Raw genomic sequence first — 56,283 nt, 5'->3', positions numbered from 1 at the left:
GTTAAACTCACGAGTAACCATTAAATTCACGAGTAAAATTGCTAAACTCAAGTAATGCAGCTGAATTCAAGAATAAACCAACAAAGGACCCCTTTTATGGTAATTACTTGGAAAGTTTTGTATTATTAAAATTGAATATTCGGAAAAATTAAGGAGCGGTGTTATGAGTTTAACAATCACTGATTTGTTCATCGGCCAGGTTGCTAGTATGCAACGCACATTTAATGAATCTGACGTAAAATTATGTAATGAATTAACAAAAGATTACAGTCCTATTTATCAAGTGAATAAAGAAGCATGGAAAAGTAATTTCAGCAGGCCGATTGTACCTGGTTTGTTAACGGAAGGCCTAATCACTCAAGTAATCAGTGAAAAACTCCCTGGTAGTGCCTGTATACTTTTACAAAAGGAATTGGTCTTTTATCATCCAGTACATATAGGCGATATAATTTCAGCGGAACTCGAGGTCATTGATATTAATTTGAATAGAGATTGGGTTACGCAAAAGGTGACTTGCTTTAATCAAGCAGGAATAGAAGTCATTAAGGGGCAAGTTGTCATTTTTGTTTTAAGTAATCAAGATACTAGGTGATGTGAATGGAAAATGTTAAAAACGTAATTAGGAATTGGGGATCGATTGAAGTTGACGAAAATGGAAAAGTTATAGGCGCAACAGCTGATTTTTATGAATATTTCATGATTATGCCGACTGATTTGATAGGAAAGTCCATTACGAGGATCATTCACACTTCTTCCAGCTTTTCTTTGAAAGGTCTTGACCATAAACATGTGTTTTCTGGTGTGATCAGCGGACATGCTTGTTTCATAAGGGTATTTCGTCGAGAAGCTAATACCCTTTATACCATAATCATCCGTCAAGACGAACTGGAATACAGTGATTTAGTGTATTTTACCAACTCCTTGGAGAAGAATAAAATCAAGAAAAATTCCGTGGTTCAAGGTCGATATAGCTTCGAAGAGATTGTTGGAAAGAGTAAGGAGATTGAGAGGGTAAAAGAGCTGGCCGCCAGAATAGCTACTAGCAGTTCAACAGTACTGCTTACAGGGGAAACGGGAACGGGAAAGGAACTTTTTGCCCAAGCGATCCATGGTTTGAGTACAAGAAAAGCACAGCCTTTTGTGCCAGTAAATTGTGCTGCGATTCCAGATGAATTATTTGAATCGGAGATTTTTGGTTATGAAGCTGGCGCTTTTAGCGGGGCGAAAAAAGAAGGTAAGCCTGGAAAAATAGAATTAGCTCAACATGGTACGTTGTTTTTAGATGAGATTTCTGAATTGCCTTATCAGGCTCAAGGTAAGCTATTACGAGTTTTACAGGAAAGGGAAGTGGAAAGGCTAGGCGGGACGGGGACTAAAAATGTTGATATACGTATTATTGCTGCATCGAACAGGGATTTAAGAACCCTTATTCAAGAAGGGAAATTCCGCCAAGATTTATATTATCGACTTTATGTTTTTGAATTGAAAATTCCTTCTTTAAGGGAGCGACAGGAAGATATTCTTCCTCTGGCACATCATTTCGTCGAGTATTTCAATAACAAGTTAGGGTCCCATGTGAAGGAAATTGATCCTAAACTCCAAGATTGGTTGATCCAATATGATTGGCCTGGTAACATCCGTGAAATCAAAGCGATAATCGAACGCGGAATGAATATCGTAGATGGTGGGACTCTAACGCTGGAATCTTTATATTTTACACCTAATTTCATATTGGAGGTTCCCTCAGTTGGAATCAATAATCCTTTTTCCGGTACGTTGGATGAAGTTGTAGGTAATGCTGAAAAATCAGCCATTCAGCGAGCATTAAAAGATTCGGAAGGGGATCGTTCTTTAGCAGCTCAAAAGCTGAAAATTCATGTTGCTAGTTTATATAGAAAAATTGCCAAATACAAATTGAAATAACAGTTTAATCTAATGAAATATCATCAGGTAAACCATTAGGGCACACTTATAAAAGTGTGTATTTTTTTTGAAATTCGCAACTTTGATTTGCAGTATTGCGAAAAAATGCAAACCTGCGAAAGTTTTAGGAAACTATAGCCAAATTTGTAGCCAATTCAAGTTGGCACACAAATTGCAATTATAGTTGTCAAGTAAGAGGTTTCGTGTTTAGTAGAATGTCCAAAAAACAGATAAATAGTATACAAGGAGGTAATGATATGCTGAATTTTTCTTTTTCGGAAGAGCAAGATTATTTTCGTAAAATATTGAAGGAATTTGCTAAGGAAGAGCTGCTTCCACATTATACAAAATGGGATCGCGAAGAGATTACTCCAAAACATTTGTGGAAAAAGCTGGGGGACCTTGGCGTAAATGGTCTTCGGATTCCTGTGGAATATGGCGGAAGCGGTGCAGATTGTGTGACAACGGGGATAGCTGCAGAGGAGATAGGGCGTGGTGATTTCAATCTTACTTACGCGGTGATGTTGAATGCATTAATCGGTGAAATTATCAATAATCATGCTAGCGAGGAACTGAAAAAGGAATGGCTTCCCAAAGTTTCAAGTGGTGAAAAAATTGTTGGCATTGCCATTACGGAGCCATCCGCAGGTACGGATGCAGGCGGAATTAAAACAACAGCAGTACATAAAGGAAATAAGTATGTGCTTAATGGAGAAAAGTCTGGAATTAGTGTTGTGTGGAGATGCATTTGTTTTATTTGCAAAGACAGAACCTGGATGGGGAAATCGAGGGATAAGTGCTTTCATGGTTCCTGCCGATATACCAGGAGTTGAATGTAGAGGGTACGCAGACATGGGGAATATCGCCATTGGAAGAGGTTCGATATATTTAACCGATGTCGAGGTTCCGGAAGAGAATATGATCGGTCTTCAAAATAAAGGGTTTTCCCAAGTGATGAATGGGTTTGATTTAAGTCGGCTGTTAATAGGGCTGCAATGTGTTGGCACCGCTTCACAAAGTATCGATGAAACCATCGAACATGTGAAAATCAGACATTCATTTGGTAAACCGTTGGCGACATATCAAGGGGTCTCCTTCCCAATTGTGACCCACTATACCCAATTAGAACTGGTGAAGTGGCAAGCCTATCGGGGCCTTTGGCTTCGTGACCAAGGGTTGAATCATAGTAAAGAATCGGCTTCCGTTAAGTGGTTAGGGCCTAAATATAGTGTAGAAGCTATCCATGAATGTTTGCTGCTGAATGGTCATTATGCTTATACGAAGGAAATGCCTCTTGAGCAACGCTTGCGTGATGTGATTGGGTTGGAAATAGGTGATGGCACTGCACAAGCCAATATGATGGTCATAGCAAAGGACATAATAGGAAAGGAGTTTCGTTCGCATTAATCCAAGGGATTAGCATTATTACAGTCGTGTTGGGTACGAACAGAGAATTGATGTGATGCAAGGCAGATCATCCTTAATAGTCAAGAAAACGAAGGGAATGAGAACGATGGAATTAACAGATGTAATTTATGAAAAAAGAGGCGGCATTGCAAAGATAACAATGAACAGACCTAAAGTTTACAATGCTTTTCGTGCCAGAACAATTCAAGAATTAATTTGGGCTTTTCGGGACGCTTGGGATGATAATCGTGTGGGTGTAGTGATTCTGACTGGAGCTGGCGAGAAGGCATTTTGTGTAGGTGGAGATCAAAAGGAAAAGGGAGAAGAAGGAGGATATAGTCATTCTGGTGGTTTAGGTGGTGGAATGGGACTGGAAATCGAAACGCTGCATCAAACGATCCGCAACATTCCTAAGCCGGTCATTGCAGCGGTTAATGGGTTTGCCATCGGAGGCGGGCATGTCCTTCATGTCATATGTGACCTAACCATTGCATCTGACACGGCAAAATTTGGCCAGAGCGGGCCAAAGGTCGGTAGTTATGACGCAGGTTTCGGTTCAGCTTATTTAGCACGAATTGTCGGAGAAAAGAAAGCGAGGGAAATCTGGTATTTGTGTGAACAATATTCTGCACAAGAAGCAAAGGAAATGGGACTTGTGAACAAAATCGTTGCCCCAGAACAATTGCTCGAGGCAGCAGAAGAATGGGCAAGAAAGATCCTTGATAAGAGTCCAACTGCGCTAAAAATGCTCAAATATTCCTTTAATGCAGATAGTGCCAACATTCAAGGGATTTCACAACTTTCGATGGGCAGTTTAGCGATGTTTTACAATACACCAGAATCGGAAGAGGGAAAAAATGCCTTCCTGGAAAAGAGGCCTGTTGATTTTAATAAATTCAGAGGTTGATGAGGGGGAAGAAAACTAGTGAAATTGGAGACGATTTTGACTCAGCAATATGTGGAGAAATATCAAGACGTTTGGCCAAACCGAACGATTTTGGATTATTTGAATGATGCTATAGTAAAGCATCCAGAGAAGATAGCGATTATCGATAAAAAAAGTAGTTTTACTTACAAGCAGCTTGGTAAGTTGGTCGATCGAATCGCATTGGGTCTCTTGCATATAGGATTGGGTAAGGGGGATGTTGTCTCTTTTCAACTGCCTAACTGGAATGAATTTATAATCTTACACTATGCTGTTACAAGAATCGGTGCCATCAGCAATCCCTTGATACCGATTTATCGAGATAGGGAAATTGGCTATATGGTTGGGATGGCAGAATCTAAAATGATTGTTGTACCAGATTATTTCCGTGGGTTTTATTACCCTGACATGATTGAGAGACTAAGCCATCAATGGCCTTCAATGAAACATATATATGTGATTGGGGAAAATGCCCCGAATGGGATGAAACTGTTCTCCTCCCTATTTGATGAACCTTGGGAAGACCGGATGGATTCTTCCATTTTGGATGAAATCACACATGACCCCAATGAGGTGACTGAAATTATCTTTACCTCGGGAACCACGGGAAGTCCAAAAGGAGTTATGCATACACATAATACCCTTTGTATATCTACAAATTATTGGATTGACCGCTTACATTTAAAATCCGATGACGTTCTTTTCATGGCGTCAACGTTCGCTCACCAAACGGGTTTTGGTTATGGAGTCAGGCTCCCAACACATATTGGAGGTACGGGAATCTATCAAGACATTTGGAATCCGAGAGAGTTTATTGAATGGGTTGAGAAGGAAAAGATAACGTTTACGGCGGGTGCCACTCCTTTTCTGCAGGATACGGTTCAGATGGGGGGGATAGAAAGGTATGACCTCAATTCGCTGCGAGTCTTCGTAGCTTTGGGTGCCCCGATTCCCAGGCATTTAGTAAAGGAGGCCGTGAAAAAAGTACCGTTCAAGATATTGTCAGGGTGGGGACAAACGGAAGATGGCTTGGTAACCTTGACGAGACTTGAAGATACAGAAGAAAAACTGACGAATACCGACGGAATCCCGTTTCCGGGTATGGAGTTAAAGATAGTGGATTTTGAAGGGGAAATCTGTGCCCCGAATATAGAAGGCTCTTTATTAGTAAGGGGTCCGGCTCTTTTTGTCGGCTATTTTAAACGAATCAATGATACGTTAGCTGAGTATAGTGACGGATGGTTCATTACCGGTGATCGAGCATTCATTGATGAAGACGGGTATATCCGGATTTCTGGAAGAAACAAAGACATAATCATACGTGGCGGTGAAAATATTCCAGTCGCTTATGTAGAAAATGTATTGTATGAACACCCGGATATTTCTAGTGCTCAGGTTATTGCGGTTCCAGATTCCCGTCTTCAGGAAAAAGCATGTGCATGTATCAGTATGAAAACGGGAAAGAGCCCGATCACGATGGATTCAATGCAGGAATTTCTCCTGGGAAAGGGATTGGCAAAACAATATTGGCCTGAATTTATTGAAATAATGGATGACTTTCCTCGTACGGCAAGCGGGAAAATTCAGAAATTCCGGCTCCGGGAAATGATTAATGAAAGGATAACCGACAATATATAGGCAGCTTAAATAAATCCATATTGACTAAATAGTGAAAGTGGAGGGGAATATGATGACAAAAAGAATGGCATTTATCACAGGTGCTGGAAGCGGAATTGGCAGAGAAATTTCAAAAAAATTGGCTTCTCGCAATATTAACGTCATCGTGGCTGATATTAATCTTAAAAATGCAGAGGAAACGGTTTCTTTAATCGAAAAGTCGGGTTTTGAAGCCAGAGCGGTCCATTGTGATGTAACGAAATTAGAAAGTGTAAAAAAAGCCGTCGAAGAATCAGTGAACTATTATCATAGAATAGATATATTGGTTAATAATGCAGGCTGGGATAAGGTGGAACCTTTTTTAAAAAGTGATCCCAGCACATGGAAAAGGATTATCGATATTAATTTACTTGGGCAGATCCATACTAGCAAGGAAATTTTACCTCTCATGATTGAAAATGGATACGGTAAGGTAGTAAATATTGCATCCGATGCAGCAAGAGTCGGATCAAGTGGAGAAGCAGTTTATTCGGCTGCTAAGGGAGGGGTTATTGCCTTTACAAAAACGATAGCAAGAGAAATGGCACGTCATAAACTCAACATCAATTGTATTGCGCCAGGTCCTGCTGATACGCCCCTATTTCAAGAAATAGGCTCATATAACGAAGGTATAGCAGGCGCCTTGGAAAAAGCGATTCCATTCCGACGGCTAGCACAACCAGAGGACATTGCCAGTGCTGTTGCCTATTTCGTTTCGGAAGAGGCAGGGTATATTACGGGGCAAACTCTTTCCGTAAATGGTGGATTAACAATGGTTTAATAGATCGTGGTTAAGTGGGTATGGAAGATTGAAAGTTTAGTAACCCTAAATCAAGAAAACTTTTCTAATACGTTTGACAATTGGATTTATCGTGTTAATATAAAGGCAAATGAATTTTAATATACAATTTGTACCACTAGGGGTGCTTTATAGGTAAAAGTTGATTTTTTACCCACAAAAGCTGAGATTGAAGTATGACTTTAAGACCCTTAGAACCTGATCTGGTTTATACCAGCGTAGGGAAGTGGGGTCTGGAACTATACATTTCTGTATTATTTCTTGTACAACCACTTTCTTTACGTTTAAGAAAGTGGTTTTTTGTTTGCAAAAAAAGGGGTGATAAGTGTTTTTTTCTGTTTCGTTCAATGAAAAAATACAATTTGGAGGTAATGGACATGAAGTTTTCAGAGGAAATCCGTAAGGAAGTTGATCACATTTGGGAAGCTAGTTTTAATCATCCGTTTGTAGCAGGAATAGGAGATGGCACATTGCCATTGGAGTGTTTCCGTTTTTATGTCATGCAAGATGCCTATTATTTATCTCATTTTGCTAGAGTTCAAGCCTTAGGGGCAGTCAAAGCTACAGATTTACATACAACAAGCAGGCTTGCCGGCCATGCACAAGGAACATATGAAGCGGAGTTGAAGCTTCATGAGAATTTTTCCGAGAGATTAGGCATCACAAAAGAAGAACGGGAAGATTTCAAGCCTGCCCCGACTGCCTATGCTTATACTTCCCATATGTATCGTGCGGCTTATTCGGGACATTTAGGAGATGTTATTGCAGCTATCTTGCCGTGTTACTGGCTGTATTATGAGATAGGTGTAAAGCTGCAAGGGTGCATGCCCGAAGAGCCGATTTATCAAGAATGGATAGCGGCTTACGGAGGAGAGTGGTTCCGCACTTTGGTGGAAGAACAAATTGCGAGGCTGGATGAGATTGCTGAAAAAGTAACTGAAGAAGATAAGGCGAGAATGAAAGAGCATTTTATTCTCAGCAGCCAATATGAATACTCATTTTGGGAAATGGCTTATCGTTTAGAGACATGGCCCGTTCATAAGGAAACATTAGAAGTATAAAAGGAGAATGAAACAATGAAAAAAGGATTGAAATTAACGGATATATTAGTCACGATCGTGATTGCGGTAGCATTTGGAATCGTTTATATCCTTTGGGGTTCGATTTATTATTCCGTTAAACCATTAGGATTACATCTGGATCAACTTATTTATGGAATGTGGTTTATAGCTGGCCCTGTCGCCTTTTTCATTTTACGGAAGCCGGGTGTGGCACTTTTGGCGGAGATAGCTGCAGCTTCAGGGGAATTCTTTCTAGGTTCCCCATGGGGGCTGACTGTACTGTTATATGGGGTGGTCCAAGGTTTGTTCGCGGAACTGGTGTTCATGGGGTTCAAATATAAAAAATTCAATATGCCGGTGGCCGTTTTAGCTGCGATGGCTTCCTGCCTGGCATCAGTTATCATGGATTTTGCATACGGGGAAATAGGTGCGCTTTCTACTTGGAATCTATCGTTATTCATGATAGCGAGGTTTGTGGGTTCCATATTCTTTGCAGGTGTGACCGCTTATTATCTAGTTAAAGTCCTGGAAGCAACAGGGGTAACTAATCTTGTGCGTCCGGTTTCCAATAAAGATTATGCAGAACTTGATTAAAAGAAGAGGTTGAGGGCCATGGAACCAATCGTTTCTGTTGAAAAGTTAAGAATGAAATTTCCCGGTGATGAATCTTTGATATTCAAGGACCTATCACTATCATTTGATCAGGGAGAAAAAGTGTTATTGTTGGGACCATCTGGATGTGGTAAGTCCACTCTGTTGCAAGTGTTAAGCGGATTGATTCCGAATTCCATCGAAGTCCCGATGAAAGCGGAGAAATTGAAATGCCCTTCTTCATGGGGGTATGTTTTTCAAGACCCTGATAGCCAGTTTTGCATGCCATTTGCCGATGAGGAAATTGCCTTTGTCCTAGAGAATCTTTCCGTCCCTAAAGAAGAAATGAAAGAGAAGATTCAAAATCATTTCCGTAAAGTAGGATTGAACCTGGACCATACAAGTATTGACACATTATCAGGCGGGATGAAACAGCGTCTGGCAATCGCTTCAGTATTGGCACTTGAACCAGAAGTTATATTTTTAGATGAACCGACCGCCATGCTTGATCCAGAAGGAACGAAAGAAATCTGGGACTTGTTGAAGGAAGTCGGAAAAGACAAAACGGTTATTATCGTCGAACATAAAATTGACCATGTTTTAGAATTCATCGAACGAATCGTGCTTTTAAACGATGACGGTCAAATCATAGCTGATGGTCCAAGAGACACAATTCTTTCCCTATATAAAAATGAAATGAGAGAACATGGAATTTGGTTCCCAGGTGTTTGGGATGAATATATACAGAGTAATGCACCCACTAGGGAATACCATTTTACAGATGGTTTACCCCTTCTGGATGTGCAAGGATTTAGCGGTTTTCGGAATAAAGAGGAAAAAATACACGTTGAAGAGCTGAAGGTCCATTCAGGAGAATGGATTGTGATCAGGGGAGAAAATGGCGCGGGCAAGAGTACACTTTTGCATGCATTGATGCAATTCATAAAAACGAAAGGTACGTATGAATTAGTGGGGAACCCCATTAAAGTGGTGAAAAATCCAACGGATCATATGACGTTTGTCTTTCAAAATCCTGAGTTTCAGTTCGTTGCAAATACTGTATATGAAGAGATTGCTTATTCATTGCGTATTGATAAAAGGCCGCAACAAGAAATAGATGAGAGAGTCCGCTCATTGCTTAAAGTTTTCCGTCTTGAGGCACATCGGGATAAACATCCATTTCAATTATCAATGGGGCAAAAGCGTCGATTAAGCGTAGCAGCCTCAATCGTAATAGACAAAAAAATCATTCTCCTGGATGAGCCGACCTTTGGTCAAGATTCGAAAAATACCTTTGCATTACTGGAATGGTTTGAGGAATATCGAAGACGTGGAATAACAGTGATCATGGTAACTCATGACGATCATATTTCAAAAAACTTTGCAACCAGGATCTGGACGGTTAAGGACGGAAACGTAATAAGTGATGAAAACATCGCGCAAGCCGGATTTGTTGAGACCAAAGTTAAAAGGAGTGTCATGTAGATGAATGTTTCAAACGCAGAAACATGGCTCCATGGAATTAATCCAAGCCTTAAACTTGGTGTGCTGATTGTGTTATGCATCGTGGCGTTATTCATTCACGACCTGAATTATATGATGAATATCACCATTGGCGTATTACTTTTATTTTTGTTTTTTACCGGGCATTCGATAAAACGCATCCTGCTTTTGTCGATTCCCTTTTGTTTCATTTTTATATCCACCTCTTCTGCCATGATATTATTCGGGCAAGGTGAAAAGCTTTGGTTTGAGTGGGGACTCATATCGATTACGGAAGAAAGTTTCATGAGGGGATTACTCGTAGGCTTTCGAGCTTTGTTTTTTGCGGTCCTTGGTTTAACTTTTTCCTTAACGACGAGACCAGTGAACTTGTTTTATTCGTTAATGCAGCAAGTTAGGCTTAAACCGAAATATGCCTATAGTTTCATGGCGGCATTAAGGCTGATTCCCATCATGATGGAGGAGTTCCAAACGATACGGAACGCGATGAAGGTACGCGGTTTCGAAAGGGGAAAAGGAATAAAATCGGTATATTTTAAAATGAAAGCCTACTCCATCCCGTTGTTATCCGGAAGCATCAGACGTGCACACCGAATCGCGGTTGCGATGGAGGCAAAGCGATTTACAGACAGTCGGGATCGAACATACTATTATGAATTCGGGTTTTCAATAAAGGACCATGGTTTCATTCTGTATTTTATCATCCTGCTGTTGGCCGGCTTTTATCTATCGATTCAATTCCCGTTAGTATCCATTTGATTTTATGAGATTGTAACTTTACTAGTTGGGGGTTCTTAGTATGAATGCACATGAATTGCATATTATTTCCACTGGGAAACAGCCAATTGAAAAGTTTGTGGAAATCGCTTCAAACATTCAGGAACATGTCGATTTCTTTTATCTAAGGGAAAAGCATAGGAGTGCAACGGAACTCTATCAAGCAGTGAGGCTATTACATGATAATAAGATTCCGCTTTCTAAGATCATCATTAATGACCGGGTGGATGTAGCCTGGGTACACAAAGTATTTGGTGTGCAATTGGCTTTTCATAGTTTAGATGCAGAAGTCGTAAAAGGAGCTTTTCCAGGGATGAATGTTGGCTGTTCGATCCATTCCATGGAAGAAGCGAAAGCTGCATTCAGCAAAGGGGCCAATTACGCGATTTATGGACATGTTTTTGAAACGGATTCAAAAATGGGCCTTCCTCCCAAGGGAGTTGAGGAGCTTCATGCAATCACAAGAAATGTCAATCTTCCGATAATTGCGATAGGAGGAATAACACCTTTTAATTGCCAAGTCGTGCTGGATGCGGGGGCACGCGGAATTGCGGTCATGTCAGGTGTGCTTGAAGCTGAAAATCCGATTGAAGCTGTTAAAGAATATGCGAAGTCTTTGGGAAAGGAGACATAATATGAATTCCATATATGATGCAATCATTGTAGGGGGAGGAGTAATAGGTGGGTCCATTGCATTTCAATTAGCCAAGCGAGGTAAAAAGGTCCTTTTATTGGAAAAAGACAGACTTGCCAGTAAAGCATCCAGTGCTGCAGCCGGGATGTTAGGGGCACAAGCCGAGTTAGATGCTGATAATCCCCTTTTTACATTGGCAAGCCGAAGCAGGGGGATGTTTCCAGCACTGGCGGAAGAATTAAAAGATATAAGTGGAATAGACATCGAATTAGTGAACAAGGGCATGTTTAAGGTGGCGTTATCGAGTGATCAAGTAGCCGAGTTGAAGAACATGATCAGAGTCCAGCAAGGTGCGGGGCTTGAGGCTGAATGGCTATCGACCGCTGAAATAAGGAAAACGGAACCGCTTTTATCGGATGAGATTAAAGGAGCCATGTTCATTCCGAATGATGGACAAGTTTCAGCCACGAGGCTGTCGCTCGCTTTTACTGAATCTGCAGCTGCACTTGGTGTGGATATAAAGGAATTTGTTCATGTCTCCGATTTGGTTACGGAAAACGGATGTGTAACGGGAGTTGTCACGGACATAGGTGGATTTTCAAGTGAAAATGTCATCGTGGCAGGTGGCGCTTGGAGTGCTTTCCTCCTAGAAAAATCAGGGATCAGGCTCGACAGTTATCCAGTAAAGGGAGAGTGCTTTTCCGTCCTGACCGATCGTCCATTGCTTGAAAAGACAATCTTCTCACATGGCTGCTATCTTGTGCCCAAAGTTGGCGGAAGAATCATTGTCGGGGCAACGGTTAAAGCGTACACTTTCGATCAAAAGGTAAGTCTTAACGGGATTTCTACGTTAATTGAAAGAGCAACGCAATTGCTTCCGGCGATTAAAGGAACCGAATTGGAAAAGACATGGGCAGGTATACGCCCCCAAACTGGGGACGGCTTGCCGTACTTTGGTGAACATCCGGCATGCAAAGGACTTTTCATTGCAACGGGGCACTATAGGAATGGTATCTTGCTTTCTCCAATTACAGGTGTACTTATAGCGGATATTTTGGAAAGGAAGGCAAATCCCGAATGGTCCCCTTTTCGATTGGACCGTTCGATACAGCCCCTTTTTTCTTGATGGAGGTGGATGAATTGGAATTGATTATTAACGGGGAAAAAATACGGATTCCTGCTGAAGAATCAACAGTTACAGGGCTTTTACAACACTTTAATCTACATCAAAAAGTAGTGATCGTTGAATTGAATGATGAAATATTAGCAAAAGAAAGTCTAAGTGAAACACTTTTGTCAAATGGAGACAAGGTAGAGATTGTACATTTTGTAGGAGGCGGATGATATGTTAAAGATTGGTTCTTATGAATTTTCCTCAAGATTATTATTAGGTACTGGAAAATATCCAAATTTCGATATTCAAAAACAATCAGTGGAGGTTTCGGAGACGGAAATATTAACATTCGCGGTCCGGAGAATGAACATTTTTGAAGCCAGTCAGCCCAATTTTTTGGAAAAGCTTGATTTGAAGAAATACACACTCCTTCCCAATACGGCAGGAGCTAAAACAGCCAAAGAAGCAGTGCGCATAGCCCAGCTTGCAAAAGCATCTGGCTTATGTGACATGATTAAGGTTGAAGTCATTGGCTGTCAAAAAACACTGCTGCCTGACCCGATTGAAACATTGAAAGCTGCTGAAGAATTAGTGAAGCTGGGATTCACCGTATTACCTTATACTTCGGATGATGTCTTGCTCGCTAAACGCCTGGAAGAAGTAGGGTGCCATGCAATCATGCCCGGAGCTTCACCAATTGGCTCTGGTCAAGGCATTATAAACCCACTGAACTTACGGTTCATCATGGAACAATCAGAGGTGCCGGTAATTGTTGATGCAGGGATCGGAACACCCTCTGATGCAGCAATCGCCATGGAATTAGGGGCGGATGGCGTATTACTTAACACTGCTGTTTCCGGAGCAAAAGACCCAGTCAAAATGGCGAGGGCAATGAAACTTGCCATTGAGGCAGGGCGATTGGGGTATGAAGCAGGAAGAATCGAAAAGAATGATTATGCGATTGCAAGCAGCCCGGTTGAAGGATTGAGCATTGGATGAATGAGCGTTATTCACGTCAGGAACTTTTTGGTCCTATTGGGGAAGAAGGGCAAATGAAAATTCGCAAAAAACACGTTTTGGTGATTGGAGCGGGTGCACTCGGTACGGGAACTGCGGAAGGCCTTGTACGAGCCGGAATTGGGAAACTCACCATTGTTGACAGGGATTATGTAGAGTGGAGCAACCTTCAAAGACAACAGCTTTATTGTGAAGATGATGCACAAAAAAGAATACCGAAAGCAGTGGCAGCGAAGAATCGCCTGAATGCGCTAAATTCAGATGTAATCGTAAAATCACTTGTGGCGGATGTTTCGGTAGATGAATTGGCAAAGCTTGTTGAAGGCGTGGATTTGATATTGGATGCCACTGATAATTTCGATACAAGGATGCTTATTAACGATACTGCACAAAAATATAAAATCCCCTGGATTTACGGTGCCTGTGTAGGGAGTTATGGGATAAGTTACACGGTAATCCCAGAGACGACACCATGTTTGAATTGTTTGCTGGAAACGGTCCCGATTGGAGGACTGACTTGTGATACGGCGGGAATCATCAGCCCTGCCGTTCTAACGGTCGTTGCCCATCAATTAGCGGAAGCTTTAAAAATCCTTGTCGAAGATCATGAATCGCTGAGAAACAAAATCGTTTCATTTGATCTTTGGAAAAATGAACATTCATCCATAAATGTAGCGAAATTAAAAAAGGATACTTGTTTGTCATGTGGGTCAAATCGAACGTATCCCCACCTCTCTTATTCAAATCGAACAAAGACCGCCGTTTTATGCGGAAGGGATTCTGTCCAAATCCGGCCGGCAGTGAAGGTTGAAAGAGACTTAGCGGAACTCGAAAATAATCTTATCGCACAAGGAGGTAAGATCGACAGGAATCCTTATTTACTTTCATTTACCATTGGAACCCATCGGTTGGTCGTTTTTAAAGACGGGCGGGCGTTGATTCATGGAACAAAAGATATTGCAGAAGCAAAAACGTTATATCATCGTTATTTTGGCTGAAATGGCACCGACTTGCAATTCACGTTTATACCCGTGAAAGAGTGCCAAAAAAAGATGCCCTTATAATAGGAAGGTATCGAACATTTTCCCAATGTGACTTATTTGCTCAGAAATATAAAACGAAAGCGGTGTCTGCCTTTTTGGGGCGGCACCGCTTTGTTATGGAACGATTATATAAGCAGCTTACATATCATGACTGCTATTATGCTTCTGACGGGAGTGCTGCCTGTTTTTCACCTTATGAGAACCGCTTAACGGTGCTGGTTGACCTGGGTTATTTCCTTTAGGAGCATTTTTTCGCATATCTTTACCATCGTTTTTGTTCATGTTCGATCCCTCCTATCACTTAAGATAATCAGTCCGTGAAATTTTATTCACATACATATATTTGCAAACCTCGTACATGCTATTGATGGACACTATATTTAAGGAGCTGATTCCAAATGCAGGATAAACAAGATAAGCGAAGGACTTTCCAGGAAGCCCAGCAAAGTTATCAACAAGTATTTGATGTATACTCATCCATTGAGAAAAGCGCACCGAATTACGGAACGGAATTGAAACATGTGAAGCAGGAAGTGAACGAGGCCTATCAACAAATACAATCTGCTTTAGTCACCGCTTCCGAACATCAGAAAGAACAATTGAAAAAATTCGAACAGGATATCCAGGCGATCGTCAATGAGGTCAATTCTGAGGACTATTGAGTGACAGGTTCTTTCGTCATGAGTCCATGCGCATTAGTCGTGAGTTTTGCGCGTTTTACTTGTGCGTTTCCTGATTTTAGAAAGGAATAGGCTTTTTGAAAAATGCAGGACATCTGCCATTTCAAAAAGCCTATCCTATTTAAAGCCTAGAAATGAGGGGAATCATTGGTTTTTCTTTCTTTTTTTATTGTTCTGCCTTTGCATTTCCGATAATGGCGGTTCATTTCCCAGTTCATCATTGTATCCAGCCCCATTACCTTGCGCTTTTGCTGCATTCATACCTGGTATAACATGATTTGCTTTTTGTTTTGTCATTTCGACACCTCCACCCATAGAATGCGATAATGTCGAATGATTATGTATGAAGTATCAATATGTTTTGCTGGAATAATTTATCAGGCCGAAAATAGAGGTATTTTCAAGAAAATGCATATTAGCAAGGCTTCTTAAATGCACTTTAATATGTGGGGGATTTTTTTCTATAAGAGAAACTTATCAAAAACAATAACTTTCTTGTTATTTACTTATACTCATTTCTATATTAGTATTAAGTTGAAGGAAGAGTTAGGGTGGGAGAAGAGAGAGAAAATTCGACAAACTAACTTTTTTACTTATATTTATAGTAAACATGGTTTCAGTGAACCAGGTTTTACTTTCATGTGCAGAATACGTTCTGACAGTTTAATAGGGGGTAATATTCATGACGAAAAATGACGTATACCAAGCGCGTAAGTCCTTTGAAATTGATGGGCAACGCTACAACTACTACAGCCTAGACGCTATTGAAAAAGCAGGGGATGGCCAAGTATCACGCCTTCCATATTCCATTAAAGTATTACTTGAAGCGGTACTTCGCCAAGTAGACGGAAGAGTAATCACAAAAGAACACGTTGCGAACCTTGCTAAATGGGGAACAAGCGAGCAACAAGATATAGATGTTCCGTTCAAGCCTTCACGTGTAATCCTACAAGATTTCACTGGTGTTCCAGTTGTTGTTGATTTAGCTTCTTTACGTAATGCTTTCGCAGCACTTGGTGGAGATCCTGACAAAATCAACCCGGAAATCCCGGTTGACCTTGTAATTGACCACTCTGTACAAGTTGATAAAGCGGGTACAATGGATTCCCTAGATGCCAATATGGATCTTGAATTCGAACGTAATGCAGAGCGTTACCAGTTCCTAAGCTGGGCTCAAAAATCTTTCAACAACTATCGTGCAGTTCCACCGGCTACTGGTATCGTTCACCAAGTTAACCTAGAGTACCTTGCGAACGTGGTTCATGCTGTTGAAACTCCAAACGGTGACTTCGAAGTATTCCCTGATTCTGTTTTCGGTACAGATTCACATACTACAATGATCAACGGTATTGGTGTTCTTGGTTGGGGTGTCGGCGGTATCGAAGCAGAAGCAGGCATGCTTGGACAGCCTTCTTACTTCCCAGTTCCAAAAGTCGTTGGTGTTAAACTGACTGGCCAACTTCCTAAAGGTACAACAGCTACTGACCTTGCATTGAAAGTAACACAAGTTCTTCGTGCACACGGCGTAGTTGGTAAATTCGTTGAGTTCTACGGCCCAGGAGTAGGATACCTTCCACTTGCTGACCGTGCAACAATCGCTAACATGGCTCCTGAATACGGTGCTACAGTTGGTTTCTTCCCTGTTGATGCAGAAGCGATCGATTACATGCGCTTAACTGGCCGTGATGAAAAACAAATTAAAGTGGTTGAATCATACTGCAAAGAAAATGGTTTGTTCTACTCTCCTGAAAACGAAGATCCAGCATACAATGATGTTGTGGAAATCGACCTTTCAGCAATTGAACCAAACCTTTCAGGCCCTAAACGCCCGCAAGATTTGATTCCACTTTCTCAAATGAAAAAATCTTTCCATGACGCAATCAATGCACCTATGGGCAACCAAGGTTTTGGTATGGACAATTCTGAATTGGATAAAGAAGTAACTGTTAAATTTGCCGATGGCAAAGAAACGGTAATGAAAACAGGTGCGATTGCAATTGCTGCAATCACAAGCTGTACGAACACTTCTAACCCGTACGTAATGCTTGGAGCAGGTCTTATTGCTAAAAAAGCAGTTGAAAAAGGCTTGACTGTTCCGGATTATGTAAAAACATCATTGGCACCAGGTTCTAAAGTTGTTACTGGTTACCTTCGTGATGCAGGTCTTCAACCATACCTTGATCAATTAGGATTCAACGTAGTTGGTTACGGCTGTACAACATGTATCGGTAACTCAGGTCCATTGGCTGACGAAATCGAAGCAGCTGTTGCTGAGGCAGATCTTCTGGTAACTTCAGTACTTTCTGGTAACCGTAACTTTGAAGGCCGTATTCATCCACTAGTTAAAGCGAACTATCTTGCTTCTCCAACTTTGGTTGTTGCATATGCACTTGCTGGTACTGTGGACTTCGATCTTAACAATGATTCACTTGGTAAAGATAAAGATGGTAACGATGTATATCTTGCTGATATCTGGCCATCACAAGAAGAAGTTAACGCTGCTGTTAAAGCAACAGTTACACCGGAATTATTCCGTAAAGAATACGAAACAGTATTCAACGATAACAAACGTTGGAATGAAATCCAAACAAGCAACGAAGCGATTTATGCTTTCGATTCTAAATCAACATACATTCAAAATCCTCCATTCTTTGAAGGATTATCACCAGAACCGGGTTCAGTTAACCCACTTTCCGGCTTGCGTGTAGTTGGTAAATTCGGTGACTCAGTTACAACTGACCACATTTCTCCTGCAGGTGCAATCGGTAAAGATACACCAGCTGGTATCTATCTTCGTGAAAACGGTGTGAAACCGCGTGACTTTAACTCTTACGGTTCTCGTCGTGGTAACCATGAAGCGATGATGCGCGGAACATTCGCAAACATCCGTATCCGTAACCAAGTTGCTCCAGGTACAGAAGGTGGATACACAACTTACTGGCCAACAGGCGATGTAATGGCTATCTATGATGCTTGTATGAAATACAAAGCTGATGGAACAGGTCTTGCAGTAATCGCTGGTAAAGACTATGGTATGGGAAGCTCTCGTGACTGGGCTGCGAAAGGTACTAACCTTCTTGGCATCAAAACAGTCATCGCTGAAAGCTTTGAACGTATTCACCGTTCTAACCTTGCATTAATGGGTGTTCTTCCACTTCAATTCAAAGAAGGCGAAAACGCTGAAACGCTTGGATTGACTGGTAAAGAAGCGATCGCAGTTAAAATTGACGAAACGGTTAAACCGCGTGATATCGTAAAAGTTACAGCTACTGATGAAGCTGGAAACGTAAAAGAATTTGATGTGCTTGTTCGTTTCGATTCCGAAATCGAAATCGATTACTACCGTCACGGTGGTATCCTTCAAATGGTATTACGTAATAAATTAAAAGGCTGATTTCAGCTTTTGGGAAGCGGTAAACCTATAATAGGTTTACCGCTTTTTTTGTGTCAAGTTTATGAAACAATGAGATATCATGATATGATTTATAGGAATTGCACTTTTCCGCATACCCTTTTATTGTTAAGATGGAATAGGGAAGTTGTTCTAATTCTGGAAATGGACTAATATTTTTATTGTAATGGGACTAGGAGGACGAGTATGCTTAAAAAAATTATTGCTTCGGTGGCCTTACTATCACTTATTACTGTAGCGATCGTGCAGGCGATGGATAATGAATCGAAGGGAAATGACGAAAAAGATGCTTTGGGCGGATTGAAAATTGGAGCTAAAGCACCCAATTTCTCTTTGAAAACTTTGGATGGTAAACAAGTTGAATTATCGGATTATGAGGGCAAAAAGGTAATGCTGAATTTTTGGGCAACGTGGTGCCCGCCTTGCAAGAAGGAAATGCCGGATATGGAGAAATACACACAACAAGCGGGTGATGACGTCGTCGTACTTGCAGTCAATATTGACCCTGAAAATGATGTACAAGCATTTGTGAAGGATAATGGAATTACTTTTACCATACCGCTGGACAGTCAAAGTGCAAAAAATCCAGTGAATGAGCGCTACAAAATTCTTAGCATACCGACAACTTATTTCATCGACAAAAAAGGCATTATCAGGAATAAGGTAATTTCAGCCATGACATTAAAAGATATGGAACGAAATATAAATAGTATGCAGTAGGGTAATCTCATGAAGTTTGAAGTGATTTTTTGCGACACACTTCTGCCGAAAACCCGGCATGTTACTAGGCGACAGACGATTTCTGAAAAAAAGGAACGTTTTTTATTACAAGACGGAACCTTATGGGGTTCCGTCTTTATTGGTGTTAACAAAGTTGTCAAATTTTAATGGAAAAATCAAAAAATTTAAAAAAATATGGTTAAAGTTTATGAAAAAAGGGTTAAAGTATAGAGAGCGGCGATTATGGTGTTTTTATCAGGTTAAAAATCTGATAATTATGACAATTTAAGGTATGGAAACCATATAGTCATAATTTTACGTTAATTTGGCAATGCTGAATAGTATATTAAAAATAAGTAGGTGAAAAGCATGAAAAAAAGAAAAAGGACATTTGAAGAATTAATTAAAGAAAACAAAAGGGAATTATTGATGGACGTTAAACAAATGGAAAGACTCGAAGAACGTCTTGAAAAAAAACATATGCAAAAGGCTGAATAGTCTTTGTTTAAAAAGAGTCAGGGCCATGAAGATCCCTTTCAAGGTGCTGGCTCTTTTTTCATAACTATTTCAAAAAATGGCATTCATGAATTTCCTCTTTTATATCCATGATAAGAGAAGGAGGCGATAGAATGGGTAATCCAAAAAAAGATTCCAAACACTTTAGACCGAGCCATCAAGGAACACAGCCAATAGCAGCGGGTGGGAACAATGGTAAGAAAATGCAGGACAAATCCGGCAAACATGCTCAGGTCATTCAAACTAAAGGCGAGTAATCAAGGGACAAGCTAATAAAGTAATCGTAATAATATTATGTAAATAATAAAACATGAGGTGAAAATAATGGGCACAAATAAGCACAATCCGGATAATCGTTTGGATAATGTTGAAAAAATTCAAGATGCAATAGAAAATACGGAAGAGAACATAACCGCTGCAAATGAAACGTTATCATTCTCTTCAGGGGAAGAAAAACAGGCAATTCAGGCTAAAAATGAACGAAGAAGAAAGAGCATTGATGGAATGAAGGAAGAAATGCAAGATGAGCAGGAAGCACGGGAAAGCGGTTATAGTAACGATAATATTTAAACAAAAAGGGGAGAAAGAGATGAGAAATCTTTCTCCCCTTTCATTTTAGGTTCAACGCAGGGAAACAGTCTATAAAGACAGCTTAAATGAAATTTGCACAATTGTTATGGTAAAATGTTTATTGCAAGAGAAATGAAAGTGGGGAAACAAAATGTTCATAGCTGAAAACGAAATTGAAGTGCGGTATGCAGAGACAGATCAAATGGGTGTCGTTTACCATGCGAATTATTTAATATGGATGGAACTAGGCAGGACAAAATTGATAAATGATTTAGGGTTTTATTATGCTGATATGGAAGCGGATGGCATCCTCTCACCTGTTATGGATATTCAGGCTTCGTATAAAACCCCTGTTAGATATGGTGATAAGGTAAAAATTAAAACCTGGATTGAAAAATATGACGGTTTACGCGTCGTTTATGGGTATGAGATCGTAAATGGAAAAAATGAAGTAGCGGCTACAGGTCTTTCTTCCCACGTATGCGTTAAAAAGGAGAGCTTCCGCCCGATATCCATTAAACGCATGTATCCTGAATGGCATGAGGCCTATGAGAAAAATAAAAAGCAGGATGAATTGGTTTAATTACATTTATTGAGGTGATCAAAAATGGCTTTTGGGATCAAACGGGTAGACGTCGTAGCCTGGAAGCAGAAAATCGATCAAGGCCAAATAGCTTTTTTAACCCATTATTGGCTGGACGACCGATTTCCCGGTTGTAAGACGGTTACAAAAGTCGGATGCAATGATTTACGGCGTTTATCGGAGTGGGGTAAGCAATACGGGCTTAAAAAAGAGTGGATTCATCACAGGAAGGATGGTTATTCTCATTTTGATCTTTTAGGGGATAAACAAGCAGAAATTCTTAGGGCGGAAAATATTGAAGAGCGCCTGCTCGATTGAACAAGAAAAAACAGCAGTTTACACCGCTGCTTTATTGTCAAGCACTCTTTTCATATTGAAATTCTGGTTCAGTCAGTTTTTCATTAAAAGTAATAAGTAAATCGTGACCATCAAAGTACCATAAATCTTTTTCTTCTACATAAAAATTAATCTCGTTCATAGTCGTTGCGGCCGCTGCATTTTCCGGTTCTTCTTGCATGATACCTAATGAAAAGCCGCTTTGGACGGTACTATGCCCGCCATATCTTACATAAAAACGCAAATGAGAGCCTTCTTGAAGCCCTAGCTCATCAATATACCACTTAGCTGCTTGATCGGAAATGGTCAGTTTCATACTCATTCTCCTTCCTAGAGGTTGGTTATTTAAGTATAAAGTAATTATGCGGTAGATGCTAATAATGTGCGTTTAAGAAAGGAAACAACCATGAATATTATATACAATATTTGTTTCATAACTCGAAAAAGATCCAACGAAGTCGAAGTGTTGATGCTATTTCGCCAAAAGGATCCCAATCGGCATAAATGGAATGGCATAGGCGGGAAAATAGAAAAAGGTGAAACCATCGATGAATCGATGGAACGCGAAATTCTTGAAGAAACTGGTTTGAAAGTAAAGGGGATGAGCTTTCGAGGGATCGTGACATGGAATGAAACAGGTGGAATGTATGTTTACAGAGCTGAAGATGCAGGGGGAGGGCTATCTGCCTGTGATGAAGGGGAACTTGCCTGGAAGCCATTTCAATGGGTTATGGAGGCAAGTGATGTAGTGTCCAACATAAAGTATTACCTGAAAGATATATTACAGGATGAACCACCACAAGAATTTGCATGCACCTATGAAAATGAACATTTAATATCAGTCAAAAAGAAGCCTCTGCCTGATATGGCAAAAGAATTGACTTACAATTGAAAACCGCCTTTTTGATTCCTGAGCCATCTAACAAAGTGGCAGGGGAATATTCGGACTATTGATATATTTATGAGTTATACAAGACTCTGAAATTATATATTGTGAGGATAAAACGAAATGCCATCTAATTAATTTCCTCATAAAGACGGGGCCGGTAAAAGGGTATACGGAATGGTATTGCCCGTAAGATCGTTTCGTACACATATGAGCACACACAATAATAGCTGCAGATTCCTGCAGCTATTTTGTATTGCCTTTTTCTTTTGCTTCAGCCTCGGCAAGCTTTCTCAGCAAGACTGGTGTGGGCATATGCATGATTTGCTCTAAAGGCAAGTTAAGTGACTTGGATAACTTTAATGCAGTTTCCGGTGATATTTGCAGTGGCTTCATGGCACTTTCTCCTATCGATATGTAATAACTAGTTCCAGTGTAGCCTCTGTTCAACAATTATTCAATCCTTACTTGACTCTTTCTCCAATAAACGAATTCCAAACCATTCTTTCGATTTGAAGTAATGTAGAAATGGTTTAGGTCCTTTTACCTTGACAAAAGAATCGTGCAGAGTCCAGAATGGAATATAAATAGTCTAAATAGTTCATTTTTTCAAGGGTGGTCTGACTTCCTTTCAATTAAACGGGTATAAAGATTCACGTTTCTTTGTTTGGATATAATGGATTAGCTTTTTCGTGATTTACAAAATCAGGGGGAGTGGGATATGGGGATTTTCATAAAAGTGAAGCCAATAAAAGCAAACTGGTTTCAAAAAGCAAATGAAACAGATGGCATATTGGATGTAAGCAGTGAACAGGTGAAACTTCAGGTTAATATCATCGATTTAACGGAATACGATTTAAAGCTGATCCATGCTTTTAGAGAGGCAATCGAACCTCAGGTCGAGGAAGTTGTGGATGCCTTTTATCAATCGATTCTGCAGGTTCGGCGCACAGCACAGTGGGAAGATTGAGAAAAACGTTAATTACTCATATGTTATCTTTATTCAATGGTGTGATTGACGATGATTTTGTTAAATTGCGGACAAAGGTGGCGAAGACTCATTATCGTATTGGCTTACAGCCCCGGTGGTATTCATCCGGTTTTCAAAATGCACAGAATCACTTGCAAAGAATTGTCTTTGAACAAACCAAGAATGAAGATGAGCAGCGGGCATTAGTCCTTGAGGCATATGAAGTGGAACATTTAAAGGCTAGGGAAAATCAATATAAAGAAATAAAAGAGGAAGTAAAAAGGAAAATCTCGTTGGTTAGTGAAGAAGTCTTGTATTTAAGTGAAGAAACGGATGCTTCCGTTAAGCAATTGATAGAAAACGGGCAATTTGTCAAAATGCAGATCGCAACGCGCGCTGAATAATCCCTTGGTTCAAAAACAATGGCAGAAGCGTATGCAGATCTTAACGGAAAAGATACAAAACCTTGTTAATTTCATGAAAAATGTTGATGAAAAGATCGTTTTATTAAACCAATCTTTCTTAAGCATCACCGAGTTTGTTAAGCTTGTACAGGGAATGGCCGACCAGACAAATTTACTATCTTTGAACTCAGCCATCGAGGCAGCACGGGCAGGTGAACATGGTAATGGATTTGCGGTTGTTTCGAAAGAGGTCAGGAAACTTGCTGAACAGACTAAAAAGTCGATAGCTGAAATAGATGCAATCGTGCAATCATCAAATGTATATATGAAAGATGTTGTTGATTCTGTCCTAAGGGTCAAAGAAGTGGTTCAAGCAGGTGAGAAGGAATCTGGATTAACGGAAAATTCCTTCAATGAAATAATCGGAGTCATCAAAGGGAATATAACGGATTCTGCAGAAATGGAAATGACAATTCAGGGTTTAGTGTCAATCATCCAGGAAATCGGTAACGCTACTGAAAAGGTTTCGAGGCATGCCGGTATCCTGAATAACACGGCAAATGAATTGTAGAAAGTAAAATAGGCCCATGTACGGGCCTATCTTCACATGGTAATGCACATGTTCTTATAACCATTTTACTTTAGGTTCAGTTTTATCGATAATCCGCTTGATGTTTGCACGATGCCGGTAAAAAATGAAGATCGTTATTATACCGATTACAATAATGAGCGGCAAATCACCAGTATGAAACACTAAACTGTAGATGAGAGCAAGTAGACAAGCAATCATGGAAGAAAGCGAGACATATTTGGATATGTATAAGGATATGAAGAATATGAAAACGGCAAAAACGAAAAACAATGGTTCATATGCAAGAATGACACCAGCAGAAGTTGCAACAGCTTTACCGCCCCGAAAGTTTGCGAAAATGGGAAACATATGACCGATGACCGCAAATACTCCGGCTAGCAATGGATTCATTCCCAGGCCAAGCAGAACCGGCAGAAGAGTTGCTAGGGTACCCTTAAGAATATCCATGGTAGTAACGGTTAGTCCTGCCTTGAAACCAAGTGTCCTGAAGGTATTTGTCCCGCCTAGATTTTTACTGCCATGCTCCCGGATGTCGATTTTGTAAAATGTTTTACCGATTATTAAACCGGACGGAATCGAACCGATCAGGTAGGCAGCCAGTATAGTGATAAATGTAAGCATTCTATTACCCTTTCTTTAAGAAAAATCTTCTTTTTTTATCACGTTTAAGGAAGATTGTTCCCTTTTTCAAAAATAAACGTGTAGAAATAGCTAAAAACAGCCTGAAATACCTGTTAAGCTTCTCTTATTGTAACATTTTCGTGACAAAATGGTACGGCTGTCCAAAAAAAATCCACTAAAAAAATGAATTTTCCTTGATGGACCTACATCTTTTGATATACGTTAAGTTCATGAACGGTAAAAGGTTTAGACTTCCTTATTTTCGTAAATATAAAATGAACGATGCCTCCTTGTATAAATTGTTACAATACGTGGTAGTCTGTATGAACATAAGAAAGTTAAGTGGGTAATGCCTTTTCGAAACTTATTCTATCTTGTATAATGATTTTTCTTAATAATGGTAATAAACAGCTTTTCTCTGTAAAATACCTTTGTTAGGAATACTCTTTAATCAAATATTACATTTTATTATAAAGGGGATTGAAAAGAATGATAGAAAATCCAAGCAGAGAAGAAATGGGAAAGATGTTGAAAAAATCGAAGCGCATCGCTGTCGTTGGTTTATCTGATAACCCTGAGCGCACTTCTTATATGGTATCGAAGGCCATGCAGGATAGCGGATATGAAATCATTCCTGTAAACCCTTCTGTATCCGAAGTGCTCGGTGTAAAGGCAGTTAAGGCACTGAAGGATATTGAAGGGCACGTCGATATCGTCAATGTTTTCCGCCGTTCAGAGTTCCTTCCGGAGATAGCCAAGGACTTTGCAGAAATCGATGCAGATATCTTTTGGGCGCAGCTAGGGGTGGAAAATGAAGAAGCCTATAATTTTTTGAAAGAAAAAGGACATACTGTCATCATGAATCGATGTATAAAAGTCGAACACGCCCTTACTAAGTAAAATGAAGAGCGGAACTTCCGCTCTTTTTTTAAGGTATCGCTTTATTTCTGGAGAAAAACTGAAAGGCAGCCATAGCGGGCATTGAGCGGTCGGGCAAAATTAAGCCATTAAAGCTTAATTTGATTAAAATAATAAAAGTATATTTGCCAAATGAAAATTTACCGCTACAATTAGAATGGTAGCTATGATACGTTTTGTTCCATACAAATGTGCTAACGCTAATAAAAAGGACAAAAAAATAGAACACTTGTTCTTTGTTCGTGAAAGTATTATACTTGTTATAATGATAATAACGTATGTATTAATGGATTTGTTAAGCTAGTGAGTCATTTCATTGCAGTATGATTTGGCCCGGAAATTGTGTTTAGTAAGGAAAGGGGAATTTCTGTGGCAAAGAAAGTAAAAACAATCGAGTACAATGATGATGCAATTCAGGTACTGGAAGGACTCGAAGCGGTCAGAAAACGTCCCGGTATGTATATCGGCAGTACTGATGCACGCGGACTTCATCATTTAGTGTACGAGATTGTAGATAACTCCGTAGATGAGGCTTTAGCTGGATATGGAGACCAAATTAGTGTGAAAATACATAAAGATAACAGTGTAAGTGTGTCCGATAAAGGGCGTGGAATGCCTATTGGCATGCATAAATTAGGTAAACCGACGCCTGAGGTCATATTAACGATTCTTCATGCTGGAGGTAAATTTGGACAAGGCGGATATAAAACGAGTGGAGGCCTTCATGGAGTCGGTGCTTCGGTCGTTAACGCGTTGTCTGAATGGCTTGTCGTGACAATCAAGAGGGACGGGTTCATTTACGAACAACGTTTTTTCAATGGCGGAAAGCCAGAAACCACTCTGGAGAAAATCGGCAAAACAAATCAAGCTGGGACCAAAATCCACTTCAAGCCCGATCCTAAAATATTTTCGGTGACGACTTTTAATTATGAGATCCTGTGTGAGCGTCTTCGCGAATCAGCTTTTCTTTTAAAAGGCATGAAGATAGAATTGACGGATGAGCGTAACGACCATAATGAAATTTTCCACTATGAAAATGGCATTGAAGCGTTTGTCGATTATTTAAATGAAGAGAAAGAAACACTCCATAGTGTAGTCAGCTTAGAAGGGGAACAAAATGGGATTGAAGTCGAACTTGCCTTTCAATTCAACGATGGTTATTCAGAAAATATTCTAAGCTTCGTGAATAACGTTCGTACAAAAGACGGAGGCACCCATGAGATTGGTGCAAAAACGGCCATGACACGGGCATTTAATGATTATGCCAGAAAAATGGGGCTATTAAAGGAAAAAGATAAAAACCTCGAAGGTACCGATATACGTGAAGGCTTGTCTTCAATCATTTCAGTGCGCATCCCTGAAGAACTTCTTCAATTCGAAGGACAAACCAAAAGCAAGCTTGGAACCAGCGAAGCCCGTTCTGCAGTCGATTCCATCGTATCAGAGCACCTAGCCTACTTTTTTGAAGAAGATCCGACCACGAGTACCCTATTGGTTAAAAAAGCGATTAAAGCGTTCCAGGCAAGGGAAGCGGCACGTAAAGCCCGTGAAGACGCAAGAAGCGGGAAGAAACGGAAAAAATCCGATGCCATCCTTTCCGGGAAATTAACACCAGCCCAATCGAAAAATCCCGAACGAAATGAATTGTATCTTGTAGAAGGTGACTCTGCTGGGGGATCCGCTAAACAAGGGCGGGATCGCCGTTTCCAAGCAGTTCTACCTTTGCGGGGTAAAGTTATCAATACGGAAAAGGCAAAACTGGCGGATATTTTTAAAAACGAGGAAATAAATACCATCATCCATGCCATCGGCGGAGGTGTCGGGGCGGAGTTCAATACGCCGGACACTAACTATGATAAAGTGATCATCATGACTGATGCCGATACGGATGGGGCCCATATCCAAGTGCTGCTGCTGACTTTCTTTTACCGATATATGAAGCCGTTAATAGAGTCAGGAAAGGTTTACATTGCCTTGCCCCCTTTATATAAAGTGAGCAAAGGGACAGGGAAGAAAGAAGTCATTGAATATGCTTGGAGCGATGAGGAGCTCCAGGGAGCGATAGACAAGGTAGGGAAAGGCTATATGATTCAGCGCTATAAAGGGCTGGGTGAGATGAATGCCGATCAATTATGGGATACCACCATGAACCCGGAAACAAGGACATTGATACGTGTGAAGATCGATGATGGAGCACGTGCAGAAAGACGTGTGACAACTTTGATGGGAGATAAGGTTGAACCGCGTCGTAAGTGGATTGAAGCCAATGTCGCTTTTGGTCTCGAAGAGGAATCGAATATTTTAGATAATGAAAATATGTCGATTGAAGAGGAGGTCATTAACGATGGTATTTGAAGAAACGTTTCGGGATTTGCCGCTTGAAGAGGTAATTGGTGACCGCTTCGGCCGTTATAGTAAATATATTATCCAAGATCGGGCACTTCCTGATGCAAGGGACGGCTTAAAACCGGTGCAGCGCAGGATATTGTATGCGATGCATGTCGAAGGAAACACTCAGGAAAAAGGATTCAGGAAATCCGCAAAAACGGTCGGTAATGTAATCGGTAACTATCACCCTCACGGAGATTCATCCGTTTATGAGGCAATGGTTCGGATGAGCCAAGACTGGAAGCTGCGGAAGGTCATGGTCCAAATGCACGGAAACAATGGTAGCATTGATGGTGATCCGCCTGCTGCGATGCGGTATACGGAAGCAAGGCTTTCATCGATTGCCTCCGAGATGCTGCGGGATATTGAAAAAAGGACGGTCGATTTTGTACCGAACTTTGATGATACTTCAGAAGAGCCCATTGTATTACCTGCAATGTTCCCTAACCTGCTTGTAAACGGCTCTACAGGAATTTCAGCCGGCTATGCCACTGAAATCCCCCCACATCAACTAGGTGAAGTCATTGATGCTGCCATTATGCGAATCGATAAGCCGGAAGCGACAGTCGCTGATTTAATGACTGTCATTAAAGGGCCGGATTTTCCTACTGGCGGTATCATTCAAGGAATTGAGGGCATTCGTAAGGCCTATGAAACAGGTAAAGGGAAAATAATCATTCGCGGGTTGGCGGAAGTGGAAACGATTCGGGGCGGCAAACAGCAAATCGTCATCACTGAAATCCCATATGAAGTCAATAAAGCAAACCTTGTTAAGAAAATGGATGAATTCCGTCTAGACCGGAAAGTGGAAGGTATCGCCGAAGTAAGGGATGAGACCGACCGTACAGGACTGCGCATTGTCATCGAACTGAAAAAAGAAGCAGATGCAAATGGAGTCCTGCATTATTTATACAAAAATTCCGATCTCCAAATTGCATACAATTTCAATATGGTTGCGATTTATAAAAAACGGCCAACATTGATGAGCCTGCCTAAAATGCTCGATGCTTATATCGAACACCGTAAAGAGGTAATCGTGAACCGTTCACGTTATGAGCTGCAAAAGGCACATGACAGGGCACATATCGTCGATGGATTAGTGAAAGCTTTATCCATATTAGATGAAGTCATCGCTGTCATCCGGGCATCTAAAGACAAACGGAACGCTAAAGATAACCTCATAGCTAAATTTGCTTTTACAGAAGCGCAAGCTGAAGCCATTGTCTCCTTGCAGTTATATAGGCTGACAAATACGGATATTACAGCACTTGAAGCAGAGGCAGCGGAATTGAAGGACAAAATTGAGGAATTGACAAAGATTCTTGGCAGTGAAAAAGTTCTTCTTCAAGTAATTAAAAAAGAACTTCGATTCATTAAAAAGGGCTTTGATGACGGACGGCGTTCCAAAATCGAAAAAGAGATTGAAGAAATCAAAATAAATCTTGAAGTCTTGATTGCGAGTGAAGACGTGATGGTTACCGTTACGAAAGAAGGCTATGTCAAACGGACATCGTTACGATCTTATGCAGCGTCAGGAGGTCTTGATTTTGGCATGAAGGATTCCGATCGCCTGCTCCAGAGGCTTGAGATGAATACAACAGATGTCCTGTTGCTGTTCACATCCAAAGGGAACTACCTCTATTGTCCAGTTCATCAGCTTCCTGATATTCGCTGGAAGGAAACCGGACAGCATATCGCGAACATCATTCCAATCGACAGGGAAGAACAAATCATAAAAGCGATTCCAATCAAAGATTTTACCATGCCGGAATTCTTAGTGTTCATCACGAAAAATGGTATGGTGAAAAAGACAGAATTAGCTTCCTATAAAGCCCAGCGTCATTCAAAACCGCTGGTTGGTGTCAATTTAAAAGGTGACGATGAACTGGTCGATGTCCATCATACCGATGGGCAGGCTGACCTTTTCCTAGTCACTCATAATGGCTATGGTTTATGGTTTGATGAAGAAGAAGTAAGTGTTGTCGGTGTCCGGGCAGCCGGAGTCAAAGGGATTAACTTGAAAGAAGATGACTATGTCATTGGCGGAAAAGTTTTGGCCAAGGATAGTAAAGAATCAATCTTTATCGTTACACAGCGCGGGGCCATAAAGAAAATGAAATTAACCGAGTTTGAAAAAACGAGCCGGGCAAAACGCGGTGTCGTGGTCTTGAGGGAATTGAAATCGAATCCTCATAGGGTCATTGGTTTCGATATCATTAACAAAACCGACAGTCTATTCATTCTTTCCGAAAAGGGAACCATTGAAACGATTCATGCCGCTTCATTAAAAAATCATGATCGATATACGAATGGATCATTTGTTTTTGATGAAACGGTTAGTGGAAAAGCGAAAGAATTATGGAAAATATCATTGGAAGATGACACCGCCATAGAGCAGTGAATCATTTTTTTGAACGGGATGCTGGCCTTGATCAGCATCCCGTTTTATTTTCCTGAAAATGCAGTTATATCCACAGGCCAGCACTACAGTTGAGTCTTTTTACGAAAGCAATGTCTTAATTCAAAAATGACTTATTGAGTCAAATTTAAATCCTAGTATTATGAACCTTATATTATTAAGAACGCAGCAAATAATTCAATTTTGAATTTTAGCATTAACTGACTCAACGTATCAAAACGATTTATTTTTGGCACACTCCTTGCATATTGTTAGTATGACTTCTTTATTTTTGAATGAAGAAAGGGGAGGACCAATGGATAGACCTTGGATAAAGCATATCCCGTCCGGAAATCCAATCGAGATTGATATTCCTGAAATTTCATTGACAGAACTATTTTTTCAATCAGTCGAACAGTATTCGGATAATACAGCAGTAACGTTCATGGAGGAAAGGTATACATATTCAGAGTTGGGGAAGTTAGTGAAAAGATGTGCCCGCTTGCTTGCTGATGAAGGGGTTGGAAAGGGAGATCGTGTGGCTCTCATGCTTCCTAATTGTCCCCAATATCCAATTGGTTTTTTTGGAACTCTTTTGAATGGAGCCATTGTTGTCCAAATCAACCCAATGTATAAGGCGAACGAATTAATGCATGTCCTGAAAGATTCAGGTGCAAGGCACATCATTGTACTCGACGATTTATTGCCCATAGTTGAAGCCGTCATGGCTGAAACCGATGTTGAAAAGGTGTTGATCGTGTCTCTGGAAAAGGGAAAATGTGAAATGACAAAAAAACTGCTATCTGTAACAGAGGCGGATTTCACTGTGGAGATTGAACCTGCTAGAGATGTCGCCGTCCTCCAATATACTGGAGGAACGACAGGGCGTTCTAAAGGCGCGATGCTAACCCATCGTAATATCGTAGCCAATACGCTGCAAAGTGCAGCCACTTCAAGAACCAATACTCAAAAGGGGAAGGAAAGGGTACTGGGCGTTTCCCCATTATTTCATGTTTACGGCATGACTTCAGGAATGAATCTGACGTTTTATAATGGCGGGGAATTAATTCTTGTATCCCGATTTCAGGTAACGGAGATCGTCGATATTATCAATAATCTTAAACCGACTATTTTTCCAGGGGTACCGACGATGTATATTGCTTTATTACAATATTACCAGTCCCATCCATTTGATTTGCATACTTTGAAATCTTGCGTTTCGGGTTCGTCACCATTGCCATTGAATGTATTGTCAAGGTTTAACGAACTTAGTGGAACAAAGATTGCTGAGGGCTATGGACTGTCCGAGGCGTCACCAGTCACGCACCGGAATCCAGTCAGCGGCCTGCAAAAACCCGGAAGTATCGGGATTCCGATACAAAATACGGATGCAGCCATAATTGACAGCATTACAGGAGAGCCAGCCCTCTTGGTTGATACACCAGGTGAATTGGTCATTAAGGGTCCACAGGTAATGAAAGGTTATTGGGGCATGCCTGAAGAGACGCGGCAGACGATTCAAAACGGATGGCTGCATACCGGTGATATGGCCAAGATGGATGAAGATGGCTTCTTTTACATTGTGGGACGGAAGAAAGAGATGATCATCGCAGGCGGATTCAATATTTATCCAATTGAAATTGAAGATATACTATACAGCCACCCTAAGGTTCTGGAAGCTGCCGTCTTTGGCGTTCCCGATCAATATCGCGGTGAAACGGTACATGCAGCGGTAGTTCTAAAACCAAGTGAAAGAATAACTGAAAACGAATTGAAGGATTATTGCCGAAAGCAGCTCGCTGCCTTCAAGGTCCCAAAAGCAATCACATTTGAAAGTGAACTTCCGAAGACGGCGGTCGGTAAAATTTTAAAACGCAAGCTTCAAGAAAAACATATCGCTCATTCGAACTAGATATGAAAGCGTTAACAACCAATTCGCAGATAAAGGGGAATGCAAATGGACTTTCGCTTAGATGAAGACATCCTGCTACTTAAAGAAAATATACGCCAGTTTATCGAAGAACAAATCGATCCATTTTCCATGCAGATAGAGGATGAAGATCATATCCCGGAATCCATCATAAATTTATCGAAGGAAATCGGGCTATTCGGACTTAGTATCCCGGAAAGGTATGGCGGACTCGGAATCGGGATGGTGGGAAAATGTGCTTTATATGAGGAAATCGGCAAAACACATAATGGATATACCACTCTGATTGGGGCCCACACCGGTATAGGGACGGTAGGGATAGTTGAAATGGGCAATGAAATGCAAAAGGAAAAATATCTACCAGATATGGCAAGCGGTAATAGAATTGGCGCTTTTGCTTTAACTGAGCCTGCAGCGGGGTCCCATGCTACGAATCTCAAAATGACGGCGGTCAAAAATGGCGATAAATATATTTTAAATGGTACTAAGCATTATATAACGAATGCAGATGTAGCAGATATTTTTACAGTTATGGCCGTTACAGACAAAGATAAAGGGGCGAAAGGGATCACCTCATTTATAGTAGAAAAGGATTTTCCGGGTTTTAGAGTTGGTAGCCTGGAAAGGAAGATGGGTCTTCGAGGCTCACATTCGGCCGAATTATTTTTTGAAGATTGCGAGGTTCCTGCTGAAAATGTACTGGGGGACGTCGGCCAAGGGTATGTAAATGCCTTGAAAATCCTTGCAAATGGTCGGGCAGGCCTTGCTGCCCGTAATTTAGGGTCCTGTCAATACCTGCTCGATCTTTCTACCAAATATGCCACAGAACGTGAACAATTCAATGTCCCGATCATTGATCATCAAGCCGTATCCCATATGATTGCAGAGATGGCAATGGAAATAGAAGCACTTCGCTCATTCACATACAGGGTCGCATGGATGGTCGATCAGAAAGAAAAAATCATTAAAGAAGCGGCCATGCTCAAGTTGTTTGGTTCGGAAGTATATAATCGTATCGCTGATAAGGCCGTTCAGATTCATGGCGGGATGGGATATATGAAGGATTATCCAGTTGAACGTTTCTATCGGGATGCCCGAATCACCAGAATATATGAAGGTACGTCCGAAATCCAAAAGAATATCATTACCGGGCAATTAAAGAGAAAATATCAAAACTAGTCTAATTGGAAAGCGGAGGGGTTAAAATGGATTTACGACTATCAGATGAACAAAAAATGGTGCAAAAAACAATTCGCAAGTTCGTGGAAAATGAATTGATTCCATTGGAAAATGAAGTACTTCGCAATGAAATGGCAGGAAAACCTAGTTTACCAGAGGGGACTTTGAAAGATTTACAGGAAAAAGCAAAAAAAGCCGGGTTTTGGGGCATTAATACTCCGGAGGAATTTGGCGGGGCAGACCTAGGTCAGCTCATGATGGCAATTGTCTTGATGGAAGTATCAAAAACGTTTGTACCATTCAGTTTTGGAGGTTCGGCTGATAACATCCTTTATTATGCAAATGAAGAACAGAAACAGAAATATCTGATCCCTACGATTAATAGTGAGAAAAAGTCCTGTTTTGCCATGACGGAACCGGGAGCTGGGTCCGATACGAGAAATATTAAAATGACGGCAGTAAAAGAAGGGAACGAATGGGTGCTGAACGGTGAAAAAACGTTCATTACCGGAGGAAATGATGCCGATTTCGTCATGGTCATTGCCGTAACAGACAAAGAACGTCATCAAGCGACCGGAACGGAAGGGGTAACCTGTTTCATTGTAGACCGTGATATGGGCTGGAGATCAGAGTATATCAATACGATGGGAGAATGGGGACCGGCCGGTTTAGTTTTTGATAATGTCAGGGTACCCGAAGAAAACATCTTAGGGGAAGTGCATGGCGGTTATAAACTAGGCTTGGAATGGATAGGGTTTGCAAGATGGATCGTAGGCGCACGCGCTGTCGGTTCTGCAGAAAGATTGCTGCAAATGGCAATAGAATACGCTAAAGAACGAGTCACATTCGGTAAACCGATCGCTGAGCGCCAGGCCATTCAATGGCAGATAGCTGATTCGGCTGTAGAGATTGAAGCGGCAAGATGGCTTGTATTGAATGCGGCTTTTACACTTGATAATGGAGAAGACAACCGCCATTTAGCTTCAATGGCTAAACTTTATGGAGCCAATATGGGGAATCGTGTCGTGGATCGAGTATTGCAGATACATGGTGGCATGGGCTATACAAAGGAGCTTCCCATCGAACGTTGGTACCGCGAGGCAAGGCTTTGGAGGATTTATGATGGTACGGATGAAATACAGCGTATGATCATTTCCCGAAATTTGATTAAGGGTCATGTTAAATTAGGACAATTCTTATAATAGATTAGGAGGAAACGATTATGTCAGGGAGATTTTCAGGGAAAACAGCTTTAGTTACAGGTGGAAGCAGGGGGATTGGCCGGGCGATCGTCGAACTGTTTGCCAGTGAAGGCGCAAACGTGGCGATTATCGATATCAACGAAGAGGTTTTGACAGCAACAGGAAATGAATTAAGGGACAAGGGTTATACCATTTTTACCAAAGTGACCAACGTGGTCAATCCAGAAGAGGTGGAAGCATCGATAAAAGAAATAGCCGACACATTCGGATCGCTTGATATTCTCGTGAATAATGCTGGGGTCATCCGGGATAATTTACTTTTTAAAATGACCGATTCAGATTGGCAGACGGTAATGGATGTGCATTTAAAAGGTACTTTTAATGCAGTACGTGCCGCCCAGAAGCATATGGTTGCAAATAAGTACGGAAGAATCATCAATATATCATCCACTTCGGCCCTTGGGAACCGCGGGCAGGCTAATTATTCAGCCGCAAAAGCTGGGCTTCAGGGGTTAACAAAAACACTGGCGATTGAACTTGGCAAATATGGGATAACGGCTAATTCGGTCGCACCAGGCTTTATAGAAACCGAAATGACGAAAGAAACAGCTAGGCGGGTGGGAGTGAGTTTTGAACAATTCATCCAGGATAGGGCAAATAGTATTCCGGTTGCCAGAAGCGGTTTGCCAAGTGATATTGCTCATGCTGTTGCATTTTTTGCCGATGAGGCATCCTCATTCATTAGCGGGCAGGTTTTATATGTTGCGGGCGGTCCAAAAAATTAAGGGGAAAGGCGGGATGTTATGTTCAACGATAGTATTGGAAAACGATCCAAACCCGTTAAAAATATAGTTGAACGGGGAGCAGTTAAAAAATTCGCATTATCGATTGGTGATCCCCACCCGATTTTCATTGATGAAGAAACAGGCAGGCAATCAAGGTACGGTACGAATATCGCTCCACCAACTTTCCCAAGGGTCTTTGATTTTGGGACGATTGAAAGCTTAAATCTCCCGAATAAAGGCTTGATTCACGGTGAGCAGGTATATCGCTATAACAGGCCGCTGAAGGTAGGGGAAGAAATCACCTGTTATACGGAAGTGAAAGACTATTATGAGAAAAAAGGGAAACAAGGGGAAATGGGATTTCTAGCCTTTAAAAATTATGGGACGGATCTAAATGGGGAAATTGTCTTCACTGCTGAACAGCTTGTCATTTTAAATGAAACGATCAGAAGGATGGTGATGAGTAAGTGACGACATTAACCGAAATTCATATTGGTGACTCGTTACATTCTATCGAGCTTGCACCTGTAACGCGACTGGACCTCATTAAATATGCCGGCGCATCAGGTGATTTCAATCCTATTCATACCATTGATGAGGAAGCAAAAAATGCTGGTCTTCCAGGTATCATCGCACATGGGATGTGGACGATGGGAAATCTCGCAAAGCTATTCAGTAATCTTTATGAAATTGGATTTATCGAAGAATACAAGATTCGTTTCAAAGGCATGGTTTTCCTGAATGATGTCATAACTCTTCAAGCGGATCTAAAAGAAAAAAATGGGAATAGATATTTTTTCAACGTGGCGGCCACTAACCAGTCAGGTAAGGAAGCGATCAGTGGAGAGGTTATTTTTAAGACTTACTGAGGTAAAGTAGTGATGAAAATTATTTCATCACTACTTTTTTTAGGAGCGAAATTCGACAATTTTAAAGGAGTTTCGAAAATTATCCAGAATTGTACTTAAAAAGAATTCTTTTTGCGGCGGTGAATAGTAATGAATCAAGTGAAACAGGATTCTCAGCTTAATTTGCTCAAAGAGTGGACCTTTCCTGCACTAGTCGTGGATTCTGCAGATCGGATTAAGGATTGGGGAAACTATTTTAATCAATTGTTAAGCCAGGATGGTAATCATACATTAACCGAACAATTCGATGAGTGGCAATTTCTCGATAATAAAAGGCTTGCAGCTGCAAGGCTGCATGATAAACGGTATTTATTTTTATTAATGAAACAAATGGATGCTGACAATATTCTTTATATAGGCAGGGAAACAGAATTTTTGGACGATTTACTGATTGATGCTCATGAAACGGATAAATTGAATCGCGCACTGGATGCAATAATCGAAAATTCCTATGATGGAATATACATCACCGATCAAGATGGAATCACACTTTATACCAATTCGGCAATTGAACGGATCACAGGCATACCAAAAGAGTATTATATCGGCAAATCTGTGGACCAATTGATTAAACGAGGCATACTGAATGCGTCGGTGACTCATAAGGTAGTGAAGCTGAGACGAACGGTATCAGTCGTACAGGATAATTTTGCGGGAAAGGAAACATTGATAACAGGGAGTCCCGTTTTTAATGCAGAAGGGGAAATAGAGCAAGTCGTTACGAATATAAGGGATTTATCTGATTTAAATGAACTGATGCATGAGTTGACGAAAGCTAATGAACTGAATAATCAATATAAGCAGGAAATTGAGAAACTGCGGAAGATAACGAGCAAAGATGGAGTCGTATTCGTCAGTGATAAAATGAAAATGATTTATGAGATAGCAGAAAGAATATCGGATATTGATGCGACAGTACTCATACTGGGGGAAACGGGTGTTGGAAAGGATGTCCTTGCCCGAAATATCTATAATCGGAGCATCCGATCTAAAAAAGGAGACTTCATCAAAATAAATTGCGGGGCAATTCCCGCTGATTTATTGGAATCCGAGCTCTTTGGATATGAAGGAGGGGCATTTACCGGAGCCAATCAAAAAGGAAAACCAGGGATGTTTGAACTGGCAGAGAGTGGTATCCTATTCCTGGATGAAGTCGGTGAGCTTCCCCTGCAACTTCAGGTGAAGCTGCTCCGGGCCCTTCAGGAAAGGGAGATTCAAAGAATCGGAGGTACAAAACCAAAGAAAATCGATGTTCGCATAATAGCAGCCACGAACCGAAATCTTTCGGAAATGGTCAAATCGGGTGATTTTCGAGAAGACCTCTTTTATAGGTTGAATGTCATTCCGATCACGATCCCTCCTCTAAGGGAAAGAAGAGAGGATATCTTGGCATTGACTGACTTGTTTTTAACAAAAGCAAACGAACAATATAAATTCTCAAAAGAAATAGATTCGCGGTTGAAGGAATATTTTTATCAACATGATTGGCCGGGAAATGTCCGTGAATTGATTAATATAGTGGAAAGGCTCGTCGTGCTGACGGATAATCGAATATTATCGATTAACGACCTTCCGGAAGAATATCAGCCGGAAAATCGGAATCAACCGAACCTCAATGCTACCTTAACTTTAAAAGAAGCGGTGGAAAGAGCCGAAAAGGAAATTTTGACGAAAGCGGCTCAAACTTACCAAACTACATATGAAATAGCAGAAGCCCTGGAATCCAGTCAGGCAACAATCGTAAGGAAACTTAAAAAATATCGATTAAAGGTCAGTGGAAAAGAATAGATGAGTTTGAACTGTACCTCCCATTGTTAGAAAAATGGGAGGTACAGTTTTTTTGACTGATTATACGATAGTCGAAAATTCAATAAAAATATATAGATTGAATGTAAACCAAAGACGAAAAAATAGAATGGAGCAGCAGTGTCCAACCTAGATTCACCAGCTGTAAACATCTTTGGCTAGAGGACGGTCTTACTGAGGAAACCAGTCTGCACCCACAACCACGATTATTGGGAGGAATAGCAGGAGAGGGTATGATACAGCGTGGTAGAATAAAACTATATTTATTTACAGTTCCGATAAATAAGAGGAAAAGCCGATTTATACAGGAGAGGAAGAATATGTAGGATTACAGAATTAATTTATCAACACAGATTTTAGCTCAAAGCTTCAGAATGTCAGAGACAAACAGGGGAAATTATCCATAAGATATCTGATTAAATCCTATTCAATATATTGATTTAAACGGGTTTATTAAAGCTTTAAAGCTTGGTAAGCCATTGAAAATCATGTATATTGTTTTTATACACATACAAGGGTAGTGGATCATTTTAATTGGAAAATATATATAAAGAACCAGCTACACTAGTTCAGCCTAATTATTTTCAAATAAATCACTAGAAGGGAGATATAGAATTTGGACTCACTCCAGTTAATTGAATATGACATAGCCCTGCTTGTACGTCTAACAACATCCCCCAGTAGACAAATAGGCAACCTAGATCGATCCGAGTTTTTATTGCTAAGTGAATTGGATAAGCATGGGCCCCTAGGCATTAATGAATTATCAGACCAATTGAGACTGAACGTGTCTACCGCAAGTCGCCAGGTTGCCGCGATGGAGTCAAAGAAATTCATTCGCCGCTATCCAGATCCGAAAAACGGAAGGATCAGCTTAATTGTCATGACGAAAGAAGGGCAAGAAATATTACATAATGCTCAGAAGTCTCGTCAAGAAAGATTATCCGATATTCTTAAAGACTGGTCAGAGGAAGATTTAAACGTTCTTCAGAGGAATTTAACACGTTTGAATCAGGATATTAAGAACTGGAAACAAAGATAATCCGAATTTTGATAAGCAGAAACAGTATTGTTTATTACATATTTTAATGAACCTTTTCATGAAAAAGCCTAATTCAAATGTTCTTTTGAATTAGGCTTTTTCATTTTTCCGTGTTATAGGTTTGTTTGGGTAATATTTTTATTGCTATATTTTTTATATATTGTATAATACAAATTGCAAATAGCAAGTTTGGGTAAGTTGCATGTTTAACTGCTCAATATGAATGGATGGTGAAGACTTTTTTCTTTTAAAAATATTAATGAATGGAATTTGACATTCAAAATTAGCTTAGAAAGAAAGGGGGAATTATATGAATTCACAAAATCATGTTTTGAGTGGCGAGATAAAGAAACCCCTCTTGCCTGAATATGTGCTCATGTCTATATTAACGTTATTTTCATTTGGGCCTCAATACTTTACAAGTCTTTCCTATATCTTGAATCAAATGGTTATTCAAAATGGACTTAACTTAAGTACACACGTTATGTTACTTCCATCCATTTGCTCAAATTTGGCTTTTTCGCTAGGTCTCCCATTTGGACGTATCCTTCCCATGAAATATGGAACAAGAAAAATTTATCTTACTTTCATTTTCATATTCCTTGGTGGAACGATCATCAATATTCTATGCTGGGGGATCATTCCGCTCACCATTGGCAGATCACTCCAAGGTTTAGGGGCAGGTGTATTGTTTCTGACAATCCTACCGCTTAGTTTAAGGTCTTACCCAAACAAGGTGCGGAATCTGTTTATATTGTTTGCGATAGGTGGTTTATTTGGTTGCAGCGCGGTAGGTGCATTTGTTGGATCCTTATCTTTAAGTGTTTCTGAGTGGCGATGGATATTCTTGTTAAATATTCTCTCATCCCTCATTTGCCTTATAATCGGGTTCAGAATCTTACCCAAAACGAAGCCAGAGTTAAATTCAGGAACGATGAAACATAACATGAAAGGAATTTTCTTATTCACCTTATTAATATTGGACTTGATTTTCCCGCTGTATAACTTACAAGAACACGGATTTACATCAAATCAGGTTTGGCCATTTTTTGTGATTGCTCTTCTATTGGCGTTATTGTTCATAGCGGTTGATTTTAATGCTGTTGATCCCTTTATTCCAATCCGATCATTGTGGTCAGCAAAAACAGTTTCAGGAACAATTATGGCTTTAACTGCACATATTGCTCTTATCGTTGCGATTGCAGGAGCTAATGGGTTTTTGCGTAACATTCTTGATCCTCCATTCATATACCTTACTTATTTTTATTTGTGGTTTTTTGTTGGATTCTTGGCGTCTGGTATCGTATGTACTCTGCTGTATGACAAATGGGGTGCAGGCAGGCTGGGAATGGTAGGTTCCATCATCATAATAATGATCAGTATTCAATGGAGATCAATGGGAACCGAGGTTTCTTTAACGGCAATAAATGTTCAAATGGCTTGTATTGGCGTAGGCGTAAGCATGGTGCTTTTATCAGGGGCATTGGGAACAGCACTATCAGGTGACATTCACAAGGCAGTACTACGGTCGTCATCCCTGCATTCTATGAGAAATTTATTTGGTTCAATTGCTGGACCAGTAATAGGATGGTTTGCTTATCGAATGCATGCGATTCACTATGAAGATGTTCGAGGGGAAATATCACTATTGAACCCCGAAACTAACTCAGAGATGGCCGGATTGGTCCGCAATTATATCAATAATGGACATACACTGACAGAGGCAAAAAGCATGGCCTATTATTCAATGGTTGTGAATAGTCAAAAAGGTGCGCTTCTAGGAGCTTACCATGATTTATTTACCATTCTCCTGGTATTAGGCATAATCATGTTGTTAGCTTCCATCGGAAAGGCTGTAACGGGCAAAGGAAGGTCGCTAGTGCAGAAAGAGCAGCACATTTTACTTCCAGCACCATTGGAAAAAACGAATAAAAAGGGGAAATACGTATGAGTAAAGGTCGTTTAATAATAGCCAATATTTTGGGTGTTCTTGTTGTAATTGCTTTTCTAGCAGGCGGTGCATACTTTTATTATCAAAATGAGAACTTTGTTAAAACTGATGATGCGAAAGTATCTGCAGACATGGTTCAAATTGTAGCACCAGCTTCTGGTATGCTCAAAGATTGGGATATTAAAGAAGGTAAAGAAGTTACAAAAGGAAAGGCAATAGGAACAATTGAGGAAGAAGGTCAAGCCGTTTCCATAAAGTCTACCATGGAGGGAACGATTATTAAAAATGGAGCCGGAAATGACCAGTTAGTACAAGGTGGCCAAGTGCTAGCCCAAGCTGCAGACCTCAAGCATTTATACATTACAGCTAACATCAAGGAAACAGATTTAAAGGATATTGAAAAAGGCGATTCAGTGGATATAAACGTAGATGGCGATACCGATGTAACTTTCGAAGGAAAAGTAGAAGAAATCGGCTATGCTACTAAATCTGTATTTTCGACTTTACCAGAATCGAATACGGGCAATTTCACAAAGGTCACTCAAAAAGTTTCTGTTAAAATCTCAATTATGAATCCATCTGCCAAAGTACTTCCTGGTATGAATGCTAAAATCAAAATCTCGTTGTAGATGTAAATTCGCATCAATGCATCCAAGAGGAGTGGGGAATTTTATGAAAATCCATGTAGTCTATGATAGTGAAGGTGAACATACAAAGGCACTGGCATATTCAATAGCGGAAGGGGCTCAAGAAGTGTATGGTGCAGAAGTTAATATAGATCATGTGGATCAGGCAGATGTATATAAGCTTTCAGAAATGGATGCGATTGTATGGGGATGTCCTGGACATTTCGGGACGATTAGCTCTGGATTGAAAGCTTGGATTGATAAATTAGGGTTCTTATGGGCAGAAGGTAAGCTGATAAACAAAATTGGTGCTGTATTTTGTACGACTGCTACCGTCCATGGAGGATTAGAAGCAACGATGCTTAACCTCATTACTCCCATGCTTCACCAAGGGATGATTATCGTGGGTTTACCTGGTAATATTCCGGAAAATGCTTTATATGGATCTTATTATGGGGTAGGGGTGTCCTGTCCTGTTGATAGTACAGATTTGCTTCCTGAGCAAGCCCAAGAGTTAGGAAGAGCTTTAGGAAAACGTGTAGCCGAAGTCACACAAACTCTAGCACATGTACAGTAAGGAGTTGGGCAGATGGTGACCATTATTGCTTGTATAGGATTGGCTATGGCTGTTATCGCGGGATTGTTCAAGATAAATTTTTGGTCATCCTCAAAAGAAGAAGAGGTACATGAAACGGTTATAAACGAAATTGGTAAGGAAGCTTTCCATTCACCTGACAAATCTGAATTGGTTCCAGAGGAGACTCTAACCGGTTCCGCTGGGAAGGTTAAGCACATGAACGATCAGGCCTACCGCCAAGCCCTTCAATGTTTCCAGGATACGACGCAGGAAGATTTAAACCTCAAGCGATTGGCTATGAAGGATGAAGAATATAGAAAAGCTTTAAAAACCATGAATCGTAAGCGTGAGAATGAAAAAAACTGAGAAGTGTAGAAAAATTCCTAAGGATGAACTAACTCTAAAAAGTGAGGTAACATTAAATCGTGAGTTAAGTACACCAGCAAGGTAACGGTTCTTAGACATTATGAATGCGTGACCCATTCGATCGGTAAGAGATTAGAGGAATAACAATAATTTAATAGGTGATCTCTGTGGTAAAAGCTGATAAGGAAATCTTGACGAAAGCGGCTTAAACCTAGCAAATTACCATGAAATCGGAGAAGCGCTTGATTCCAGTCAGGCAACAATTGTGAGGAAACTTATAAAATATCGATTAAAGGTCAGTGGAAAAAGAATAGGAAAGTATGAACAGCACCTGCAATTTTGGATATTATCCAAATTGGAGGTGCTGTCTTTTTGACTGAATTCCTAATTATATTTACGCTTTTTTGGGGGATGAGGGCTTTATTACCTTAGAAAAATTATTGGTTCTTATACCTGCTAATGTATGAATGATGGAAGTTATAAACGGGATTTTTTGGTTCCTTTCCTTTTAAATTTTTTTATTGATTCAGAAATGATTTTTTCAGTCAATAGTGAATGAAGGACATCCCGTATGGAACCGATACTTTTGAGATTTTACAATTCAATAATGAATTTAAAGACTGGTTATTAGCCTTATTGAAGGTAATTTAATGTTTGGCACAGCACTTGCATTTAATAACAGGAAATTAATCTACGGAATGATCCTTCCATGGAAGGTACGAGGTGAAAGGGGTGAAAGAAACAGACGCCTACCATGGAAAAACCGTCATTAAACAGAAAATGGAATCATTGGCTTTCCCTAAATACAGCTTGTCTGCACAATCGTTACGCCTAAAAAATGAAAGCGCTAACAACGAATCAGGAGATTATTCCGCAAAACCTAAGCTATTTCTATAGGCTAAGAATAAAGGGAATTAAAGCTTATTGGCCTTCCCGAGATGTTGATGTTATGGGAGAGTAAGTGAAAGTGTTTCATCGCAGTTTCAAATATGGACAGGATGTGAGCCAGGGAATGAACAGCAAAGTGAAATTCATTAATTTTCAAGGAGGAAGTAAATGGAAATTTTGATCCAGCAGCTTTTTAATGGTTTGACGATTGGCAGCGTATATAGTCTTGTTGCACTGGGATTGACGCTAGTATATGGAATTTTGCATATTCCGAACTTTGCACACGGTGCCCTATATATGTTGGGAGGATATATCACGTTGTCAATGATGACATTATATGGGGTCAATTACTGGATTGCCATGTTCGTATCCATTATCGTTGTTGGTTTGTTGGGAGTCCTTTTGGAACGTTTCGTGTTCCGCCTGTTAAGGGAGGCACCTCCGTTGCACGATAAGATTGCAGCCATCGGCATTCTCCTTTTTCTTGAAGCTTTTGCCCAATTTGTCTGGGGTGCCGACTTCCATACTATGACTTCTCCATATGGTCAAGTCGTCAATATCCTGGGACTGACGTTCACACTTCAGCGATTATTGATCATCGTGTCAGCTATCGCAGTAATGGTTTTACTTTACCTTTTCCTAAAAAAAACTTATGCAGGTTCGACGATAATTGCAATGTCCCAAAGCCGTGAAGGGGCATCATTAGTAGGGATCAACATTAATAAAGTCGCGATGCTTACCTTCATGATATCGGGGGGATTAGCAGCCATAGCTTCATCCCTTGCATCACCGATTAATCTTGTTTTTCCCGGCATGGGGCATTTAGTCATCCTAAAAGCCTTCGTCATTATCATATTGGGTGGGATGGGCAGCATCCCGGGGGCGATCGTAGGTGGATATATCCTAGGTTTCAGTGAGAGCCTGGGTGCAACTTATATTTCAAATGATTATAAAGACATCATTGCATTCATACTTCTAGTCATCATATTAACGGTGAAACCAACAGGTCTTTTTGCAAAGGGGGAGAGGTAGTGTGAAGATATTAACGAAAAGAAATGGGATTATCGCTCTTATCGTCTTTGCTTTTTCATTCCCCTATATCGCGCAAAACGATTATTATCTCCATATGCTGACACTTTCGTTCATCTGGGCGATAGCTGTTTATGGAATCAATTTATTATCAGGCTATACTGGATATCTCTCGCTTGCACATGCTGGATTTTTTGCGATTGGAGCATATTCTCTTGGCCTGCTCACAGTAAAAGCGGGAATGAACTTTTGGCTGGCACTAATATGTGCATGTTTAATCACATGTGCCATTGGGTTTTTAATCGGTTTGATTGCGCTGAGGACAAAGGAACACTTTTTCGCGATTTATACCCTATGTGTGGGTTACATCATATATCTTGTGATCGATAAATGGGAGGGACTTACAGAGGGGGTTAGGGGATTGATCGGGATCCCTGCTCCTGGGAATATAGGGCCGGTCACATTCGATACTGCAGCATCCCAATATTATCTCGTTCTCATTTTCCTGCTTGCAGTGATTTTAATCGTGTATCGAATTATTCGCTCGTTGACCGGCAGAACGTATATAGCCATCAGGAACAGCGAGGACCTTGCACAAACGATTGGTATATCCACAATGAAGAATAAGTTAACCGCATTTGTCCTATCCACATTCTTCGCAGGTTTGGCAGGTGCCTTGTATGCTTCATTCATTCGTTTCATTGGACCTGATATCGGGTCAACTGCCATCATGTTCGATCTATTGATGTATTTATTGGTTGGTGGAATCGGGACACTTTCAGGTCCATTGGTAGGAACATTATTATTAGTAATCCTGTCGCAGAATCTGCAATTCCTTCAAGAATATCGAATGCTGATATTCGGACCATTACTTACGGTGATCATTATCTTTTATCCGCGCGGAATAGCAGGGGCCTTCTTTGATTGGCAAAGAAAGCGAAAAGATAATGCGCTGTCCGGGGTTAGGGGCGAATTGCACATAAAAGCTGAGGAGGGATGAATTTGCTAATCGAAACTAAGAATTTGACAAAGCGTTTCGGAGGATTGGCGGCCGTCAATAATGTGGATTTTTCAATTGAAAAAGGTAGAATCAATGCAATAATCGGGCCAAATGGTGCAGGGAAATCCACTTTTTTTAACTTGATCAGTGGCTTTCATCGACCAACTTCCGGGACGGTTCTTTTTAAAGGGATTGATATCACCAAACTTCCTGCCAATGAAATAGCGGGGCTCGGAATTTCAAGAACCTTTCAAACGACAAGCCTTTTCGATCAATCGACCGTGTTGGATAATGTCATTGTCGGTCATAGACTGCGAACAAAATCCAATTTGGTGGATGCCATTCTAAGAACAAAACGTTTAAAACGGGAGGAAGCGGCTTGCAGGGATAAGGCTATGGAGGTGCTTGATATTGTCGGATTAACGGAATCGGCTGACAGAATGGTCTCGAGCATCTCGCAGGAGGAAAAGAAACGGACAGCCATTGCCCTAGCCCTAGCGACAGAACCGGAAATCATCTTTCTTGATGAACCTGCTGCGGGAATCAACCCGGATGAAACGGAAGGTTTGACAGAACTGATTAAAAAATTGAATCGATCGGGACTGACCGTTTGTTTAATCGAGCACAAAATGCATATGATCATGAACTTGGCAGACCACATCATGGTCCTTAATTACGGAGAAAAAATTGCCGAGGGCACACCCAAGGAAATCCGCGGAAATGAAGCGGTCATTAAAGCCTATTTGGGAGGGAGTGCCAGTGCTTAAGTTAACAGATGTCGCCGTGAATTATGGAAGTTTCACTGCGATAAACCATGTGAATATCGAAGTTGCCGAGGGAGAGATCGTTGTTTTGCTAGGAGCTAATGGGGCAGGAAAAAGCACGACTTTTCGTTCCATAAGCGGAATCAGTAAGCTTTCCAAGGGGGAAATCCATTTTCAAGGCATGCCGATAGGGGGCCGTGCCCCGGATAGGAATGTCCGGGAGGGGATCGTTCAGTGTGCCGAAGGACGTAAACTGTTTCCACAGATGACCGTTCAGGAAAATCTGCGGATGGGTGCCTATGTGCATCGAAAGAAAAAAGCGGAGATCAAGGATTCCTTGGAATACGTTTATCACTTATTCCCGATTTTAAAAGAAAAGCATCATGATGAAGCGGGAAGCCTGAGCGGCGGCCAACAGCAAATGCTAGCAATTGGAAGGGCTTTGATGTCGAAACCGAAATTGTTGATGCTTGATGAGCCTTCGGTGGGACTCGCTCCACTCATTGTCGAACAAATGTTTCAAGTCATTGAAGAAATAAACCGCGAAGGAATCACAATCCTGCTTGCTGAACAAAACGCGAATGCTGCCCTAAGCATTGCAGATAAAGGATATGTTTTTGAAAATGGGGAAATTGTCGTTCAAGGGACAGCAAGTGAGTTATTAGCCAATGATGAAGTAAGGAAAGCGTATATTGGGGCCTGAATAAATTGAATGGGGGATTTTTATGAAAAAACTGAAAGTACTATTTGTCTTTCTCCTGCTAACCATCACTGTTTTGACCGGGTGCAATAAAGGGGATAGCCCTGTGTCTAGCAGTGGCAGTAAAGGAAAAAATGACAATGTCGTAAACATCGGTTTTAGCGGTCCTTTAAGCGGGGCAGCAGCGTTATATGGGAAACGGACATTGAATGGTGTCGAAATGGCCGTCAATGAAATTAATGATGCTGGTGGTTTTGAAGTAGATGGTAAGAAATACACGTTGAACTTAGTATCGTTGGACGATAAATACTTACCTAATGAAACCGGGTCGAATGCTAAACGTTTAATTCAGGAATATGATACGCCGATCATTTTCACGCCTCACAGCGGAGGCGTGCTGGCACTTCAGGTTTTTAATGAACAAGAGGAATTCATCATTGGTGCATATACGAGTGAACCGGCAGTGACCGAGAGCGGAAATTCATTAACTGTTCGAATTCCACCGAATTACGAGGGGTATATCGAGCCTTTTACAACATATGCGATGGAAAACTTCGGCAAGAAAATTGCCGCTTTGCCAACATCTTCGCAATACGGTAAAGACTGGACGGAAGCCGTGCTCCCACATTGGGAAAAGCAAGGCGGAAAAGTCGTTTATAATTCTTCGATTGATTTCGCCAAAGAAACCGATTTCTTTACGATTGTCACAAATGCCTTGAAAAAAGATCCTGATGTGCTATTCATCGGTGGAGCTTCGGAACCTACGGCAAAAGTGGCGAAGCAAGCTCGGGAGCTAGGATTTAAAGGCGGTTTCATTATCATGGATCAAGCAAAGCTGGATCAAATGAAGCCTATTGCAGGTTCATATGAAACATTGGAAGGCTCGATTGGCGTTCTGCCATTGATGGACTCAGATGAAGAAGCAGTGCCTGCATTCGTCGAGAAATATCAAAAGAATTATAAGGAAGATCCAAGCTCCGAAGTAGGATTGAATTATATCGCCATGTATGCGTTTGTGGAAGCCATGAAATCTGCAGGCAGCGTTGATGATGCCAAGGCCATCCGTAAACATATGCAAGACGGACTTTCAAATATAGGGCCAGATCAAAAAATATACGATATTCCCTCGATTGATGAAAATGGAGGATTTGCATCAACTATTGTCGTCGGTGCAGTAGAAAACGGGAAAGTGGTCCCTATCCGTTAACTGGGTAAAGGAGTGCAGGTGTACCGGGTCTGGCGTAGTATACTAGTTTAGCATTTTGCAAAATTGCGTGTATCGTTCCTAATAAGGTGACGGTACACGTTTTTTTTGTTGAAAAAATCCACACTAAAAATAGTAGGCTCCTTTGGGTAAATTAAGCCACTCTGAAAGGGATAGATGAAAGTCCGCCAGCATCGGGGTTTTGATGAACGGAGATTGCCGGTTAACAAATTTTACAAAAATATCTTGTCTCTCAGTAATGAAAACGCTATCATTGAATATAATATGAAATATAATTTCATTATTTTATATTAAAAAATGAAATTATATTTAAGTGATTGTTTATAGGAGGATTCAATTGTCTATGGAAGAACATTTGCGTTCATTAACGACTGAATTACGGAACGAAAAGACGATGAATATCGACAGTGTTAATACAATGGACATCATTTCTGCAATCAATAAAGAAGATTTTAAAGTGGCAGCAGCAGTTCAGGAGGTATTGCCAGAGATTGAAAAGGCAGTTGAATGGGCTTGCGAATCGTTAAAAAAAGGAGGGAGACTCATATACATCGGAGCAGGAACGAGCGGAAGGCTCGGAGTGCTGGATGCCGTGGAATGTCCGCCGACTTTCAGCACTCCGCCTGATAGGGTGCTGGGAATAATCGCAGGAGGGGAAAAGGCATTTGTTCGGGCTGTTGAAGGTGCAGAGGATAAAGAAGAGTTTGGGGAAAATGACCTGATTGACGTGGCGCTTACAGCAAATGATACGGTTATTGGCATTGCGGCAAGCGGGCGCACTCCTTATGTGAAAGGCGCTTTACGTTATGCAAGAAAGGTCGGGGCTAAAGCGGTCGCTTTATCATGCAATAATAACGCGAGCATCACGAACGAAGCTGATATAGGGATTGAAGTGGTGGTCGGGCCGGAAGTGTTAACAGGATCCACGAGAATGAAAGCGGCAACCGCACATAAAATGGTACTCAATATGATTTCAACGGCAACCATGATCCGATTGGGCAAAGTCTATGAAAATCTGATGGTCGATGTAAATGTCAGTAATCAAAAACTGAAGGACCGTGCAGTAAACATCATAGAAACAGTAACGAATGCTGACTATGATCAAGCTTTGAATACGCTTGAAAAGGCAAATAATCAAGTTAAGCCAGCGATTGTCATGATAAAAACGGCAACAGATTATGAAAAAGCAATGGAGTTACTGGAAAAAGCGGATGGAGATGTCAGAAAAGCCATCTCGATCTATGAAGATTAGGAGGGAAGCAATGGCTACAGGAGGATTATCCATCATACAGACGATGTTGAGCAAGCTGCCGCAATCAGAACAAAAACTAGCGGAATATATTCTACAGAATCCTCATGAAGTTGTGAACAGCACTGTACAGGAATTAAGTACGTCTGCCCAAACAAGCGGGGCTGCTGTTATTAGGTTGTGTAAATCGCTTGGAATAAAAGGATTTCAAGATCTGAAAATAAGGATTGCTGGAGATTTGATGAAGACGGTTGAACAGGGCTACCGGGATATCGAGCCTTCTGAATCACTGTACCGGATTGTGGAAAAAACAACGAGTAATTCGATTCAGACCATCCGGGACACATCTGAAATAATCGATCATGATAATCTCAAACATGCCATAACGCTGATGCTGAATGCAAAAACCGTCCACTTTTGCGGTGTGGGTGCTTCGAATATAGTTGCTGCGGATGCTCAGCAAAAATTACTTCGCATCAATAAAGGAGCAACGGCTTTTACAGATATGCATTTAGTTGCAACCCTGATTGCAAATGCTGATGAGAATGACATCGTTTTTGCCATTTCATTCTCTGGGGAAACACCTGAAGTTGTCAATATATTGAAGCTGGCAAAGGAACGTGGGGTCAAGACAATCGGGCTGACTCATTATGGCCAAACAGCGGTATCTTCTTTGTGTGATGCCACTTTGTTTACATCCTATTCGAATGAAGCACCATTTCGAAGTGCAGCAACATCCTCACGATTGGCGCAATTATATATGATTGACATTTTGTTTTTGGGGATGGCTTCAGAGCAATATGAAGAAACTGTCCAATATATTGATAATACCAGGACTGCCATTAAATCGATGACAGATCGATATAAATGATTAATGCGAGATTTGACAAAGGGGGCTTATGAATGGGTAAGGGGGATAAGTACGCCAGTTTAGCAGAAGAGTTATTGGGGAAATTAGGTGGGGCATCTAATGTTGCCGATGCTGTACATTGTATGACCAGACTGAGGGTATTGCCAATCGATCGATCGAAAGTAAAAATGGAAGATATAAAAAATACGGAAGGCGTTTTTGGCGTCATTGAAGAGGAAACGATACAAATCGTCCTCGGGCCAGGTGTGGTGAACAAGGTTCATACAGAATTTGAAAAGCTTCTGGAGGAAGCTTCGGGAGATTTGAACTTAAAAGAAGTAGCCTCGAAGAATAAATCAGAGATTGATAGGAAAAACGCAAAACCGTTTAAACTTTTTTTACGCAGGATTGCAAGTATTTTCATCCCTTTAATTCCCGCCTTAGTGGCATCTGGTTTGATTACCGGTATTACAAAGGCAATCGTTCAAGCGGGCTGGCTTGCAGCAGAATCACAATTAGCCATCATTTTAACCGTTATCGGATCCGGTCTGTTTGCCTACTTGGGGATTTTGGTTGGGACCAATGCTGCAAAAGAATACGGCGGATCACCTGCACTTGGTGCCCTTGCTGGTATCTTGGTCATAAACCCGGCCGTCGGCGACATTTCATTGTTCGGTGAAAATTTGCTCCCTGGCCGCGGTGGATTGATAGGAGTACTCTTTGCAGCTATTTTCATAGCCTTGGTGGAAAAACAGGTCAGGAAATTCATTCCTCAATCACTGGATATCATTTTGACGCCAACCATCGCTTTACTCATTACCGGGATTGTCACTTACATTGTATTTATGCCGGTAGGAGGGTTTTTATCGGATGCCATTACGAATGGGTTATTGAATGTATTGGATTTCGGTGGTGTTGTAGCTGGATTCGTGCTTGGGGCGGCCTTCCTCCCTCTCGTCATTACTGGTTTACATCAAGGTTTAACGCCTGTCCATCTGGAATTGATAAATTCGATTGGTGATGATCCACTGCTCCCCATTTTGGCGATGGGTGGCGCGGGTCAAGTGGGAGCGGCATTTGCCATCTATATGAAAACGAAGAAAGCAAGTTTGAAGAGAGCTATCGGAGGAGGCCTTCCTTCAGGAATGCTAGGTATTGGTGAACCCCTTATATTTGGAGTGACCCTGCCATTGGGCCGGCCCTTCTTAACTGCATGTTTAGGTGCAGGAGTAGGCGGGGCATTCCAAGCTCAATTCGGGATCGCCACGTCTTCCATCGGTGTGTCCGGACTGCCGCTTACCTTTCTAGTTCATCCAAACCAAATCGCCCTGTTCCTTGCTGGGTTGTTCATTTCCTATATAGCAGGGTTTATTTTTACGTATCTGTTCGGATTTAAAGATGAAATGGCGGTTGAATTTAAGTGATCGGAATTTCTTTTTATCTACAGGACCCGCATGCAGAAACACAAATTATACATGCTGCTAACCTAGGAGTGAAGAGAGCATTTACCTCGCTCCATATTCCTGAAGAAAAGGGAGACCTCGTGAAGAGGATGATCAGGCTTTTAAAGCTTGCAGAGGACTATGGAATGGAAATCCATGCAGATGTCTCGTTAAATACGCTTGATCATTTGGGGATTAACAAATTTACGGATTTATGGCCATTAGGTATTAAAGGGATTCGCCTTGATGATGGGTTCGATAAAGAAACGGTCATATCTTTATCTAAGGTGTTTTCACTCTCACTAAATGCAAGTACGTTGAATGAAGAGGAACTTTTAGCCGTGCTTGGGGGCGGAGTGGAACCGGAAAGTCTGATAGCTTGGCACAACTTTTATCCAAGGCCTGAAACGGGCCTTGAAGAAGAGTTCTTTCATGAACAAAATGGAATGTTCAAGAAATACGGCATACCGATCTTTGCTTTCATCCCGGGTGCAGGAAGTAAACGCGGTCCTCTTCATGAGGGTCTTCCAACGCTTGAAAAACACAGGTTGATGAATCCTTACGCCGCCGGAATTGAGCTGATCCAGCATGTGGAAGGAGTTTACGTTGGTGATCAAGGAACGGAGGGTAATTTGCTTGAGAATCTAACCGTATATAAAAATCTGAACATTCTAACTATTAGAGTGAAATCCCGACTTTTGCAAAGCGGTCAGTATAAATTGAGGCCAGATGTTTCTCAAGATGTTTTCCGGCTGCAGAATACCCGGGTCACCGCAAATGTTGAGCCGAGTAATACAGCTGCACGAAGCCTTGGATCCATAACGATGGACAATGATGCTTATGGAAGGTATCGGGGAGAGGTTCAAATTTGCAAAAGAGACCTAGGGGCAGACCACCGAGTCAACGTTATAGGAAGAGTTATAGAAGAAGATATTCCCTTGCTGTCCCTTCTAAAGCCTGGTCAAACAATAAAACTTATAATTGAGTAAACAATTGGACTCAAAGAATCCAGGGATAAATGGATACATTTCATGAAGGCTTTTTAAAGAGGCGGCTGCTGGGATTCCCGATGCTGCCTTGATTTCTTTATAGGATCTATATAGTTCATTTCCATTCATTTTTCCCCTTCACGGCAGTGGTTTGGAATTGTTGCTAACAGAACTAAAAAGAATACAAGGGAGGATGCCTGAATGATAAAAAGGATATGTGCCCCAGCTGGAATCGCATTATGTTTGGTTTTATCCATTATGGGAGGGAATGCGACAGCAAAGGGATACGAGAATGAAAAAACGGTTTCTGATATTCAGGAAATCGTAGAAAACATGACAATCGATGAAAAAGTCGGTCAAATGCTCATGCCGGATTTTCGTAATTGGCAAAAACAAGGAGAAACAAAGGCAACCGGGTTTATTGAAATGAACTCGGAAGTTGCAAGCATCATCAAAAAATATCATCTGGGCGGTGTGATTCTGTTTGCTGAGAATGTAGTCGATACCGAACAAACGGTTCGTCTCACGGATGGTTTGCAGATGGCAAGCCCGGACCTTCCGCTGTTCATAACGATTGATCAGGAAGGAGGAATCGTAACTCGTCTTCAAACTGGAACGAACCTTCCTGGTAATATGGCACTTGGTGCAGCCAGAAAAGAGAGTTACGCTTATCAATCTGGAGAAATTATTGGTAAGGAACTGTCGGCACTTGGCATAAATGTCAATTTCGGACCGTCTGTCGATGTCAATAATAATCCCGGAAATCCTGTTATTGGCGTTCGTTCCTTCAGTTCCGATCCGGAACTTGTATCAAAGCTTGGCATTCAGATGATAAAAGGATTGCAAAATCAGAACATGATAGCGACGACCAAGCATTTCCCTGGCCATGGAGATACAGCAGTCGACAGTCATTATGGTCTTCCCCTTGTTTCTCATGATAAAGAGCGTTTGCGCTCCATCGAGCTGCTTCCTTTCCAAAGAGCCATCGATGCTGGAGTTGATATGATGATGACTGCACATGTTCAATTTCCTGCATTCGAAGACACTACCTATATCAGTAAAAAAGACGGTCAAGAAATTATGGTTCCTGCAACGCTGTCACAAAAGGTCATCACGGGTCTATTACGTGAAGAAATGGGATTTGACGGTGTTGTGGTTACAGATGCTTTGAATATGAAAGCCATCGCGGACAACTTCGGACAGGAAGAAGCTGTGGTCCTTGCCCTGAAATCTGGTGTTGATATTGCTTTGATGCCGGCACAGGTTAATTCGCTTCAAATGGAAAAGAATATAACCTCTGTATTCAATGCAGTGAAGGCGGCAGTAGCTAGCGGGGAAATTCCTCTAAATCAAGTCAATCATTCTGTAACGAGGATACTTGAACTAAAAGTGAAAAGAGGGATATTAAACCCGGAAGATACTCCTATAGATAAAAAAATCGAAACCGCGCTTCAAGTAGTCGGGAATGAAGATCATTTAAAAAAAGAAAGGAAAATGGCGGAAGATGCCATCACTCTATTGAAAAATGAACACAAAACATTGCCTTTCAAACCTAAGAAAAATGATAAAGTTTTAATTCTTGCTCCTTTTGATGACCAAGTTGAATCCATGTCCAGGAGCATCAGCGAATTAGCTGAAAAAAAGAAAATAAAGAAAGTCCAAATAACGGGTATGAGTTTTTCAGGAAAGTCATTTACAGATCAAGTGGCCAGACTCATTGATGAATCGGATTTTGTCATAACTGGTTCCTATATTGTCAAAAATGATCCGGCTGTCAATGATGGAGTGATAGATGACAGCATTCAAGATTCGTCGAAGTGGGCAACAGCCTTCCCTAGAGCGGTCATGAATCATGCAAAGAAAAAAGACAAAGAATTTGTTTTAATGAGTTTAAGAAACCCTTATGATGTTGCAAACTTTGAAGAAGCGAAGGCGGTTCTTGCTGTTTACGGGTTTAAAGGGTATTCGAATGGGCGTTATAGACAGCCGAATATCCCGGCAGGCATCTCGACTATTTTTGGAGAATCAAGACCTAAAGGCACGTTGCCGGTCGATATACCTTCAGTAACTAAGCCCTCTGAAAGCCTTTATAACTATGGATATGGATTAGACATTAAATCTGGAAGACCCATTAAAAAATAAGGAGAGAAGCAATTTGAAAAGAATGATAATCCTATTTGCCATTTGCATGCTTTCTTTCGGCATCGTTTCCTCAAAAAGTGTAACAGCTGTTAAAGAGAAGAAAAAACAAAAGGTCAGTCCTGGTATTGAAGTTCTTTTAAAAGAAGAAAAGAACGTTTTAAGCGGAAAGAAAGTTGGCTTGATTACGAATCCAACTGGCATCGACTCTAAATTAACCAGCATCGTCGATCTCCTTCATGATGATCCGGATATTAATTTAACGGCTTTATTTGGTCCTGAACATGGAGTGCGTGGAGATGCGCAAGCTGGTGCAAGCGTTGAATATTATATTGATGAAAAAACAGGATTGCCCGTTTATAGTTTATATGGCAAAACGAAAAAACCGACGCCTGAAATGTTAAAGGATGTTGAGGTCCTTGTTTTTGATATCCAGGATGTCGGAACACGCTATTACACTTATATCTACACGATGGCTTATGCAATGGAAGCAGCCAGAGAAAATGATATCCCCTTTATCGTGCTGGACCGGCCGAACCCACAAGGCGGGGAGTCGGTAGATGGGCCGGTCCTTGAACCTGAATTCTCATCGTTTGTTGGGTTGTATCCAATCCCGCTTAAGCATGGGATGACGGTTGGGGAACTCGCGACTTTGTTCAATAAGGAATTTAAAATTGGAGCAGATCTCAAGGTCATCAAGATGAAAGGCTGGAAGCGAGATATGGATTATGACGATACTGGTCTCCCTTTTGTCTTGCCGTCACCGAATATGCCGACAGTTTCCACTACTTTCGTATATCCGGCTACAGGCTTGATCGAGGGAACAAATGTCTCAGAAGGCAGAGGAACGACCAAACCATTCGAGTTGATAGGTGCTCCATATATAAATAGTGATGAGCTTGCTGGGAAATTAAATGCATTAAGGTTACCCGGTGTGAAATTCAGGGCAGCGTCCTTTACACCTACATTTTCAAAACATGCAGGTAGACTTAGCCACGGAGTGGAAATTTATATAACGGATAGAGAAGCGTTCAAGGCTGTCCCAACTGGACTTCACATCATCAAGACCATTCAGGATCTATATCCCGGTGATTTCGAATTCCTTGCAGCCAACAATTTCAATTTATTGATTGGAAATGGCTGGATAATGTCTAGAATTAAAGAAGGTTCAACAGTAAATGAAATCTTGAAA

At 41.0% G+C, this 56,283-nt stretch carries 58 protein-coding genes, 1 pseudogene and 1 riboswitch; of the genes and pseudogenes, 54 read left to right on the top strand and 5 right to left on the bottom strand.

The window, feature by feature from the left end; all coding sequences use genetic code 11:
- The first annotated feature begins 163 nt into the window (after positions 1-163).
- The 16 genes from ADA55_RS02720 (at position 164) to ADA55_RS02650 (ending at position 14,405) form a co-directional block, all read left to right on the top strand.
- On the top strand, positions 164-592 hold the full coding sequence (locus tag ADA55_RS02720) for a MaoC/PaaZ C-terminal domain-containing protein (protein ID WP_048678652.1): 429 nt from the start codon (positions 164-166) through the stop codon (positions 590-592).
- Positions 593-597: 5 nt separating this feature from the next.
- Positions 598-1,923, top strand: a complete 1,326-nt coding sequence (locus tag ADA55_RS02715; RefSeq protein WP_053087357.1) for a sigma-54 interaction domain-containing protein — start codon at positions 598-600, stop codon at positions 1,921-1,923.
- 257 nt (positions 1,924-2,180) lie between these two features.
- On the top strand, positions 2,181-2,756 hold the full coding sequence (locus ADA55_RS30240) for an acyl-CoA dehydrogenase family protein (RefSeq protein ID WP_226990384.1): 576 nt from the start codon (positions 2,181-2,183) through the stop codon (positions 2,754-2,756).
- A gap of 19 nt (positions 2,757-2,775) precedes the next feature.
- Positions 2,776-3,330 (top strand): acyl-CoA dehydrogenase family protein, encoded by a 555-nt coding sequence (locus tag ADA55_RS30235; protein WP_226990383.1) that lies wholly within the window; start codon positions 2,776-2,778, stop codon positions 3,328-3,330.
- A 106-nt stretch (positions 3,331-3,436) separates the two neighbouring features.
- The gene (gene menB, locus ADA55_RS02705; RefSeq protein WP_105718799.1) at positions 3,437-4,237 is read left to right on the top strand and encodes a 1,4-dihydroxy-2-naphthoyl-CoA synthase; all 801 of its coding nucleotides are present in this window, start codon (positions 3,437-3,439) and stop codon (positions 4,235-4,237) included.
- 18 nt (positions 4,238-4,255) lie between these two features.
- Positions 4,256-5,893: an AMP-binding protein gene (locus tag ADA55_RS02700; RefSeq protein ID WP_048678650.1), complete on the top strand. Its 1,638-nt coding sequence runs from the start codon at positions 4,256-4,258 to the stop codon at positions 5,891-5,893.
- A 52-nt stretch (positions 5,894-5,945) separates the two neighbouring features.
- A complete protein-coding gene (locus ADA55_RS02695; RefSeq protein ID WP_202186685.1) occupies positions 5,946-6,692 on the top strand; it encodes an SDR family NAD(P)-dependent oxidoreductase in 747 nt (248 codons plus the stop codon).
- Positions 6,693-6,820: 128 nt separating this feature from the next.
- A riboswitch (TPP riboswitch) is annotated at positions 6,821-6,952 on the top strand.
- A 135-nt stretch (positions 6,953-7,087) separates the two neighbouring features.
- Positions 7,088-7,771 carry a thiaminase II gene (gene tenA, locus ADA55_RS02690; protein ID WP_048678645.1) on the top strand — a complete coding sequence of 228 codons (684 nt, stop codon included), beginning with the start codon at positions 7,088-7,090 and terminating at the stop codon, positions 7,769-7,771.
- A 15-nt stretch (positions 7,772-7,786) separates the two neighbouring features.
- Positions 7,787-8,365, top strand: coding sequence for an ECF transporter S component (locus ADA55_RS02685; protein WP_034312445.1), 579 nt, complete (start codon positions 7,787-7,789; stop codon positions 8,363-8,365).
- An 18-nt stretch (positions 8,366-8,383) separates the two neighbouring features.
- Positions 8,384-9,847, top strand: coding sequence for an ABC transporter ATP-binding protein (locus ADA55_RS02680; RefSeq protein ID WP_048678643.1), 1,464 nt, complete (start codon positions 8,384-8,386; stop codon positions 9,845-9,847).
- Positions 9,848-10,624, top strand: a complete 777-nt coding sequence (locus ADA55_RS02675; protein ID WP_048678639.1) for an energy-coupling factor transporter transmembrane component T family protein — start codon at positions 9,848-9,850, stop codon at positions 10,622-10,624.
- A gap of 40 nt (positions 10,625-10,664) precedes the next feature.
- Positions 10,665-11,276, top strand: coding sequence for a thiazole tautomerase TenI (tenI, locus tag ADA55_RS02670; protein ID WP_048678637.1), 612 nt, complete (start codon positions 10,665-10,667; stop codon positions 11,274-11,276).
- A 1-nt stretch (position 11,277) separates the two neighbouring features.
- Positions 11,278-12,402: a glycine oxidase ThiO gene (gene thiO, locus ADA55_RS02665; RefSeq protein ID WP_048678635.1), complete on the top strand. Its 1,125-nt coding sequence runs from the start codon at positions 11,278-11,280 to the stop codon at positions 12,400-12,402.
- Between the two features lie 14 nt (positions 12,403-12,416).
- On the top strand, positions 12,417-12,620 hold the full coding sequence (gene thiS, locus ADA55_RS02660) for a sulfur carrier protein ThiS (protein ID WP_034312438.1): 204 nt from the start codon (positions 12,417-12,419) through the stop codon (positions 12,618-12,620).
- Position 12,621: 1 nt separating this feature from the next.
- Positions 12,622-13,389 (top strand): thiazole synthase, encoded by a 768-nt coding sequence (locus tag ADA55_RS02655; RefSeq protein WP_048678633.1) that lies wholly within the window; start codon positions 12,622-12,624, stop codon positions 13,387-13,389.
- Entirely contained in the window at positions 13,386-14,405 is a 1,020-nt protein-coding gene (locus ADA55_RS02650) for a thiazole biosynthesis adenylyltransferase ThiF (RefSeq protein WP_048678631.1), read from the top strand. Before ADA55_RS02655 ends, ADA55_RS02650 begins: the two co-directional genes overlap by 4 nt.
- A 183-nt stretch (positions 14,406-14,588) precedes the next feature.
- Here ADA55_RS02650 and ADA55_RS27870 read toward each other — a convergent pair whose 3' ends face one another.
- Positions 14,589-14,732 carry a small acid-soluble spore protein P gene (locus tag ADA55_RS27870; protein WP_063576391.1) on the bottom strand — a complete coding sequence of 48 codons (144 nt, stop codon included), beginning with the start codon at positions 14,730-14,732 and terminating at the stop codon, positions 14,589-14,591.
- 116 nt (positions 14,733-14,848) lie between these two features.
- Between ADA55_RS27870 and ADA55_RS02645 the strand changes: the two genes are divergently transcribed.
- Positions 14,849-15,112 carry a hypothetical protein gene (locus ADA55_RS02645; protein ID WP_048678629.1) on the top strand — a complete coding sequence of 88 codons (264 nt, stop codon included), beginning with the start codon at positions 14,849-14,851 and terminating at the stop codon, positions 15,110-15,112.
- Between the two features lie 162 nt (positions 15,113-15,274).
- Here ADA55_RS02645 and sspO read toward each other — a convergent pair whose 3' ends face one another.
- Positions 15,275-15,427, bottom strand: coding sequence for a small acid-soluble spore protein O (gene sspO / locus ADA55_RS02640; RefSeq protein WP_034312428.1), 153 nt, complete (start codon positions 15,425-15,427; stop codon positions 15,275-15,277).
- A 385-nt stretch (positions 15,428-15,812) separates the two neighbouring features.
- Between sspO and acnA the strand changes: the two genes are divergently transcribed.
- From acnA to ADA55_RS02605, 7 genes are all read left to right on the top strand, one after another.
- Entirely contained in the window at positions 15,813-18,524 is a 2,712-nt protein-coding gene (gene acnA, locus ADA55_RS02630; RefSeq protein ID WP_048678624.1) for an aconitate hydratase AcnA, read from the top strand.
- A 204-nt stretch (positions 18,525-18,728) separates the two neighbouring features.
- Positions 18,729-19,262, top strand: a complete 534-nt coding sequence (locus tag ADA55_RS02625; RefSeq protein ID WP_048678622.1) for a redoxin domain-containing protein — start codon at positions 18,729-18,731, stop codon at positions 19,260-19,262.
- A gap of 369 nt (positions 19,263-19,631) precedes the next feature.
- Positions 19,632-19,760, top strand: a complete 129-nt coding sequence (locus ADA55_RS28145) for an FbpB family small basic protein (RefSeq protein ID WP_072272906.1) — start codon at positions 19,632-19,634, stop codon at positions 19,758-19,760.
- A gap of 131 nt (positions 19,761-19,891) precedes the next feature.
- Positions 19,892-20,035 (top strand): acid-soluble spore protein N, encoded by a 144-nt coding sequence (locus ADA55_RS02620; RefSeq protein WP_048678620.1) that lies wholly within the window; start codon positions 19,892-19,894, stop codon positions 20,033-20,035.
- A 67-nt stretch (positions 20,036-20,102) separates the two neighbouring features.
- Positions 20,103-20,348, top strand: a complete 246-nt coding sequence (gene tlp / locus ADA55_RS02615) for a small acid-soluble spore protein Tlp (protein WP_048678618.1) — start codon at positions 20,103-20,105, stop codon at positions 20,346-20,348.
- A 151-nt stretch (positions 20,349-20,499) separates the two neighbouring features.
- Positions 20,500-20,931, top strand: a complete 432-nt coding sequence (locus tag ADA55_RS02610; protein ID WP_048678617.1) for an acyl-CoA thioesterase — start codon at positions 20,500-20,502, stop codon at positions 20,929-20,931.
- A 24-nt stretch (positions 20,932-20,955) separates the two neighbouring features.
- Entirely contained in the window at positions 20,956-21,249 is a 294-nt protein-coding gene (locus tag ADA55_RS02605; protein WP_048678616.1) for a hypothetical protein, read from the top strand.
- Between the two features lie 37 nt (positions 21,250-21,286).
- Here ADA55_RS02605 and ADA55_RS02600 read toward each other — a convergent pair whose 3' ends face one another.
- Positions 21,287-21,583, bottom strand: coding sequence for a HesB/YadR/YfhF family protein (locus ADA55_RS02600; protein ID WP_034312410.1), 297 nt, complete (start codon positions 21,581-21,583; stop codon positions 21,287-21,289).
- 90 nt (positions 21,584-21,673) lie between these two features.
- Here ADA55_RS02600 and ADA55_RS02595 point away from each other — a divergent pair, with 90 nt between their 5' ends.
- Complete coding sequence (locus tag ADA55_RS02595; protein ID WP_048678614.1) at positions 21,674-22,159, top strand: NUDIX hydrolase; 486 nt, start codon at positions 21,674-21,676, stop codon at positions 22,157-22,159.
- A gap of 240 nt (positions 22,160-22,399) precedes the next feature.
- On the opposite strand, the gene ADA55_RS27865 is transcribed toward ADA55_RS02595, so the two are convergent.
- Complete coding sequence (locus ADA55_RS27865) at positions 22,400-22,549, bottom strand: YycC family protein (protein ID WP_065310839.1); 150 nt, start codon at positions 22,547-22,549, stop codon at positions 22,400-22,402.
- Positions 22,550-22,874: 325 nt separating this feature from the next.
- Between ADA55_RS27865 and ADA55_RS30230 the strand changes: the two are divergent.
- Positions 22,875-23,527, top strand: a pseudogene (locus tag ADA55_RS30230) (protoglobin domain-containing protein).
- Between the two features lie 31 nt (positions 23,528-23,558).
- On the top strand, positions 23,559-24,098 hold the full coding sequence (locus ADA55_RS02580) for a methyl-accepting chemotaxis protein (protein WP_048678606.1): 540 nt from the start codon (positions 23,559-23,561) through the stop codon (positions 24,096-24,098).
- 54 nt (positions 24,099-24,152) lie between these two features.
- Here the strand turns inward: ADA55_RS02580 and plsY are convergent, their stop codons facing one another.
- Positions 24,153-24,740, bottom strand: a complete 588-nt coding sequence (gene plsY / locus ADA55_RS02575) for a glycerol-3-phosphate 1-O-acyltransferase PlsY (protein ID WP_048678604.1) — start codon at positions 24,738-24,740, stop codon at positions 24,153-24,155.
- Between the two features lie 489 nt (positions 24,741-25,229).
- Between plsY and ADA55_RS02570 the strand changes: the two genes are divergently transcribed.
- From ADA55_RS02570 to ADA55_RS02445, 27 genes are all read left to right on the top strand, one after another.
- Positions 25,230-25,640, top strand: coding sequence for a CoA-binding protein (locus ADA55_RS02570; protein WP_048678602.1), 411 nt, complete (start codon positions 25,230-25,232; stop codon positions 25,638-25,640).
- Positions 25,641-26,048: 408 nt separating this feature from the next.
- The gene (gene parE / locus ADA55_RS02565; RefSeq protein ID WP_396020273.1) at positions 26,049-28,013 is read left to right on the top strand and encodes a DNA topoisomerase IV subunit B; all 1,965 of its coding nucleotides are present in this window, start codon (positions 26,049-26,051) and stop codon (positions 28,011-28,013) included.
- On the top strand, positions 28,003-30,447 hold the full coding sequence (parC, locus tag ADA55_RS02560) for a DNA topoisomerase IV subunit A (RefSeq protein WP_048678599.1): 2,445 nt from the start codon (positions 28,003-28,005) through the stop codon (positions 30,445-30,447). Before parE ends, parC begins: the two co-directional genes overlap by 11 nt.
- 313 nt (positions 30,448-30,760) lie before the next feature.
- Positions 30,761-32,356 (top strand): long-chain-fatty-acid--CoA ligase, encoded by a 1,596-nt coding sequence (locus ADA55_RS02555; protein WP_048678597.1) that lies wholly within the window; start codon positions 30,761-30,763, stop codon positions 32,354-32,356.
- Positions 32,357-32,401: 45 nt separating this feature from the next.
- A complete protein-coding gene (locus tag ADA55_RS02550) occupies positions 32,402-33,553 on the top strand; it encodes an acyl-CoA dehydrogenase family protein (RefSeq protein WP_048678595.1) in 1,152 nt (383 codons plus the stop codon).
- A gap of 26 nt (positions 33,554-33,579) precedes the next feature.
- The gene (locus ADA55_RS02545; RefSeq protein ID WP_048678592.1) at positions 33,580-34,755 is read left to right on the top strand and encodes an acyl-CoA dehydrogenase family protein; all 1,176 of its coding nucleotides are present in this window, start codon (positions 33,580-33,582) and stop codon (positions 34,753-34,755) included.
- A gap of 20 nt (positions 34,756-34,775) precedes the next feature.
- Positions 34,776-35,540: an SDR family oxidoreductase gene (locus ADA55_RS02540; RefSeq protein WP_048678590.1), complete on the top strand. Its 765-nt coding sequence runs from the start codon at positions 34,776-34,778 to the stop codon at positions 35,538-35,540.
- 18 nt (positions 35,541-35,558) lie between these two features.
- Positions 35,559-36,011, top strand: coding sequence for a MaoC family dehydratase N-terminal domain-containing protein (locus tag ADA55_RS02535; RefSeq protein ID WP_048678588.1), 453 nt, complete (start codon positions 35,559-35,561; stop codon positions 36,009-36,011).
- Positions 36,008-36,409 carry a MaoC/PaaZ C-terminal domain-containing protein gene (locus ADA55_RS02530; RefSeq protein WP_048678585.1) on the top strand — a complete coding sequence of 134 codons (402 nt, stop codon included), beginning with the start codon at positions 36,008-36,010 and terminating at the stop codon, positions 36,407-36,409. The genes ADA55_RS02535 and ADA55_RS02530 overlap by 4 nt, the downstream gene beginning before the upstream one ends.
- A 129-nt stretch (positions 36,410-36,538) precedes the next feature.
- Positions 36,539-38,236 (top strand): sigma-54 interaction domain-containing protein, encoded by a 1,698-nt coding sequence (locus ADA55_RS02525; RefSeq protein ID WP_081088591.1) that lies wholly within the window; start codon positions 36,539-36,541, stop codon positions 38,234-38,236.
- Between the two features lie 634 nt (positions 38,237-38,870).
- Positions 38,871-39,296: a MarR family winged helix-turn-helix transcriptional regulator gene (locus tag ADA55_RS02520; RefSeq protein ID WP_048678582.1), complete on the top strand. Its 426-nt coding sequence runs from the start codon at positions 38,871-38,873 to the stop codon at positions 39,294-39,296.
- Between the two features lie 310 nt (positions 39,297-39,606).
- Positions 39,607-41,247: an MFS transporter gene (locus tag ADA55_RS02515; protein WP_048678581.1), complete on the top strand. Its 1,641-nt coding sequence runs from the start codon at positions 39,607-39,609 to the stop codon at positions 41,245-41,247.
- The gene (locus tag ADA55_RS02510) at positions 41,244-41,876 is read left to right on the top strand and encodes an efflux RND transporter periplasmic adaptor subunit (RefSeq protein WP_048678579.1); all 633 of its coding nucleotides are present in this window, start codon (positions 41,244-41,246) and stop codon (positions 41,874-41,876) included. Before ADA55_RS02515 ends, ADA55_RS02510 begins: the two co-directional genes overlap by 4 nt.
- Before the next feature lie 43 nt (positions 41,877-41,919).
- Positions 41,920-42,450: an NAD(P)H-dependent oxidoreductase gene (locus ADA55_RS02505; RefSeq protein WP_048678577.1), complete on the top strand. Its 531-nt coding sequence runs from the start codon at positions 41,920-41,922 to the stop codon at positions 42,448-42,450.
- Positions 42,451-42,462: 12 nt separating this feature from the next.
- Positions 42,463-42,816, top strand: a complete 354-nt coding sequence (locus tag ADA55_RS02500) for a hypothetical protein (RefSeq protein ID WP_048678575.1) — start codon at positions 42,463-42,465, stop codon at positions 42,814-42,816.
- A 732-nt stretch (positions 42,817-43,548) separates the two neighbouring features.
- Positions 43,549-43,713: a hypothetical protein gene (locus tag ADA55_RS29105; protein WP_153246087.1), complete on the top strand. Its 165-nt coding sequence runs from the start codon at positions 43,549-43,551 to the stop codon at positions 43,711-43,713.
- Positions 43,714-43,872: 159 nt separating this feature from the next.
- Positions 43,873-44,736 (top strand): branched-chain amino acid ABC transporter permease, encoded by an 864-nt coding sequence (locus ADA55_RS02495; RefSeq protein ID WP_048678573.1) that lies wholly within the window; start codon positions 43,873-43,875, stop codon positions 44,734-44,736.
- 1 nt (position 44,737) lies between these two features.
- Entirely contained in the window at positions 44,738-45,733 is a 996-nt protein-coding gene (locus tag ADA55_RS02490) for a branched-chain amino acid ABC transporter permease (protein ID WP_048678571.1), read from the top strand.
- 2 nt (positions 45,734-45,735) lie between these two features.
- Entirely contained in the window at positions 45,736-46,500 is a 765-nt protein-coding gene (locus tag ADA55_RS02485) for an ABC transporter ATP-binding protein (protein ID WP_048678569.1), read from the top strand.
- Positions 46,454-47,200 (top strand): ABC transporter ATP-binding protein, encoded by a 747-nt coding sequence (locus ADA55_RS02480; RefSeq protein ID WP_207118035.1) that lies wholly within the window; start codon positions 46,454-46,456, stop codon positions 47,198-47,200. The genes ADA55_RS02485 and ADA55_RS02480 overlap by 47 nt, the downstream gene beginning before the upstream one ends.
- A gap of 22 nt (positions 47,201-47,222) precedes the next feature.
- Positions 47,223-48,404 (top strand): ABC transporter substrate-binding protein, encoded by a 1,182-nt coding sequence (locus tag ADA55_RS02475; RefSeq protein ID WP_048678565.1) that lies wholly within the window; start codon positions 47,223-47,225, stop codon positions 48,402-48,404.
- A gap of 361 nt (positions 48,405-48,765) precedes the next feature.
- Positions 48,766-49,674, top strand: coding sequence for an N-acetylmuramic acid 6-phosphate etherase (gene murQ, locus ADA55_RS02470; protein WP_048678563.1), 909 nt, complete (start codon positions 48,766-48,768; stop codon positions 49,672-49,674).
- A gap of 10 nt (positions 49,675-49,684) precedes the next feature.
- Positions 49,685-50,542 (top strand): MurR/RpiR family transcriptional regulator, encoded by an 858-nt coding sequence (locus tag ADA55_RS02465; RefSeq protein ID WP_048678560.1) that lies wholly within the window; start codon positions 49,685-49,687, stop codon positions 50,540-50,542.
- A gap of 32 nt (positions 50,543-50,574) precedes the next feature.
- Positions 50,575-51,945, top strand: a complete 1,371-nt coding sequence (locus ADA55_RS02460; protein WP_048678557.1) for a PTS transporter subunit EIIC — start codon at positions 50,575-50,577, stop codon at positions 51,943-51,945.
- On the top strand, positions 51,942-52,952 hold the full coding sequence (locus tag ADA55_RS02455; RefSeq protein WP_048678554.1) for a MupG family TIM beta-alpha barrel fold protein: 1,011 nt from the start codon (positions 51,942-51,944) through the stop codon (positions 52,950-52,952). Before ADA55_RS02460 ends, ADA55_RS02455 begins: the two co-directional genes overlap by 4 nt.
- Positions 52,953-53,153: 201 nt before the next feature.
- Positions 53,154-55,094: a glycoside hydrolase family 3 protein gene (locus tag ADA55_RS02450; RefSeq protein WP_048678552.1), complete on the top strand. Its 1,941-nt coding sequence runs from the start codon at positions 53,154-53,156 to the stop codon at positions 55,092-55,094.
- 46 nt (positions 55,095-55,140) lie between these two features.
- On the top strand, positions 55,141-56,283 hold a 1,143-nt coding region (locus tag ADA55_RS02445), incomplete at its 3' end, for an exo-beta-N-acetylmuramidase NamZ family protein (RefSeq protein WP_226990385.1).

The sequence above is a fragment of the Bacillus sp. 220_BSPC genome, assembly GCF_001054655.1.
GTDB lineage: Bacteria > Bacillota > Bacilli > Bacillales > DSM-1321 > Peribacillus > Peribacillus frigoritolerans.
This window is presented reverse-complemented; position numbering and strand designations above follow the sequence as displayed.

What these genes read in the sequence shown, in the direction of transcription:
- ADA55_RS02720 (WP_048678652.1), top strand. Translation starts at nt 164, where the DNA reads ATGAGTTTAACAATCACTGATTTGTTCATCGGCCAGGTTGCTAGTATG.
- ADA55_RS02715 (WP_053087357.1), top strand. Translation starts at nt 598, where the DNA reads ATGGAAAATGTTAAAAACGTAATTAGGAATTGGGGATCGATTGAAGTT.
- ADA55_RS30240 (WP_226990384.1), top strand. Translation starts at nt 2,181, where the DNA reads ATGCTGAATTTTTCTTTTTCGGAAGAGCAAGATTATTTTCGTAAAATA.
- ADA55_RS30235 (WP_226990383.1), top strand. Translation starts at nt 2,776, where the DNA reads ATGGGGAATATCGCCATTGGAAGAGGTTCGATATATTTAACCGATGTC.
- menB (WP_105718799.1), top strand. Translation starts at nt 3,437, where the DNA reads ATGGAATTAACAGATGTAATTTATGAAAAAAGAGGCGGCATTGCAAAG.
- ADA55_RS02695 (WP_202186685.1), top strand. Translation starts at nt 5,946, where the DNA reads ATGACAAAAAGAATGGCATTTATCACAGGTGCTGGAAGCGGAATTGGC.
- tenA (WP_048678645.1), top strand. Translation starts at nt 7,088, where the DNA reads ATGAAGTTTTCAGAGGAAATCCGTAAGGAAGTTGATCACATTTGGGAA.
- ADA55_RS02685 (WP_034312445.1), top strand. Translation starts at nt 7,787, where the DNA reads ATGAAAAAAGGATTGAAATTAACGGATATATTAGTCACGATCGTGATT.
- ADA55_RS02680 (WP_048678643.1), top strand. Translation starts at nt 8,384, where the DNA reads ATGGAACCAATCGTTTCTGTTGAAAAGTTAAGAATGAAATTTCCCGGT.
- ADA55_RS02675 (WP_048678639.1), top strand. Translation starts at nt 9,848, where the DNA reads ATGAATGTTTCAAACGCAGAAACATGGCTCCATGGAATTAATCCAAGC.
- tenI (WP_048678637.1), top strand. Translation starts at nt 10,665, where the DNA reads ATGAATGCACATGAATTGCATATTATTTCCACTGGGAAACAGCCAATT.
- thiO (WP_048678635.1), top strand. Translation starts at nt 11,278, where the DNA reads ATGAATTCCATATATGATGCAATCATTGTAGGGGGAGGAGTAATAGGT.
- ADA55_RS02655 (WP_048678633.1), top strand. Translation starts at nt 12,622, where the DNA reads ATGTTAAAGATTGGTTCTTATGAATTTTCCTCAAGATTATTATTAGGT.
- ADA55_RS02650 (WP_048678631.1), top strand. Translation starts at nt 13,386, where the DNA reads ATGAATGAGCGTTATTCACGTCAGGAACTTTTTGGTCCTATTGGGGAA.
- ADA55_RS27870 (WP_063576391.1), bottom strand. Translation starts at nt 14,732, where the DNA reads ATGAACAAAAACGATGGTAAAGATATGCGAAAAAATGCTCCTAAAGGA.
- ADA55_RS02645 (WP_048678629.1), top strand. Translation starts at nt 14,849, where the DNA reads ATGCAGGATAAACAAGATAAGCGAAGGACTTTCCAGGAAGCCCAGCAA.
- sspO (WP_034312428.1), bottom strand. Translation starts at nt 15,427, where the DNA reads ATGACAAAACAAAAAGCAAATCATGTTATACCAGGTATGAATGCAGCA.
- acnA (WP_048678624.1), top strand. Translation starts at nt 15,813, where the DNA reads ATGACGAAAAATGACGTATACCAAGCGCGTAAGTCCTTTGAAATTGAT.
- ADA55_RS02625 (WP_048678622.1), top strand. Translation starts at nt 18,729, where the DNA reads ATGCTTAAAAAAATTATTGCTTCGGTGGCCTTACTATCACTTATTACT.
- ADA55_RS28145 (WP_072272906.1), top strand. Translation starts at nt 19,632, where the DNA reads ATGAAAAAAAGAAAAAGGACATTTGAAGAATTAATTAAAGAAAACAAA.
- ADA55_RS02620 (WP_048678620.1), top strand. Translation starts at nt 19,892, where the DNA reads ATGGGTAATCCAAAAAAAGATTCCAAACACTTTAGACCGAGCCATCAA.
- tlp (WP_048678618.1), top strand. Translation starts at nt 20,103, where the DNA reads ATGGGCACAAATAAGCACAATCCGGATAATCGTTTGGATAATGTTGAA.
- ADA55_RS02610 (WP_048678617.1), top strand. Translation starts at nt 20,500, where the DNA reads ATGTTCATAGCTGAAAACGAAATTGAAGTGCGGTATGCAGAGACAGAT.
- ADA55_RS02605 (WP_048678616.1), top strand. Translation starts at nt 20,956, where the DNA reads ATGGCTTTTGGGATCAAACGGGTAGACGTCGTAGCCTGGAAGCAGAAA.
- ADA55_RS02600 (WP_034312410.1), bottom strand. Translation starts at nt 21,583, where the DNA reads ATGAAACTGACCATTTCCGATCAAGCAGCTAAGTGGTATATTGATGAG.
- ADA55_RS02595 (WP_048678614.1), top strand. Translation starts at nt 21,674, where the DNA reads ATGAATATTATATACAATATTTGTTTCATAACTCGAAAAAGATCCAAC.
- ADA55_RS27865 (WP_065310839.1), bottom strand. Translation starts at nt 22,549, where the DNA reads ATGAAGCCACTGCAAATATCACCGGAAACTGCATTAAAGTTATCCAAG.
- ADA55_RS02580 (WP_048678606.1), top strand. Translation starts at nt 23,559, where the DNA reads ATGCAGATCTTAACGGAAAAGATACAAAACCTTGTTAATTTCATGAAA.
- plsY (WP_048678604.1), bottom strand. Translation starts at nt 24,740, where the DNA reads ATGCTTACATTTATCACTATACTGGCTGCCTACCTGATCGGTTCGATT.
- ADA55_RS02570 (WP_048678602.1), top strand. Translation starts at nt 25,230, where the DNA reads ATGATAGAAAATCCAAGCAGAGAAGAAATGGGAAAGATGTTGAAAAAA.
- parC (WP_048678599.1), top strand. Translation starts at nt 28,003, where the DNA reads ATGGTATTTGAAGAAACGTTTCGGGATTTGCCGCTTGAAGAGGTAATT.
- ADA55_RS02555 (WP_048678597.1), top strand. Translation starts at nt 30,761, where the DNA reads ATGGATAGACCTTGGATAAAGCATATCCCGTCCGGAAATCCAATCGAG.
- ADA55_RS02550 (WP_048678595.1), top strand. Translation starts at nt 32,402, where the DNA reads ATGGACTTTCGCTTAGATGAAGACATCCTGCTACTTAAAGAAAATATA.
- ADA55_RS02545 (WP_048678592.1), top strand. Translation starts at nt 33,580, where the DNA reads ATGGATTTACGACTATCAGATGAACAAAAAATGGTGCAAAAAACAATT.
- ADA55_RS02540 (WP_048678590.1), top strand. Translation starts at nt 34,776, where the DNA reads ATGTCAGGGAGATTTTCAGGGAAAACAGCTTTAGTTACAGGTGGAAGC.
- ADA55_RS02535 (WP_048678588.1), top strand. Translation starts at nt 35,559, where the DNA reads ATGTTCAACGATAGTATTGGAAAACGATCCAAACCCGTTAAAAATATA.
- ADA55_RS02525 (WP_081088591.1), top strand. Translation starts at nt 36,539, where the DNA reads ATGAATCAAGTGAAACAGGATTCTCAGCTTAATTTGCTCAAAGAGTGG.
- ADA55_RS02515 (WP_048678581.1), top strand. Translation starts at nt 39,607, where the DNA reads ATGAATTCACAAAATCATGTTTTGAGTGGCGAGATAAAGAAACCCCTC.
- ADA55_RS02510 (WP_048678579.1), top strand. Translation starts at nt 41,244, where the DNA reads ATGAGTAAAGGTCGTTTAATAATAGCCAATATTTTGGGTGTTCTTGTT.
- ADA55_RS02505 (WP_048678577.1), top strand. Translation starts at nt 41,920, where the DNA reads ATGAAAATCCATGTAGTCTATGATAGTGAAGGTGAACATACAAAGGCA.
- ADA55_RS02500 (WP_048678575.1), top strand. Translation starts at nt 42,463, where the DNA reads ATGGTGACCATTATTGCTTGTATAGGATTGGCTATGGCTGTTATCGCG.
- ADA55_RS02495 (WP_048678573.1), top strand. Translation starts at nt 43,873, where the DNA reads ATGGAAATTTTGATCCAGCAGCTTTTTAATGGTTTGACGATTGGCAGC.
- ADA55_RS02480 (WP_207118035.1), top strand. Translation starts at nt 46,454, where the DNA reads ATGAAGCGGTCATTAAAGCCTATTTGGGAGGGAGTGCCAGTGCTTAAG.
- ADA55_RS02475 (WP_048678565.1), top strand. Translation starts at nt 47,223, where the DNA reads ATGAAAAAACTGAAAGTACTATTTGTCTTTCTCCTGCTAACCATCACT.
- murQ (WP_048678563.1), top strand. Translation starts at nt 48,766, where the DNA reads ATGGAAGAACATTTGCGTTCATTAACGACTGAATTACGGAACGAAAAG.
- ADA55_RS02465 (WP_048678560.1), top strand. Translation starts at nt 49,685, where the DNA reads ATGGCTACAGGAGGATTATCCATCATACAGACGATGTTGAGCAAGCTG.
- ADA55_RS02460 (WP_048678557.1), top strand. Translation starts at nt 50,575, where the DNA reads ATGGGTAAGGGGGATAAGTACGCCAGTTTAGCAGAAGAGTTATTGGGG.
- ADA55_RS02450 (WP_048678552.1), top strand. Translation starts at nt 53,154, where the DNA reads ATGATAAAAAGGATATGTGCCCCAGCTGGAATCGCATTATGTTTGGTT.